Consider the following 57,671-nt stretch of genomic DNA (forward strand, 5'->3'; position numbering starts at 1 on the left):
GGGAAGATAAGATCCTGAGCCGATAATGATCGTATTAGGCATTATTTTATATAATTTTTTTAAGGATGCAAAGTTAATAATTAATATTAATAAGAAAGAATTAAAATTATTATTAAATTTGCAAAAATTGTACTTTATACATTATGAAAAACAATCCTTCATTAAAAGGTCTTTTGATAGCATTGGTGGCGTTTGCAGGAGCCTTTGGGATTTATTTCTTTTTTCTTGCCAAGAAAAACTATTATGTGGTAGACAACCCTACGCCAAAAACTTTTTACTATAAAATAAACAATGGCAGTGAAGGCGTAATCTCTGCAGGACAGACCGTTAATATTGATCTTAACAAGGGTGAAAATAGCATAAAAGTTTTTGATCAGAATAAAAAAATCATTTACGATTCTGCATTTAAAGTGAATAAAGAAAGAGGGCTTATTAACCTTGCTCATCAGGATTATTATATCAATGAGCAATATTATGGGTACAACCTAAAGAAAGATTCCTTACTTTTGGCACTTGATAAGACTGTGATCGACGGAAAGGCGTATTATGGCGGAGCAAAACATTTTAATAAACTGTACACGGAAGATTTTTATTATAATGTGGATGAAGAATATGACAGGCTGATCAAAAACATTCAAAAGATAGAATCCCGCACAAAGATTTTCAGAAAGCAGGATTATCTCAATTATTATAACGAATATTACAAGTTTTGACAAAAGATATCAACAATGTGACGCCTTACAACTCTGAGGCAACGAAAAAAAGCCAGGTGGAGGATATGTTTGACAATATTGCTCCGAAATATGATTTGCTGAACCATGTTCTTTCAATGAAAATTGATGTTTTATGGAGAAATACATTGGTCAGCTGGATGAAGAAAGACGCGCCTCAGGAAGTGCTTGATGTGGCTACCGGAACTGGCGATCTGGCTATTGCTGTTGAAAAAGGAACACAGGCAAAAGTAGTTGGTTTGGATTTATCGCAACAAATGTTAAATGTTGGCGTTATTAAAATAAAAAAACTTAAATTAGACGGCAAAATTTCCATGCAGAAAGGGGATGCTGAGAACCTTCCTTTTGAAGACAACAGATTTGATTCAGTGTCTGTAGCGTTTGGAGTTAGAAATTTTGAAAACCTTACAAAAGGTTTGTCTGAGCTGAGAAGAGTAGTGAAGGAAAATAAAAGTATTTATATACTTGAATTTTCTAAGGTTGAAGGTTTTTTAGGACCGTTTTATATGTTTTATTTTAAAAACATTTTGCCGGCAATTGGCAGATTGGTTTCTAAAGACAACAGAGCCTACACCTACCTTCCGGATTCTGTGAATGCTTTTCCGTTTGGTGAAAAGATGAAGCAGATCCTTTTAGATACAGGATTTAAAAAAGTTGAATATAAAAAACTAAGTTTAGGTATAGCCACAATTTATAAAGCAACAAAGTAACCTATGAATAAATTTTTATTAAAAGCACTGGTTTTTGCCTCCGTAAATATCGCAGTTTTTGCAGATGCACAATTCAGAACCCGTAACAGGATGGATAAGTTGGAAAGTTTTGATCAGCAGAAGGTCAGCTGGGGATTCTATCTTAATGGTAATATGATGGATTATCATATTAATCTGAACCCGAGATACGGTATGAATGGGAATGCAAATCTCGTTACATCAAAACCAAGTTACAGCTTTGGAGCCGGGCTTATCGGAAAACTTAGAATCAATGATTATCTTGATTTAAGAATGGAACCGGGGTTGCAGTTTGGTCAGAGAGAAGTTGTTTTCAACACTCAGTCTAATGATCAGTATCAAAACGGTACTTTAACGAATCCTCCTTTTGCACCTATTGGTCTGGCGGAGAAAGATACGCACAGACAGATTAAGTCTACTTTAGTTGACGTTCCTGTATTGCTTGAACTTCACGGTGACAGATGGTACAACTCAAGACCGTACATTGCTGCCGGTGTAAACTATATCGTAAATCTTCAGTCTAATTCAGATTCTACAGAAGATAACCTTCAGCAGGTTTTCAGATCTACAACGCACAACTTTGCCTGGTCTGCAGAATTTGGAGTACAGTTTTACTTCAATAAGTTTAAACTTACGCCAGCAGTAAGAGGTACATTCTTCATGAACAACGAAATGGTGGCAGATAATGCATCTACACCTCCTTACTGGTCTGCTGCAGTTTCTACGCTTCAGACAAGAGCAGTAATGTTTGTTCTTAAATTTGAATAATTTAATTAAATGATAATAAAGGAGATACAGAAATGTGTCTCCTTTTTTCGTTTTAAACCTAAATATCATGGTTTTTATTTTTGTCCGTACCATTATTTTCCTATTTTTGTGAGAAGTTAGAATATCAACCTGAAATGCTTCAAGAATTAGAAACTCAATTTTCGGAACTGGAAAGAAAGATTCAGAATCTTCATAAAAGTTATCAGAATCTTTCAGAAAATTTTTCAGATTTAAACAGGGAGCATACCGAGTTGAAGAAGAAATATGATGAGGAAAGGAAAAAAAATCAGGTCTTAGCAGAAGAACAGAAAAATATAAAATTGTATTCAGCAATATCAGGAAACCCTGAACACAACAGACTCATGAAAAACCACATCAACAGATTGGTAAAAGAAGTAGACTTTTGTATTGCACAGCTTCAAAACAGTGGATTGTAATGGATGTAAGAAGAATAACCATCAACATTGCCGGTAGAATCTATCCGCTGAATGTACCCGCAGCAGAAGAAGAAACACTTCGGAAAGTGGGGAAGCAGATCGAAAATATGATTAAAGATTTTGAACAGAATTTTGACGTGAGAGATAAACAGGATGCATTAGCCATGTGTGCCTTAAAACTGGGTACCAACGCAGAAATGATTTCTCTTGCCAACGAAAAAAATATAAAATCTGCCAGCGAAAGATTAGCCAATATTAATCAGATGCTGGGAGAAACTGGGAAATAGATTTTTTTTCCCCGAACAGAACTGCCTACAATAATTCTAACACATTAAGGTAAACTCAACGCTAAACAATTAACGTTCGAATGTCTTTTCAATGGCGTGCTGCTTTACGCAGATTACAGAGAGAAGAAATCAGATCAAATCGTGTAGATCAGGAGTTTACTCTAAATCTCTGAATTGTTGTGGGCTTTTTTTATGTATTTAAAAGACAATTAAACTCAATATATATATGACAACAACCGCTATTATAATAAGCGTTATTTGCCTGATAGTCGGTGCAGTGGCAGGAATGTTATTTTCCAAAAGCTCACTTAATACCAAAGCAAAATTTATCATCGATGATGCCCAAAAGAATGCAGATAATCTTCTTGAAAAAGCCAGTTTACAGGCCGAGTCGATTAAAAAAGATAAACATCTTCAGGCAAAAGAAAAGTTTTTAGAACTTAAATCTCAGCATGATGCAGACATTCAGTCCCGAGAAAAGAAAATGCAGGAAGCTGAAAAACGCACCAAAGACAAAGAAAACAAACTCAACGACGAGCTTAGCAAAACAGGAAAATTAGAAAAAGATCTTGACAGACAGATTGCTGATTATGCCAAAAAGAACGAAATCATTGAAAGAAAGCAGCAGGAACTTGATTCTGCTACTGCCAAAAAGGTAGAAATGCTTGAAAAAATCGCCAACTACACAGCAGACGAAGCGAAAGCTGAGTTGGTGGAAACATTGAAAGCAGAAGCCAAAACCAGAGCTCAGGCACACGTTCAGAGCATCATGGAAGAAGCTCAGTTGAATGCAAAAAGTGAGGCAAGAAAAATCGTTATCCAGACTATTCAGAGAATTGGTACGGAGCAGGCTATTGAAAATTCAGTGTCAGTTTTTAACATCGAATCTGATGAAGTAAAAGGTAGAATTATCGGTAGAGAGGGTAGAAACATCCGTGCTTTAGAAGCAATGACTGGTGTAGAAATCATTGTTGATGATACGCCGGAAGCCATCCTTCTTTCATGTTTTGATCCTGTAAGAAGAGAAATCGCAAGACTATCTCTTCACAGATTGGTAACAGACGGAAGAATTCACCCTGCGAGAATTGAAGAAGTGGTGGAAAAAACCAGAAAAATGATCGAAGAAGAGATTATTGAAGTAGGTAAAAGAACCATTATTGATTTAGGAATCCACGGTTTACACCCTGAATTGGTTAAAATCGTCGGTAGAATGAAATACCGTTCGTCTTACGGACAAAACCTTCTTCAGCACTCAAGAGAGGTGGCGAATATCGCTGCAACCATGGCTGCAGAATTAGGTTTAAATGTAAAAATGGCAAAGAGAGCCGGACTTCTTCACGATATCGGAAAAGTTCCTGAGCAGGAATCTGAACTTCCTCACGCACTTTTAGGAATGCAGTGGGCTGAGAAATACGGTGAAAATGCAGAGGTAGTAAATGCTATCGGAGCTCACCACGACGAGGTGGAAATGACTTCATTATTATCACCGATCATTCAGGTTGCGGATGCGATTTCAGGAGCAAGACCTGGAGCAAGACGTCAGGTTCTGGAATCTTACATCCAGAGATTGAAAGATCTTGAAGCTGCAGCATTAAGTTTTGAAGGTGTTTCTTCAGCTTACGCAATTCAGGCGGGTAGAGAATTGAGAGTAATGGTAGAAAGCGGAAGAGTGAATGACGAACAGTCTGCACAGCTTTCTTACGACATCTCAGAGAAAATTCAGAATGAACTAACTTATCCGGGACAGGTAAGAGTGACCGTAATCAGAGAAACAAGAGCTGTAAACATCGCAAGATAATTTTCAGTTTTACAATATCAGAAACCCTTTCAAGAAATTGAAAGGGTTTGTTTTATATTGTTGAATGGGAAAATTATTTGAAGAAGTAAGGATTATTTATGATGTAATATTTACTCAGCGAAATGCTCTCAAAAATATCTTTATCACTTGAATCCTGCTCCAGAAACCAATGTTTTAAGCCAGCCTTTTCTTTTGCCTCAAAAATCCTTTTGAAATCAATGGTTCCGTTACCAACTTCTGTAAAATCTTGTGTGACAGTTTTCATATCCTTCACATGCCACAGTGGAAATCTTTTTGGATACTTTTGAAAATAAACCAGAGGATCTAGTCCTGCTTTTGAAATCCAGTATAAATCCAGCTCCATTTTGACGAGATCTGAAGATGTACTTTCTAAAATAAAATCATAGAAGTTTCTCTTTTCATCCATTTTCAGAAATTCAAAATCATGATTGTGGTATGCCATTTGAATTCCATTCTGTTTTGAAATTCTGCCTGAATTTTCTAGAACTTCAGGCAGTTTACGGTAATTTTCAAGACTTCTTTCAGCTTCGGGAAGATAGGAGCAGACTGCATATTTTGCTCCGATAAAATTCAAATCTTCTAAAGTCTTCTCCCAGTTCTTCAGCAGTGTTCCGTCTCCGCCGTCAGTAATTCCGGTGCGGTGGTGCGAACTGATCACTTTTGTGCCATGATTTTTTAAGATCTGACTGAATTCTTTCGCTGTCTTTCCAAAAAAAGTTCCGTTGTAACCATAGATTTCAAATTGAGTAAATCCCAGTTCCGCCAACCGCTCAAAGGTTTTCTCCAAATCTTTTGAAATGGAATGACGTACGGTGTACAGTTGAATTGCCAACATCTTTGAAGTATAATTTGGCTTTGAAATTCCACATGAAATTCCGAGAAATCCTAATGTGGACAATGCTAAAAAATCTTTACGGTTCATACAATTTAAAGGAAAGGTTTCATCTCATCTTCAATCTGCGTTCTCAGTTCCATCAGGCGTTTTGCATATTTTTCCTGCTGTTTTTCTTCATCGGTTTCCGGAATCCATCTGGGAACGGGAAGTTTTTTTCCGTTTTCATCCACGGCTACAAACACGATGATGCAATGAGTTTTCTTATCAAATGTAGGCTGTTTCAGATTTCTTGAAAAAACATTGATCGATATATGCATACTCGAAGATCCGGTGTAAATGACCTGAGCTTCGACCTTTACAATTTCACCGATTTTAATAGGTTCATAAAAACGGATTCCGCCGACGTAGACGGTTACAGAGTAATTTCCGCTCCACGTTGTTGCACAGGCGTATCCGGCCTGATCGATCCACTTCATCACACTTCCTCCATGTACATTTCCCCCGTAATTAACGTCAGATGGTTCAGAAATAAACTGAAAAGTCACTGGTTTGTTCTCCATTTATCATAAATTTTTACTAAAGGTATTTAATAATTCTTAAAACGGCATATTAAATCCTATTTTTGCAGATTGAAAACTGAAGGGGTTTTCATTTAACCATTAGAAATGTAAAACTCTCAATGAAAAAAGTATTTTATCTTAATACATGTGACACTTGCAGAAAAATTATAGGACAGTTTAATCTTAAAGAATGGGAACTCAGAGAAATCAAAAAAGAGCCCATCACAAAGGAAGAAATAGAGGCAATGTATGAGCACACAAAATCTTACGAAGCTTTGTTCAGCAAGAAATCTACTCAAATCAAACTGAGAGAGATAGATTTAAAAACTTTGACTGAAGATGATTATAAAGAATTACTTCTGGATCATTACACCTTTTTAAAACGTCCGGTTTTCCTTACAGACAAAGAAATTTTTGTAGGAAGTGAAAAAGCAACGGTACAGAGCGTGAAAGATTATTTCAGAGCAGATTAATCTATCTAAAGAGATCTTGTGATATAACCCAACCTCATAGGTTTTCAAAACCTATGAGGTTTTTTTGTGTAAAGAATTCCCGAATTTTTAAAGATATGATTTGTCTAAATTGCCAAACCTAACGGGTTTTCAAAACCCGTTAGGTTTTTCGATAAATACTTCTTATCTGTATCCTGCATTTTGTTCCAAACAGACTGCGGGAAACAAAATGCGATTGCAGGAAGTCTCAAACAAGTTGTGGGAAACAAAATGCGATTGCAGGAAGTCTCAAACAGGTTCTGGGAAACAAAATGCAATTGCAGAAAGTCTCCAACAAGTTGCGGGAAACAAAATTCACTTGCATGAAGTCTCAAATAAGTTTGCGGTAAACGAAATGAAATAAGTTCAAACCTAACGGGTTTTGAAAACCCGTTAGGTTTTTTTCGGACATTAGAAAAGGTATCTTTTGAAAATTTATAAATTGTTGTTAAGTAGCGAAATCATCTCCTAGCCCAGATAGGAACGGCATCCTTTTTTGTGGTGGACGGATCGAAGAGGAGACCACCGCAAAAAAGATACAGTGGATAGCTGGACTAGCTCCTAAAAAATAACCGTCTCATCATTTCTGACAAGGCGGTTTTCTGTAAAATGTATTTTTCCTGGTTATACAAATGGCATTTTCACCACTTTGGCAGGGATGTTTTTGTTTCTTACCTGAATGAAAATTTCAGTTCCCAGTTTGAAGTGAGGCTTGTCTACATAAGCGATCCCCAAACCGATTTTCTTCATTGGCGACTGCGTTCCTGAGGTTACTTTTCCGATCACGTTGCCTTCTGCATCTACAACAGGGTAGTCGTGTCTTGGAACACCTTTGTCTGTCAGTTCAAAACCAACTAATTTTCTGGTAACGCCTTCTTCTTTCTGCTTTGCGAAAGTCTCTTTGGAAACAAAATCTTTATCGAATTTTGTGATCCAGCCTAATCCAGCTTCAATTGGAGAAGTGGTGTCGTCGATATCCATTCCGTAAAGGCAGAAGCCTTTTTCAAGTCTTAAAGTGTCTCTGGCAGCCAATCCACAAGGAATAATTCCCTCTTCGGCACCGGCTTCGATGATGGCATCCCAAAGTTTTTCCGCATCCTGATTGTTGAAATAGATTTCAAAACCACCGCTACCTGTGTAACCTGTGTTTGAAATAATTACATCGCTCACTCCGGCAACAGAACCAACAGTAAAATTATAGTAAGGAATTTCTGAAAGATTGGTTTCTGTGATTTTCTGAAGAATTTCAGTCGCTTTCGGACCCTGAACTGCCAACAGAGACATTTCATCTGAAGCATTCGTCATTTTAGCTCCGAAAGTATTGTATTTTGAGATGTGATCCCAGTCTTTATCGATGTTTGAAGCATTGACAACCACGAAATATTTTTCGCCGTCCATTTTGTAAACAATCAGATCGTCTACGATTCCGCCGTTTTCATTTGGAAGGCAAGAGTACTGAGCTTTTCCGTTTTCAAGAACATCCACATTGTTGGTCGTTACGTACTGCAAAAGATCTTTTGCTCCGGCACCTTCAATGAAAAACTGTCCCATGTGAGAAACGTCAAACAATCCCGCTTTTTCTCTTACTGCAAAATGTTCTTCCGTCACTCCGGAATACTGTACAGGCATATCAAATCCTGCAAAAGGTACTATTTTCGCTCCCAGAGAAACGTGCTTGTCGTACAATGCTGTTTTTTTCATGTTTAATTTTTATATTTATTTTTGTTCTAATTGTAATAATTTTTATCTATAAGTCCGCAAAGATCTTTTTAGGACTTTTAACTGTTTTAAGTTCAAAAAGGCGTTCTACTCAAAGCACGAATACTTGAACGAATTTATTTTTTAATTTTAAAACTTTCAAAAGCTTCGCTGAAAAGCATTTTGTAGTTTCCGTTCCAGTGCTTCTGCTGACAGTTGATGCTTATTAGATAGAGATCTTTGTTTTTCTGATAAACTTTCGTTACCCAATAAAGATTTTCCTTTTCATCTAAATAATCATACTGATATTCTGAATACCCTTTTTTATTACCTGTATTTTTTACTTTTTTCTCGTCTTCCGGCGAGTTGTATAGAGCTAAAATAAATTTCTTCACTTCTTCTTTAGGCAAATCCAGACCATGATATTCTGAAATGGTAATCGCGCCAATCTGGTTGGTTGGAAAGATGTTGACGATTCCTTCATCATTGGTCGCCTTCCATAAGTCAGGCATTTTAATGGAGTAATTTTCGCTTTCGTAAAGTTCTGTGCCTAATTTCTGCGAAAACGTAAATATGCTTAATAAGAATGCGGCAATTAAAAAAGATTTTTTCATCGTTGTGTGCTTAAAAATGATGTTTGTATTCTTCAAGAATGATTTTAAACCATTCGGTAAACTGTTCGGGATGTTCAGAAATTTCTTGATCTAAATCTGCAAGAGAAATGTAGCGGACTTCTTCGACTTCGTTTTTATTTAAATTAAATTCTGAACTGTATTTTCCTGTAAAAACATGGTCGAGTTCATGCTCCCAAAGCCCGTTTCCGACGTCTGCCTTATAAATAAAATTAAATTTTTCTGAAAGTTCAGTTTTAATTCCAAGTTCTTCGGTCAGCCTTCTGTTGGCTCCTTCCAGATAGGTTTCGTCTGTTCTCGGGTGTGAGCAAACGGCGTTCGTCCATTGATTAGGAGAGTGGTATTTCTCTGAAGCACGCTTCTGTAAAAGCATTTCACCATTTTCATTAAATAAAAAAACTGAAAATGCGCGGTGAAGCAGACCATTAATATGAGCCTGCTGTTTTTCCATTAAACCTAAAACCTGATCTTCGGGATTTACCAGTACAACCATTTCTTCCATTCCTACAAATTTAAGTTTTAATCGTGATTTCGTAAAATAATTGTTTAAAATTTTTAATATTTATGAAATATTGGCTTTTATTTAAATAAAAATTACCATACTATTTTGTGAAAAATGCAATGGAATACTGTGTTTGACCTTTGAATAGAGATTTTTATTGTTAAAATTTTAACATAAACGAAGATTAATACAAGTCTTTAATCAAGAATGATTAACTTTGCACTTTAAAAATTTGAACGATGGAGCTAGATTATATTGAGCATATCAGTCCGATACTGAAAGACGGAATTAAGAATTATCTGATCGATATCGACGGAACAATTACAGAAGATGTTCCCAATGAAGAGCCGGAAAGAATGGTGACTTGTGAGCCTTTTCCGGATGCGCTTGAAACGGTTAACAAATGGTACGATGAAGGTCACCAGATTTGTTTTTTCACGTCAAGAACTGAGAATTTAAAGCAGATTACCATCGACTGGTTAGACAAACACGGATTTAAGTACCACAGTGTTCTGTGCGGAAAACCGAGAGGCGGAAATTATCACTGGATCGACAATCACCTGGTGAGAGCTACAAGATACAAAGGAAGATTTACCGATTTGGTTGAAAAACAGGTAACCATCGAAGTTTTTAAAGAAGATTAAATTACAGAGAAGATTTAAAGATTAAATGAAGGGCGAAATGCCGGAAATTCTTTTAGTTTTTAAATCTTTTTACATTTTAAATAGATTAAGTTAGTTATGAAAGTTTTAGCAAACGACGGTTTAGATCAGTCTGGAATTGATGCATTAACCGAAAAAGGCTTTGAGGTGATTACCGCAAAAGTTCCTCAGGAATTTCTTTTAGATTACATCAACGAGCACAAAATCCGTACAGTTTTGGTGAGAAGTGCGACACAGGTAAGAAAAGATATCATCGACAATTGTCCGTCACTGGAAATCATAGGAAGAGGTGGAGTAGGAATGGATAATATCGACGTAGACTACGCAAGAGAAAAAGGAATTCATGTAATCAACACGCCTTCTGCTTCTTCAGAATCTGTTGCGGAACTGGTTTTTGCACACCTTTTTTCAGGAGCAAGATTTTTGCAGGATTCAAACAGAAAAATGCCATTGCTCGGTGATACAGAATTTGCTTCATTGAAAAAAGCTTACGCTGCAGGTATTGAATTAAAAGGAAAAACCATCGGAGTTGTAGGGATGGGAAGAATAGGTCAGGAGGTTGCGAAAATTGCTCTGGGCCTTGGTATGAGGGTGATTGCTGCCGATAATATGGTTGGAAAAGCAAGCATTAAAGTGACTTTTTACAACAACCAGTTTATCAATGTTGAAATTGAAACTGAACCCTTGATTGAAGTTCTGAAACATGCAGATTTTATTACACTTCACGTTCCTGCTCAAAAAGAAGGTTTTATGATTGGAAAATCTGAGTTTGATCTGATGAAAGACGGTGTAGCGATTGTGAACTGTTCAAGAGGTGGTGTGATCGATGAAGCTGCTTTGATTGAAGCTTTAGATTCAGGGAAAGTGAGATTTGCCGGTCTGGATGTTTTCATCAATGAGCCGACGCCGTCGAAAGAAATTATCAACCATTCTAAAATTTCTGTGACGCCTCATACGGGTGCTTCAACACTGGAAGCCCAGGACAGAATCGGACTTTCTCTGGCAGAGCAGATTACAAGCATTTTACAGATTCAGTAAATTTGAATCTTTGGGAATAAAGAAAAACGCCGCAAAAATTTTGCGGCGTTTCTTATTGCTATAAAGTATTTTTTGATTTCAATAAATCTCTGATTTCCATCAATAATTTTTGATCTTCAGTAGGTCCTGCTGGAGCTTCAATCGGAGCATCTTCTTTTTTACTTAAACTTGCAATTCCCTTGATAAGCATAAATAAAACAAATGCTACAATTGAGAAACTGATAACAGAAGAAAGGAAGTTTCCGTACTTCACACCGTTCCATGAAAGTTCAGCAATGTTTTTTACGTTGGCTTTTTCCAGTGCCGGATTCAGCAACAGCGGAGTAATGATGTCATCTACGAATGATTTTACAATAGCGCTGAACGCCGCACCGATAATTACACCGACTGCAAGATCAACAACGTTTCCTTTGAAAGCAAAATCTTTAAAGTCTTTTACAAATCCCATAATTTTTATTTTTTTAAATGTTTTGCACAAAAGTATCATTTAAAAATAATAATATTAAATCTTTTGGGTATTTTTTTGCTTTAAATGATCAATAATTTTAAATAATTATGGTTAAATTTATTAAAAATAGTCCGTTATGAAAATTTTCACTGCTGAAAACATCCGATCTGCAGATCAGTATACAATTCAAAATGAGCCGGTTTCGTCTGTTAATTTAATGGAAAGGGCAGCGCAATCCTGTGTAGATTGGATTTTTTCAAAATGTGAAAACCACACAAAATTCGCAGTTTTCTGTGGAAAAGGAAATAACGGCGGAGACGGTTTTGCAATTGCCAGACTGGTGTATCTGAAAGGTTTCGATGTGGATGTTTTTATAGATAAAGCAAATTCTAAATTTTCAGACGATGCATTAATTAATTTAAAAAGATTAAAAGAAATTTCAGGAATAACACTGCATGATTTCAGTGAAACTGACGAATTTGATTTTGAAAAAACTGTGATTATAGATGCACTTTTCGGTACAGGTTTATCCAGAAATTTAGATGGAATTTTTAAAGATTTAATTGAAAATTTAAATAAGAAAATCAGTCCTAAAATCTCGATTGATATTCCGTCAGGGATGTTTTCAGATCAGTTGAACGCTCAGAGTGATGTAATTTTTAAAGCAGATTATACCTTGACTTTTCAGTTTTGGAAAAAGACTTTCCTTCATCCCGAAACCGGAGTTTTCGCAGGAAAAGTGGTCGTTTTAGATATAAAATTATCTCAGGAATTTATTGATCAGACTCAGACGGATGATTTTGTGATTGATGATGATTTAATTTTAAAAATATTTAAACCGAGACAGGAATTTGTGCACAAAGGAACTTATGGTAAATCCATCATTGTTGGCGGAAGTTACGGGAAAATCGGCGCTGCGGTTTTAGCGACGAAATCGGCTTTGAGAACGGGTTCGGGTCTAACTTTTGTGCTGGCGCCGGATTGTGGCTACGAAGTTTTGCAGACGTCTTGCCCGGAAGCCATGTTTATCAAAGGTGGAGAAAATTACATCAGCAGAATTGATGAGCAGGAAAATGCAATCTACGGAATCGGTCCTGGTTTGGGAACGGAGAAAGAAACGGAAAATGCACTTTTGCAATTTCTCAGAAACCATCAATCTCCTTTAGTTTTAGATGCAGATGCTCTGAATATTATTTCACAAGACGAAAATTATTTAAAATTAATTCCAAAGAAATCGATTATTACACCACATCCCAAAGAATTTGACAGGCTTTTCGGCAAAACTGAAAATTCTATGGAAAGATTAGATTTAGCCAAGAAAAAAGCCAAAGAGTTAGAGATTTATATTGTTTTAAAAGATCATCACACACAGGTGATCACTCGTGAAGATCAGGTTTTTTATAATGTTACAGGAAATTCAGGTTTGGCAAAAGGCGGAAGCGGTGATATCCTCACAGGATTAATTACATCACTTCTGGCACAGAAATATTCTTCTGAGGAAGCCGCAATTTTAGGTGTCTGGCTTCACGGGAAAGCTGCAGATTTAGCCGCAGAAAAATATTCAAGAGAAGCAATGCAACCCACGAATGTGATTGATGAAATCGGAAATGTATTTCTCTACTTAAACAAAAAAGCCACAACTCAGTTGTGACTTTAAATTAAAATATTTTCAAAGCTAAAAACAATGAGCCAAAAGCTAATTGCCAGATGCCAGGAGCTTACTCCGGTTTTCCGTTTTCTGCTTCTGTAATTCTGTTGTTTTTAGAATAAATCATAATGACAACTCCTGCAATCATAAAAGGAATTGAGAGCACCTGTCCGGTATTTAAACTTCCGATGGAAATATATTCTTTTCCCTGTGGCTCTTTCAAAAATTCTACGAAGAATCTGATGGCCCAGAGTATAATAAAGAATAAACCAAATAGCCATCCCTGCTGATATTTTTTGTCAGTCTTTTTGTATAAAATCCAAAGCAAGACAAAGAGAAGAACATAACCGATTGCTTCAAAAAGCTGTCCCGGATATCTTGGAACTGTTACACCATACTCATCGCTCATCTGAGGGAAAAGAATAGCAAAAGGTGAGTTGGGATCAACCTGTTTTCCGATAATTTCTGAGTTGAAAAAGTTTCCTAATCTTACGAAAGCACCACCCAAAGAAACCACAATTCCCAATCTGTCATACACCCAGAACGGATTTTTCTTAATAATTTTAAATGAATAATAAAGTGTGGTGAAAATCAAGGCTATCGTTGCTCCGTGGCTTGCCAATCCTGAAAAACCGGTAAATTCCAGTTCAGGTTTTGTTTTGATCGGAAGAAATACGCTGAGGAAATCTTCTCTGAAAAGTTCGCTCTGATAGAAAATAACGTGACCTAATCTCGCGCCCAAAATGGTTCCCAGCAAAGTCCATGTAAAAAGTGGATCAAGATATTTTTGGTTAACGTTATCAATGTCAAATATTTTTTTCATTAAAATATATCCGAAACCAAAAGCAAAAACAAACATCAAACTGTAGTAGTGCAGCGTAAAGGAGCCGATGTGAATTCCCACTGCAGGATCCCATATTTTATAAGTGGTCTCCAGTGATGTCTGATCAGCTTCTGTCAGAGGCTTTGGAGACTTCAGAACATATTTGAAATCGGCCTTATTTTGAGTAGGTTTAAAATCTTTATTTAAAAACTGATATCCGTTTTTCTGAAGAACAGTAAATGCGTTGTCATAAAATTCGCCCCATCCGTTTTTTCCTTCAAGATTGGCTTTGTTAACTATGATCAGACTGTTTGAAGCATTTTTCCCTGCAAAATCAGCAAAGGTTTTGGCATCAGTTGTTGAAAATATTTTTACAGGAACAGATTGGCTGTTCACAATTAGATTGGCATCAGAAACGCCGTCAGGATAATTCTGTGCAAAAATATTCTGAACAAAAAACGCAAAGATGATCAGATAAACTCTAAAGAATATAGTATTCATTATAAAAATGTTTTTAGCATTAGTGATTGCATTTTGGGGGAACGGGATCGTAGCCGCTGCCGCCCCAGGGATGGCATTTTGAAATTCTTTTTACACCGAGCCAAAATCCTTTGAATATGCCGTGAACCTGCAGTGATTCTACCATGTAGTGTGAGCAGGTAGGCTCGTAACGACAATTTTTTGGAAGTAATGGCGAGATAAACCATTGGTAAAATTTGATGACAATTACCAGAGGAAATGTGATGATTTTATTAAATGAAAGTTTCAAAACATTGCAAAAGTAGGGTAAAAAATTGAAATTTAGTTTAAATTTGTTTGAAGTTTCGGGCAGTAAACCGGTGTTTCGCCGGATAAATTTATACGTTTGTCGATTCTGTTTTACTTTCAATAAATATTTTAAATTCAAATACAAAAATCTTGAATCACAACACGCCTTTAGCAGAAAGATTAAGACCGAAAACCTTAGATGAAGTTTTAGGGCAGGAACACCTTACCGGAGAAAAAGGTACCATCAGAAAAATGCTCGAAAACGATGCACTGAATTCTCTCATTCTCTGGGGGCCACCAGGTACAGGGAAAACTACATTGGCAGAAATCATTTCAGAAAAATCAGGAAGGAAATTTTTTAAGCTTTCAGCAGTTTCTTCAGGAGTGAAAGATGTGCGCGATGTGATTGAAGATGCCAAGAAGCAAAATCTTTTTTCAGGAAAATCGCCAATTCTTTTTATTGATGAAATTCACAGATTCAACAAATCTCAGCAGGATTCTCTTCTTCATGCTGTGGAAAAGGGCTGGGTCGTTTTGATAGGTGCGACAACTGAAAATCCGAGTTTTGAGGTTGTTTCGGCATTGCTGTCACGAAGTCAGGTTTATATTTTGAAGGCATTGAGCTATGATAAACTGGAAGAACTTATCGACATTGCTACAGCGAGATTTAATAAAGACGAAAATTCTGATTTTGTTATAATAGAAAAAGAGGCTTTCATTCAATATTCTGGGGGAGATGGGAGAAAGCTTATTAATTCTGTGGAATTGGTTTTGAATCAGTTCAAAAATTCTGCGAACAAAGAAATTTCCAACGAAGATGTCATGTCAGTGCTTCAGGAAACGATGGCGCTTTATGATAAAAATGGCGAACAACATTACGATATTATTTCAGCTTTTATCAAATCGATGCGGGGAAGTGATCCGAATGGTGCGGTATATTGGCTGGCCAGAATGATTGCAGGAGGTGAGGATATTAAATTCATCGCCAGAAGAATGCTGATTCTGGCTTCGGAAGATATTGGTTTGGCAAATCCGAATGCTTTGGTGATTGCGAACAATTGTTTTCAGGCCATTAACGTAATTGGAAATCCGGAAGCGAGAATTTTGCTGAGTGAAACTGCGATTTATCTGGCGGTATCCCCGAAAAGCAACTCTGCTTACATGGCCATCAACGAAGCGCTGGCTTTTGTAAAGAAAACCGGAAATCTTCCTGTTCCGTTACATTTAAGAAATGCTCCGACAAAACTGATGAAAGATCTGGATTATGGTAAAGAGTACAAATATGCGCATTCATTTGAAGGCAATTTTGTAGATCAGGATTTTTTACCTGAAGAAATTAAAGATGTGAAATTCTATGAACCGGGAAATAACGCAACTGAAAAGAAAATCTACGATGAACTTAAGAAAAAGTGGAATAGTAAATATTAAAAAAGGATATTCAAACTGAATATCCTTCCTAAAAATATCTAATATGGCAATTTTTTATTTCTTTGGGCTGGCAATAACCAATGTTTTTTTACCATTGTAATCCTTCACTTCTGAATTCTCCATCAAATTGGCGAAAATATTAATTTTGGTATCATTAAATTCATATCCGTCAATTACAACAGGTGTTTCTGCAGCAATACCATTTTGCTTGTTGAGTTCAGCAAGGCTAATAAAGTCAAGCGTACCATATTCTTTTTTAAATTTTACAGAAGCCAAACCGTTTTCAGCAAGAAAACTGAATTTTTTCAGATCCTGAGGCAGAGCAGCAGAATTTTTAAACATATTTACGCTTTGAACATATTGTTTATTGGCATCAAACATGGCAACAGTTCCTACATTTCCATTGGCAATAGCAAATTTAGTGGAAGGATTTTTCTGTGCAAAAACACTTACTGAAGCTACTAAGAGTAGAGAATATAGAATTTTTTTCATAATCAAAAATTATATCAGTTAAATACGTGATAAATGTACATAAATTTTGATTAATATTCATAATAATTATAAAAATTTCTAAATATCATTGTCGTAACAGGAAAAACAGATGACAGAATAAATGTTGTCGAAATCTACGCTGTTACTAACATAATATATTTTTAATGAGGTACTTAAGTGAAATTATTTTTTCTCTCTGTTACTGCCAATTTCTCCATTTGAATCAAATATTTATCAGATTTAATTCAAACCAAAATTCTTATATGCATCAGATTTCTTCATTCTCAGTCTTCCATTCCTGCTGAATAAATGACATCAGAAAATCGGGACATTTGATAACTCTCCCTGATTCTGCGTCCAAAAAGAAAAGAGTTGTCTTCGCATCAGTAATTTTAACATTCTGCGCATTGAAGATCTCATATCTAAACTCTATCTTTACTCCCGGAAGTTTTTCAACATAGGTATGAATTGTCAATTCTTCATCGTAAAAAGCTGGTTTTAAATATTTAATACTGTATTCTGAAACCGGAAGCCAAATTCCTTTTTTTTCGATGTCATTATATGAGATTCCTATGCTTCGGAAAAGTTCTACTCTTGCAACTTCCAGATACTCTGCATAGTTGCCGTAATAGACATATTTCATAGGGTCAGTTTCTCCGTAACGTACTCGTAATGAGTGTGTTGTATGTATCATTTTTAGGTCTTTTTTATACATACAAATATATTTTTTAATAATCAATAGGTGCAACATTTTTTTTTAAAAAGAAAATAAGTGACCTTTGCTGTCCACCTTTTTTAACGACTAACTACACAATATCAGGGCATAAAAAAATGAAAGAAAATTTGATGATGACATGGCAGAATTGCCTCCAGTTTATGAGAGATAATCTCAATGCGGCTGAGGATAATTCTGATTTGAAGAAACTTGAAAAATCCTTCGACTTACTTTTCGACAAAGTGCAGCCGGTTTCGTTGGTTGACAACAATCTTACGCTGATGGTGCCGAGCGATTTTTACAAAGAATATATTGAAGATAACTACCTGTCTCTACTTTCTGCAGCCCTGAAGAAATATATTGGCAAAGGCGTTAAACTTTGGTATTCTGTGATGGAAAACAAGCCGGCAGGACAGGAAAAACCTGTTACCATGAACATGAAAGGCAAAACAGTTGCTACACCAAAAGTGCAGGAAACTATGCCTCAGGGTTTTTCTGGAAATATTGTAAATCCGTTTGTAGTTCCGGGTATCAAAAAAGTAAATATTGATTCAAATCTTAAAGCTGATTTTTCTTTTGATAATTATGTAGAAGGAGAAAGCAATAAATTTGCTTCCACTGTGGCAAAATCTATCGCAAAGAGACCTGGTGCAACGGCATTCAACCCATTATTTTTATACGGTGGTTATGGTGTTGGTAAAACTCACCTTGGTCAGGCTGTTGGTCTTGAAGTAAAAAGCCAGTTTCCTGATAAAGTTGTTCTTTACCTTTCATCAGAGAAATTTATTCAGCAGTTTATTTCAGCTGCGAAAGCGCATAAGCAGACAGAGTTTGCCAATTTCTACCAGATGGTAGATGTACTGATTATTGATGATATTCAGTTCCTTTCAGGAAAATCTGCTACTCAGGACAGTTTCTTCCATATTTTTGATTACCTACATCAGAATGGGAAACAAATTATCCTTACTTCAGATAAAGCTCCCGTGGATATTATGGATATTCAGGACAGAATTGTTTCCCGTTTTAAATGGGGACTTTCTGCAGAAATTAAATCTCCGGATCTTGAAACCAGAAAGCAGATCATCGTAGACAAATTAAGCAGGGACGGAATTGTTCTTACAGATGACATGCTCGATTTCCTTGCTTCTGAAGTGAAAACAAACGTAAGAGAACTCATTGGTGTTATTAATTCAGTGATTGCTTACTCTACAATTTATAAATCAGATTTAAGTCTTGAACTTTTAAAAGAAACAATCAATAAGATTGCAGCCAATCAGAAAAAAATCATCAATATTCCTTATATTCAGGAAGTTGTATGTGATTATTTCGGAATTAAAAGAGAGCAGCTTCTATCTAAAACAAGAAAAAGAGAAATTGCACTTCCAAGACAGTTGGCAATGTATTTTGCTAAAGAATATACTAACTCTACATTTACAAAAATCGGTGAAGAAATGGGAGGGAAAGATCACTCAACCGTAATGTACGCCTGCGAAACCATAAAAGACGTTTCGAAGATTGATAAAGAAGTGAAAAAATACGTGAAAGATCTTACTGAGCGAATTAAACATTAAGATTTTTTTTAAATTAAATACAGAAATGAAGGATAGATTTATTCTTCATTTTTTATTTTTGTAAAATATCAAATATTAAACATGAAAATATTAATGGTTTGCCTGGGAAACATCTGTCGCAGTCCGCTTGCGGAAGGTATTTTAAAATCTAAACTTCCGGCAAATTTTACGGTAGATTCTGCAGGAACGATCAATATGCATGAAGGAAATGCTCCTGATAAAAGATCTGTGGAAGTTGCTTCGAAAAATGGTCTCGATATTTCAAAACAGCAATCAAGACATTTTCAGCCTCATGATTTAGATGACTACGACAGAATCTACTGTATGGATAAAAATAATCTCCGTGATGTACTTTCTCTAGCCACAACTGCCGAACAAAGACAGAAAGTATTTCTGCTGATGGACAGCTTAAATTTAAATCATCATCCAACAGAAGTTCCGGATCCTTACTGGAGCGGTTCCGATGGTTTTGACCAGGTTTACAGACAAATTGATGAAGCCTGTGAAATGATAGCAAAAAATCTGGAACGGGAAACCTCCAACATCCAACGGTAACTTCACCTTAACCTTAACCTTAACCTTAACCTTAACCTTATCCTCAACCTAATAAAAATGCTCTTCCTACTCCCCGCATATCTCTCAGAAAACACTTCTATCACTCATTTTTCGCCTGTGATAAAAGAATACATCATGCAAACTGACTATTTCTTTGTTGAAAACGAAAAAACAGCGAGAAAAGTGGTGAAATTTTTTGCTCCTGAAAAAAAGCAGGCTGACCTTAAGCTGTTTCTGCTTGATAAATACACGGAAAATGCCGATATTAAAGAAGCTCAGACCTTAATGCTAAAAGGTCAGGATTTTGGTCTGCTTTCAGAGGCGGGTTTGCCATGCATCGCTGATCCGGGGAATCTCATGGTAAAATGGTGTCATGAAAAAAATATTCAGGTGGTACCAATTTCAGGACCATCTTCGATTATTTTAGCTTTGATTTCAAGTGGATTTAACGGGCAGGAATTTACTTTCAACGGGTATTTGCCGATTGATAAAGCAGAAAAGAAAAAACAGATTCTTCATTTGGAAAATCTGGTTCAGAAAACGGGTTATTCACAGATTTTTATGGAAACACCTTATAGAAATAACCAGCTTGTTGAAGATCTTTTAAAATTTCTTCCAGCAAATGCAAAGCTTTGCATCGCTGCCAATATCAATGATCCTGAGCATGAATTTATCAAAACAAAAACGATTAAAGACTGGCAAAAGCAAAAGCCTGAACTTCATAAAATTCCTGCAGTATTTGTTTTAGGAAAGTAATTAAGCATCTCATAAATGGTGCAGGGTTGATCGTGTAATTTGTGAAAGACTTTTTTATATAAATTATCTTATTATTATTTAACACCTCATTAACACACCGTTTGCATCATTCTTGTCAATACATATTTATAACATCAAAAAAATAAAATATGTCTGACAAAAAATTAGCTGGTCTGTGGATCGATACCCAGAAGGCTGTAGTTGTAAAAAATCATGATGCTCAGAATGCATTTAAATTTTTCTTATGCAGCCCAGTAAAAGCAATTATCCAGCACGGAAACTCAAGTGAAAATGCAGGAAATAATGCCGAGCAAACCAACAAAGTAAAATTTTTCAAGGAGGTCGAGCATCTTCTGATAAATTCTGAAGAGGTTTTGATCACAGGTCCGGGAACAATTCAGGAAGAATTGAAAAAGCATCTTCATGACACCGCCCAATTTAAAGATTTAAAAATCACACTCGAAACTTCTCAGCAAATGTCTGATGAGCAGGTTTTGGAAACGGTAAAGACACATTTTAATGCTTAATTAAATTGTTATTGCAAAGGAGACATCCGAGTACCAAAAGTATTCGGATGTTTTTGTTTATTTTTTGGTTCTGCTCTTCTTCCAGTTTCGCCAAATTATAATTACGATAGGAATAAGTATAAAGAAAGGCCAGAGAGAAATAAGTCCTAAAAGGAATGCGACGAAACCGTTCCAGCCTTCAGTAAGTGAATCGGCAAAACGGCTTCCGAAACCGACTTTAGAAGTGGTGGAGGATCTCACTTTTTCTTTAAAGAGCGTCAGATTAAGCGTACTGTATTTTACACGGTCGTCAATAAATTTTAATCTGCCTTCAGATACATCAATCTCATCTTCAAGATTGCGGATATTTTCCTGAATTTCAAGCATGTCACTTGTTGATTTTGCACTTTTAAGCATATCCCTGTACTTTTCAAGGTAAATCTTTTTATTTTCAAGTTTGATGGAAATATCAACATATTCTTCTGTGACGTCATCAGAGTAAATGTTTTTTGCCGTTACCGTTCCAAAACCGTCTGAAAAAGAATTGATTAAAGATTCAAATTGCTGGTGCGGAACTCTGATTGTAAATTCCATTTCGTCCCGCATATCACTGTTGCGGAATGTTTCTTTCTGAATGTAAGCCTGATTATTTTTAACGATGGACTGGATCTGGCTTTGGGATTTTGTAATATCTCCTACCTGTACAGTCATTTCCCCATTTTTAATAATCTTTTTCACAATTGAATTGACTTTGGGAAGCGGTTGAGATTCTATAGCTTTATTTTCTGATGCCCCGTCACTGCTTGCCGCAACGGCATCCCTTTGAGGAGCAGAATTTGCGGTGGCACTTGCAGGCATATCCTTTATTTCTTCGAGATTAGCCTCAAATATCTGCTCTTCTTGTATTTCACCCTCTTTTTTACTGCAGGAAATGAGGGCTGTAAGCATGAGGGCAATAAGAATTTTTTTCATTTTTTAAGTTTTGTAGATTTTAATCAGATGTTGTATTCAATATTACGAATTTGTTTTCTATTTTTAAAACATGAAAAGATATCTTCACGCCTTTTTGCTTTTACCCATCATCAGCATTGCGCAAACTCCGAAACTTACGGATGAGATGGCTTTCAAATTATCAGAAAAACCACTTCACTGCATCAATCAGGAATATCCTAATAAAACAGCACATATCATCAATACTGCGAATGAAGTTCCATTAAGTCCGAAAGATTTACACCCAAGTTTTTACGGCTGTTTCGATTGGCATTCGTCTGTTCATGGGCACTGGATGCTGGTTAGATTATTGAAAACGAAACCCACTTTATCGGTTGCTAAAGAGATTGAAAATATTTTAGACAATTCATTTAAGAAGGAAAATCTTCAGGTAGAAGCAGATTATTTCACCAAATACCAGTTGACCACAACTTTCGAAAGAACCTACGGATGGGCGTGGCTTCTCAAATTAGATGAAGAACTGATGACCTGGAATCATCCGAAAGCTAAGATCTGGCATGATAATTTAAAACCGCTGACCGATAAAATTCTTGCATCATGGAAAACGTATCTTCCTAAACAGACCTATCCGAACAGAACCGGAGTTCATCCCAACACCGCATTTGCAATGGTTTTTGCGCTGGATTGGGCAAGAACTGCTAAGGATAAAGATTTTGAAAATCAACTGACAGAAAAAGCAAAATATTTTTATTTAAACAATACAAAAACACCGGCGTATCTCGAACCGGACGGTTCCGATTTCTTTTCGCCAAGTCTTGAAATTGCTGATTTAATGCGGAGAATTCTGCCACAGAAAGAATTTGTAAAATGGCTGGATAATTTCTACGAAAAAAGAAGCTTGGAGAATATTGAGAAGATTCCGGTTGTAAGTGATTTGAGCGATTACCAAACAGTCCATTTGGTTGGTTTGTCATTTACAAAAGCCTGGTGCATGAAGGGAATTGCAAAGTCTCTTCCTGAGAGTCATCCGTTGAAAAAAGACTTTCAGAAAACAGCAACCATCTTTTTAAATAACGGACTTCCATTATTATTTCAAGGGAATTACGGAGGAGATCATTGGTTAGCGAGTTTTGCGGTTTACGCTTTGGAAGATTAAATTTCTTGTCAGACTTTAATAAGTGTTTTTATTTCCAATCTTGGTATTTCGTTGCTAAGTGGAACGCCATTGTTTATCTTAAAAATATGCACAAAAGTTAAAAAAGATCTTTGTCTAACCTTGCGTTTATAAAGATCTAAATTAATTGATTACCTGGGGATTTTCACCACAAAGAGCACTAAGAAATTTCACAAGGGACACAAGGCATGGTGATCCTCGTGAAAAACTTTTGTGCCCCTTGTGGTAAAAAATCAGCAAAATCAATACCTAATCCCTAACTTCTTCAAAACAAAACTCAACAACCAAATCGGTCCAATCAAAAGAAACTGCAGATCTTTCAAAAATGACGGTTTCTTACCCTCAATTTTATGTCCGACAAACTGTAAAATCCAGGTGATAATAAATACTGCAAGAAAAACCATCCACGATTTATTTCCCAAATGAATATTGACAGCATACGCCAAATGTTCCATCAAAAGCATCGCAAAAATCATTATGAAACCGATCAGTAAAGAAAGTCTGAGATAAAATAAAGTCACCAGAATCACAGCAATCAAGCTTACCAGACTAATGCATCCAAAGTATGACGCACAAAAATGTGGGGAGGGAATTAAAGAAATAAATCCTAATATCGTCCAGAAAACCAGTGGCACACAGATCCAGTGTATCAGCTTGTTGGTGGAGTTTCTGTGGCTTTCAGCATATTCAGCGAAAAGTAAATCGATCTTTCTCATATTCTCAAATTTGGGTGTACTAAAATAATAAATTTTTGCAATCGGAAAACAGATTGTTTACATTTGCCCAATGTCTGCTTTAGAAAAATTCGGGGTTGAGATTTTTACGCAACACAATATCTTTGAAAGAATCTCCGCCGACAAACCTTTCCGTCCCGATAATCCTGCTTTTATCTTTATCAGAAGCGGTTCTATCAAACTGCGACAGCATTTCAGTGACCTTGAGCTGTCTGCCAATATGTTTATGGTGACCGACCCGCAGACTGTTTACGAACTCATTTCTGTGAGTGATGATTTTCAGTCGAGGATGGTTTCTTACAAACGCGAATTTATTTCAGCTTTGTCATTGAAATTCAACAGGTTGATTACGTATAGGTATTTCCGTCAGCAGATGAATGTGGGCGTTCCTTTTCATCAGGATGATATGGATGTGGTTTGGAAAAGTGTCAATTTTTTAAAATATATTCTCGATTCTCAGACAGAAATGACTTATAAAAAGGAAATGGTGGAACATCTCTTCTCAGTTTTCTGTTATCAGATGGCTGGCATTATATCCAGTGAGGACAGCAACTCAATGAATCAGATGTCGAGGCAAGAAGAAATAGTTTTCGTTTTTCTCAATGATTTGGCTTCTCATCATCATATTAACAGAACGGTAGAGTTCTACGCCGAACGACAATCGATTACAACCAGACATCTTTCGTCAGTCGTAAAAACTATTACAGGAAAGTCGGCGAGTCAGATTATTGCTTTAATTGTAATCAATGAAGCAAAAGTGTTATTAAACTCTTCTAAAAAGCCTGTTTCAGAGATTTCTACAATCCTTGGTTTCAGCGACCAGTATTCGTTTTCCCACTTTTTTAAAAAACATTTGGAAGTAAGTCCTTCTCTATACCGAAATCAGTTCGAAGGATAGAATCCTACATTTGAACATCTTTTTCCAAATCTCAAACATTTGTTTGAGATTACATCCGTCGTAACTTTGCTTCGTAAAACAAGGTAAAATGACAAAGAATATAAAAACAGCACTGTCACTCGTGATGGCTATCTTTCCTGCGCTGTTTTTTTCACAAGAAATAAAACAGATGACAGCAAATGAAGTTGCCGAACTGGCGCTTCATAACCACTACCAATTGAAAGTTTCGGCACAGAATATCAATATTGCCAAACAGCAGACCGATATCACCAAACTTCAGAAACTCCCTTCCATCACAGCTTCTACAACTCAATTTTATTTGGGAAATGTGGTGGCAATCGACAAAGATTTTTCTAACTCAACCGCGATTCCGATGCCTCATTACGGCAGTACGTATGGTGTTCAGGCTACTCAACTGATTTTCAAAGGCGGATTGGTCAATAAATCGATTGAACTGGCAGGCCTTCGTGAACAGCTTTCTGAACTGGATTTAGAAAAAAATCAGCAGGATGTGAAATTTTTAGTGATATCCAATTATCTGGATGTTTATAAAATCATCAATCAACAATCGGTTTTTGATAATAATAAAAAACTGGCTCAGCAACGGTTGAAGAACATCAACGATTTCTACAAACAGGGAATGGTTACGAGAAATGAAGTCATCCGTGGTGAACTGGCGATTAAAAATCTTGACCAAAGCATTCTGACTTTAGCCAACAACAGAAAAATCCTCAATTACAATTTAAATATTGGTCTAGGATTGCCTGCTGATACTGAAATTATTCCGGTTGAAAATTTAGAAAATAAAGAATCAGGAATCGGGATGGATTATTATTTAAATCTAGCTCACGACAGCAATCCACAATTAAAATCTGCGCAAACCAACATCGGTGTTGCCGACAAAAACATTGAAATCATAAAAACCGACAGAATGCCGACGCTTTCAGGCTTCGGTGGTTATAGTCTGCAAAGGCCGATTACCAATAGAAATCCTGTATTGGATATGTATGCGAGCGGTTGGCAAGGTGGAATTTCTTTAAGTTACAACATCGATAATCTGTATAAAACCAAAGAAAAAGTAAAGCTGGGCGAATTCCAGAAGGCACAGGCCAATGATGCTTTGACTTTGACCCAACAGAATATTGATATGAATGTCAATGCGTCTTACGTCAAATATCAGGAAGCAATTCAGCAGGCCGATATTTTAAATGATGCGAAAAGACTGGCGGAAGAAAACTATAAAATCACCGAAGCAAAGTATCTTAATCAGTTGGCGGTACAGGCAGAAATGATTGATGCGCAAAACCAGAAACTGCAGTCTGAACTGGACTTTGCAAATGCGGAAATCAATGTGCTGTATCAATATTATAATTTACTGAAGTGGACTGGGACGCTTTAATTTCAAATGTAAATTTTCAAAAGAATTTTTCTTTGCCCCAACCCTAAAGGGAGGAAAATTCTCTTGAAAATTGTTCAAAATTACACCCTTTAGGGCTGGGGAAATAATTTTGAACAATTTTTAAATGACTAAAAGCAGTAATAGAAAAAAATAAATAAACATAAAATCAACAAGTTGATTTTACTAAGCTTGTACGTAAGCTTCGCGAAGCAAATTTATTTGCCTTTGCACTCTTAAAATTAAGCGGTTTCAAATGAAATCTTTGCGTTTAAAAAAAAGGCATTGCGAAGCTCAAAACATTTAATAAAAAAACTCTCTGAACTTTATGTTCAAAAAAATATAAAAACAATGGAAAACAAGGAACAAAATACTCAGGATACACAACCACAAGCGCCGGTAAAACCTGTGGTTTCAAGTGCTGAAGCAAAGAAAAAGCAAAACAGGAAAAATAAAATCAGAGCCATCATTTCAAACGTTTTCGTTTTTGCGGTGATAGGTTTCGGATTGTTTTGGCTGATTCGTCAGTACTTTCATATCGGCGACAAAACCTATACAGAAGCGGCTCAGGTGGAGGAATTTATCAATCCAATCAACACCAGAGTTTCAGCTTATATTAAAGAAATAAAATTCATCGAGCATCAGCTGGTGAAAAAAGGCGATACGCTGGCCATTTTGGATGACCGTGAAATCATCACACAACTCGGACAGGCGGAAGCAGCATATCAAAACGCATTGGCTCAACGTTCGGCAACTGGTTCTTCAATCAATACAGTTTCCAACAACGTCAGCGTGATGGAATCCAATATCGCCGGTGCAAAAGCAAGATTGTGGAACGCCGAACAGAATTTAGGCCGATACAAAAACCTTTTGGCAGCAGAAGCGGTGACGAGACAGCAATTTGACCAGGCCAAAACAGAATACGATGCGCAAAAAGCAGCCTACGAAACCTTGGTCAATCAGAAACAGTCGGCCAACCTTTCAACAACGGAAGTGAAAAGCAAATTGGGAATCAACGACGCCGAAATCAAAAGAACAAAAGCCGCTTTGGATATGGCGAAAATCAATCTTTCATATACGGTAATTACTGCGCCGTACGATGGCGTGATGGGAAGAAGGACAATTTCTGAAGGGCAGTTAATTCAGCCTGGACAGCAGGTTGCTACCATCGTTTTAAACAATCAAAAATGGGTCACTGCCAATTTCCTTGAAAGCCAGATGCCGAATATTAAAATAGGCGAAAAATTAATGATGACTTCCGATGCCTTAGGCGGAAAACAGTTTGAAGGAAAAGTCACCGCGGTTTCAGCCGCGACGGGTTCAAGATATTCAAGTGTTCCAACGGATAACTCAACCGGTAACTTCATCAAAGTACAGCAGAGAATTCCCGTAAGAATTGAGTTTACAGACGCCAACAAAAAAGAAGATGTGGCGAAACTGAGCGCGGGGATGAATATGAATGTGAGCGTAGCAAGTAAAAAGTATAAAGAATCAAGTAAAAAGTAGTGCGGTCGAAGTAAAACGATTTTGTTAAAGAGAAAGTTTTAGTAATCAATGATTTAATTATTAAGTACTTCCAACACCCTGGCTCTTTTGCCTTTTTACTTGGCTCTTACAAACCTAAAACTATGTATAATAAAGGTCTTTTCAGCGATTGGGTTCCAAAACCCTTACAGCTTCTGATGATGGTTTTACTGCTTATCGTGGTGATGCCGTTAGGAGGCGTTTACACCGGAAACATCAGTTTTATGGTGGGCGGAACCGGCGTGATGCAGGAATATTTTCTGTGGGCAAACTATGCGACCACCATTGGGATGGGAGCGTGTATGCCTGTGGTTTTAAGAATGAAAATGCGGTTCAAGGTTCGTGATAAATTGGTGATGTTACTGGTGCTTCTCGGTGCGTTAAGTTATATCAACGCCACCACTTTCGAACCGATGGTTATTGTGATGACCTCTTTGGTTATCGGATTTTTAAAAATGATGATTACCATTGAATTATTTTTACCGTTAATGGCAATGCTGGGCGGACGTGGGATTTTTTACGGCGTTTTCTACACATTTGTTTTGATATTAAATCAGGTCTCCGCGTATTATGCCGTGGAAGTTTCGATACTGTACAACTTTCAGCAGTTCTTTATTTTGGCAGCGGTGTTGTGTTTCGTCCTGGCATTATTGTGCTGGGTTCTGATGCACGATAAATATTTTGCTTTAAAAGTTCCGTTGCATTATATCGATTGGCTCAGCGTCATTTTGTTTGTATCAACATTTATGTTTTCCGCATACGTCTTTTCGTTTGGAAAACAGCAGGATTGGCTCAATTCAAAAAACATCATCAACGCAAGCATCGCTGCATTTGTGAGTTTCGCTTTGCTTGCCATCCGTCAGCTGACATTGAAGAGACCGTATATTTCCTTTCATATTTTCACCAAAAGCAATGTGCTCAACGGACTGTTTATGCTCCTGTGGCTGGGAATGTTTTTGGGAACAACGTCTCTTCAAAACATCTATTCTGTCGGAGTTTTGGGCTACGACCAACTGACGAATGCCAAACTGAATGTGATGATGACGCCCGGATTATTTCTAGCCGGAGTTATCGCTGTATTTTGGTTTAAAAAAGAAAGACCGCTGAAAATGTTCATCTTCTCAGGTTTCGCAGCAATGACTGCTTATGCTATCATTATGTACTTTTCGATGGTGCTGGAATTCAATTATGAAAACTGGTACTTACCGATGTTCCTGAAAGGCTACGGAATGTGTTCGCTCTTCATCTCGGTCTGGTATTACACCTTAGACAAACTGGAACTCAACGAAATGCTGGCGGCCATCGGATTGGTTTTGGTATGGCGAACCTTCCTCGCGGTAGGATTTTTCTCAGCCCTGTTTTCGTGGTTTCAGTATCAGTTTCAAATCGTCAGTTTAGGAGATTTGGCAGTCTATATGGACGGAATGACCATCACGCCACAAACGGTTGCCACCAATATGAAAACCATTCAGCTCAACGCCATCATCTCCGCCAACAAAAAGATATTTGGCTATATTATCGTTGCCGGTTTCGGAGTGATGTTGTATGTAAACACCCATCATTTCGGAAAACGTACAGAATATTTAAAAGTCATCAGAATCCTCAACGGAAAATCGGTCATCGCCCGACGCCGAGCCCGTGAAAGAAAGAAATTAGAAGAAGACCTCAAAGGCGCCACCGGTCCGGCCTTATAAAGAAACCTTGTTTTTACCCGTAAAGTCTCGTTTTGTTTTTCAAAGCGGGGCTTTACTTTTTAAAAAATCACCCATTACCTATTACTCATTACCCATATTTTAGGGAGCTTAATCCCGCTATCCACTATATCTTTTTTGGGATCGTCTCCTCTTCGTTACGCCAATCCCAAAAAAGGATGCCGTTCCCATCGGGGCTAGGGAAGGGTTTTGTCAATCAATATGGGTCGAAAAAAATGACTATTACGCATTTTTCACCTCGACACATTTATAAAAATTATGACATAGAATATTTTAAATGATAATCTTGAACAAAAACAATCTAAAAATAAGAAATGCCCTGCCAGAAAGGTCCCTGCACCCGTGCAACAGTTCTGCGGGAAGTCCGCAAGTCTGCCGCACCCCAGCAAGAAACTTGCGGAAGCCTTCGGAAGTGTGTTGCACCCAGTAAGAAGCTTTCGGGAAATCCTGAAAGGTTGTTTTACCGTCGCAGGAAGTTTTCGGAAGATTGAAATGTGTGTTACAAAGTTTAACTTTTCGATTAGATCTCTTCTTAGTAAGATTCGATAAAAATATTTGAAAGACTTATCTTTGCAGTAGAATTTTTAGCATGAAAGACTTAATGGGACGCGCAATCTGGGATTATTTTCACAACGAAAATCCTGAAGATCTGCAGACAGAAACTTCAATTTCCGAACTCGACGAACTTCCGGTAGAATATCTTTTCAGAGATTTTGAGGGAATGAATAAAATCGAACAGAAAGCTTTGAAATTAGCTTCGGGAAAAGTCCTTGACATCGGAGCAGGAGCGGGTTCGCATTCACTCTATCTTCAGAATGAAAGAAATTTGGAGGTTACTGCATTGGATATTTCGCCAAAGTCTGTTGAAGTGTGCCAGTTAAGAGGAATTCAGAAAGCCGTTGCTCAAAATATGCTTGAATTTTCCGGAGATACTTACGATACGATTCTTCTTTTAATGAACGGAACAGGTATTTTCCAAAGCCTGAATGTGATTGATGTTTATCTCCAAAAATTGTATTCATTATTGAATAAAAACGGACAAATCCTGATTGACAGTACAGACATTCTGTACATGTTTGACACCGATGAAGATGGAGGAGTATTGATTCCTGCAGATGGATATTATGGTGAGCTTGATTATGTAGTTCATTATAAGGGCGAGTCTGAAGATCCTATCAAATGGCTGTATCTTGACTTTAATACTTTACAGAATGCCGCAGTAAATAATGGTTTTAAAATTGAAATGATTTTGCAGGATGAAGATTCTTATCTGGCGAAACTCATTAAAAAATAAATCAGCTAACCCTTTATGAAGTCCCTCCATTACTGATTTTATAGAAAATACTACAAAAGGGCTATTTTTTTCATTTGTGTAATGAATTATTTTTGTGATAATAATTATAAAAACTTTATACCATGAAAAAGACTTTTTTATTATCACTATTCACATTCGTTTTTGCTGTAACCAATTTATATGCTCAGGAAAATTTTCAGGATGAAAGTCTTGCATTAATGGAAGATATTGCCAGAAATTCTAAGGAGAAAAATATTGTAGAATTTCTCACGAAAGCAAAATTTACAAAGGTGAGCGAATCTGAGGAAGGTGGCGCAAAATCTTACTACTTTGCCGGTCCGAATTCTGCTGCCATAAAGGTTGACTACAACAAGTCAAAAAAATTAATGAATGTGATCATGATTGTTTCATCAAACTTTGGAAAATTACCATTTATGCAGACAGATTTGATGCGTCATGATTTCAAGAATTATAAATATGACAACTTTAAATGGGAAAAAGATTCTTATCCATTTCAGTATTTGACAACTGAAGATGAGAATGATCACTCCCAGGCATTCGTCTATCTGATCACCAAAGAAAGTGAACATTATAAAAAGTAAATGTTCTTTTCTCAAATTTCAGTAAGGCTTATTATTTTGTTTAGTTAAAAGCAAAAGACACATCTCTTAGACGAGTCTTTTGCTTTTTTTTGCAGTATTTTCAAAAAAAAGTATTGTATTCTCTCATAAAACTTTGTACGAAGTGATTTGAAAACCACTCTTTAGGATTTATCAGAATTAAAACAATCATCACAAAAGAAATTCCAACAGGAATAAAATAAGATTCCTTTCTGTAAGGTAAATTTTTTGGTGTAAAAGAAATCCAGAACAAAAATATAGCTAATGCTCCGAGACAGGAAACAAAGAATTCAGGAGTGTTTTTAAGTGTATAAAATCTTTTGGAACTGTTTTCGTACATAAAGGGAACAAGGAAATTCTGTAATGGAAAAAACGCAAAACCAAAAACGAATGTAAGAATTGAAGCACCGAATTTTTTAAGTTTAATAAAATTCAATCCTAAAAGTATACATCCCGGAATTGTTCCTAAAAAAATACTGATTATTAAAATAATTTCTCTCGGGAACAGCTGTATTGCATTTTGATCATTTGTGATGTGATCTTTCCAGTCTTCTGCTTTTTCTCGCTTTTCTGCTGCTTCAGTTTCTTTTTTGGATTGAATAAGATGCTGAATGTTGATTTTTTCTGCATCAGAAAATATTCGTCCTCTTTTCTGTAAAATTTCAAAAGCTAACTGAACTGCTTCGTGAACGAAGCGGTTTTCTGGATTAAAATAATTTTCTAATTCTCTGCTGGAAAGCTTATTTAAAACAGTTTTATTGACCATTATTCAGAAAAAATGGGCACTGAAAAATGCCCATTGATATATTATAGATTTAAAAATTATCCGATTTCAACACCGTTTTCTACCTTCTCATCCGGCGTTACAAAAGACAATTTCCCGTCAGCTTTTGTAGTCAGCAACAGCATTCCCTGAGATTCAATTCCTCTGATTTTTCTCGGAGCAAGATTCAATAAAATCATTACCTGTTTTCCGATTACTTCTTCTGCGGTAAAGCTTTCTGCAATCCCTGAAACTACAGTTCTTACGTCAACGCCGGTATCAACAGTCAGTTTTAATAATTTATCTGCTTTTTCTACTTTTTCAGCAGTTAGAATTGTTGCTGTTCTCAAGTCGATTTTTGTAAAATCATCAAACTGTATTTCGTCTTTCATTGGGTTGGCGTTAGGGTTTGTTTTTTTATTACTTTGTTTTGTGTTTTCTAATTTTTGAATCTGAGCTTCGATTACATCGTCTTCGATTTTTGAGAAAAGAAGAGAAGATTCGTTGATCTGATGTCCGGTTTCAATTAAAACATTTTTAGTTTCAACATCATTCCATGTTGATTTTTGAACATTAAACATATTCAGTAATTTCTCAGAACTGAAAGGCATAAACGGTTCACACAACTGAGCCAAAGCCACTGCAATCTGAGCCCCGACAAATAACGACTGAGCCGCTTTTTCAGGATTGTCTTTAATGGTTTTCCAGGGTTCTTCAGCCTGAAGATACTGGTTTCCAAAACGTGCTAAATTCATCAACGCCGTCAGAGAATTTCTGAATTCATAGTTTTCCAGAAATCCAGAAATTTCTTTTGCAGATTTATTGATTTCCTGCAATTCAGAAGCATTAACGTCACCTTGAGGAACAATTCCATCATAATATTTATGAATTAAAACGGCAACTCTGTTGATGAAGTTTCCGAAAATCCCCACCAATTCAGAATTGTTTTTTGTCTGGAAATCTTTCCATGTAAAATTATTATCCTTCGTCTCAGGAGCCGAAGAAAGCAATGCGTAACGCAAAACATCCTGCTGTCCCGGGAATTCTTCCACATATTCATGGGCCCAAACTGCCCAGTTTCTTGAAGTGGAAATTTTATCGTTCTCTAAATTTAAAAATTCAAAAGCAGGAACATTTTTCGGCATAATGAAATCTCCATGAGCCTTCATCATCGCAGGAAAAATAATACAGTGAAATACAATATTATCCTTTCCAATAAAGTGAATAAGATCAGATCCTTCGCTTTGCCAGTAATCTTTCCAGTCTTTTCCGTTTTTTTCTGCCCATTCTTTGGTAAAAGAAATATATCCAATCGGAGCATCAAACCAAACGTAAAGTACCTTGCCTTCTGCATTGGGAAGAGGAACAGGTACGCCCCAGTTCAAATCTCTGGTCATTGCACGGGGTTTTAAGCCGTCTGTTAACCATGATTTCACCTGTCCGTAAACGTTAGGTTTCCAGTCGTCTTTATGACCCTCAATAATCCATTCGTTTAAAAAATCCTCATATTCGTTTAATGGTAAATACCAGTTTTTGGTCTCTTTTAAAATAGGAACGTTTCCGCTCAACATTGATTTTGGATTGATCAGTTCAGACGGAGAAAGAGTAGAGCCACATTTCTCACACTGATCGCCGTAAGCGTTTTCGTTGCCACAGTTCGGACAGGTTCCTACGATATATCGGTCTGCTAAAAATTCATTCGCCTGCTCATCAAAATACTGTTCAGACATTTCTTCTGTGAACTTTCCTTTTCCGTAAAGCACTTTAAAAAAATCCTGGCTCGTCTCACGGTGATTCGCCGAAGTTGTTCTCGAATATTCATCAAATGAAATTCCCAAATCTGAAAAAGATTTTTTAATGATTTCATGATATTTATCGACGATATCCTGCGGCGTAACGCCTTCTTTTTTAGCTCTTATGGTAATAGGAATTCCGTGCTCATCGCTTCCGCAGATAAAAGCAACATCTTTCCCTGACCTTCTCTGAAATCTTGCATAGACATCAGCAGGAATATAAACACCCGCCAAATGCCCTATATGAACCGGTCCGTTGGCATAGGGCAACGCTGCCGTAATCAATTTTTTATTTGACATTTTTTATACTAAAATTTAGATGTGCAAAGATAATTATAATTTATCTAAAAGTTTAGATAAATGATTTCTCATCGGGCTTATCATAAAAACAGCCTAACAACTGTTCATTTTGTTAAACATTTGTTTAATTTATTACTACTCTTGACCCTATATTATGCTATGTATAGTTTTTAATAAATAGTTGAATATCAAAGAACTGTATAAATAATGTGGTTTAAGATAAAGAAAAATTAATAAATAATTAATATTATTTAACATCAAATAGTTTTTTGTTTAAATTGCAGGGCTGGTAAACAGCATCAACAAAGGAAACTATATAAAAATAATATTGTGAAAAACTTTACAACGGTATTAAAAATTGCACCGGCATTTTTACTGGCAAGCTCAGTAATGTTCGGGCAAGAGCAGGATTCTACTGCAAAGGAAAAGAAAATTGAGGAGGTTGTATTAATTGGGTATGGAAAGCAGAAGAAGACGGATCTTACGGGGTCGATTACTTCTATCAGTGCCAAAGATTTCAATCCAGGTGTTGTATCTGCGTCGCAGCTTATTCAGGGTAAAACACCAGGAGTACAGATTACCAATAACAGCGGTGCGCCAGGCTCGGGATCATCTATAAGGATCAGAGGGGTTGGATCGCTTAATGGATCGCAATCTCCGCTTATCGTAATTGATGGCGTACCTCAGGATTTTAGTGGAATCAGCGGTGCTTCGGATCCGCTTTCATTAATTAATCCCAATGATATTCAAACTTTTGATATTTTGAAGGATGCTTCCTCAACAGCAATTTATGGTAACAGAGCTTCAAATGGGGTTATTTTAATTACTACAAAGCAAGGGTCTGCAGGAAAACTGAAAGTGAATTTTTCAACTTTAGCTTCTGTATCTACAAAAATGGGAACTGTAGATGTATTAGATGCAAATGAATATAAAGCTTTTGTCAATCAGGTTGCTTTGACCAATACAACTGTTGCCAACAATCTTTCAAGACTGGGCAGCGCAAATACAAACTGGCAAAACGAGATTTATCAGGCAGGTGTAGGTACAGATAATAATCTTGCTCTTACCGGAGGTATTAAAGGATTGCCTTATCGTCTTTCCTTAGGATACAATTCACAGGATGGTATTGTAAGAACAAATTCATTCAAGAGAACTTCTTTAGGCCTTAATTTAAATCCTAAATTCCTGGATAATCACTTAAGTGTAAATGTCAATTTAAAAGGAACTTTTACGGACAACAGATTCCCTGCAGAAGGGGTAATTGCAAGTGCAACCTATTTTGATCCTACTCAGCCAATCTACTCGGGAAATTCTAACTACGGAGGATATTATGAATGGCTTGATCCGGGATCTGCAACAGGATTAAACGTAAATGCCAATGCAAACCCGCTTGCCCAGCTTGATGCTACAAGAGATGTATCGTCTGTGTGGAGAGGTTTGGGTAATATCCAGTTGGATTACAAGTTCCATTTTTTACCAGATCTACACTTCAATGTAAATGCTGGTTATGATTATGCCAAGAGTAATGGGGCGAAAACGGTTAGTGGATTATATAAAATTGGTGCAGCAGACGCTGGAAATTACAGAGAATACAGTCAGGAAAAGAACAATAAACTCTTAGAAACTTACCTCAGTTATACAAAAAATATATCTGCAATTGATACCAATGTTGATATCGTAGGAGGTTATTCTTATCAGAATTTCTACACAGAAACTCCTTATGCTGTGACGTATTACGGAAACAGAGCACCTCTGCCTGCGGGAATCGACTTTGCAACAAGAAATGTTCTTTTATCATTTTATGGTAGAGGTATCTTTACTATAGCAAACAGATATATAATCTCTGCATCGGTAAGAAGGGATGGTTCGTCAAGATATTACAATGGAACGAGAGATAATGTCTGGGGTAATTACCCGGGCGTTTCCGTTGCATGGAAAATCAATGAAGAAGGTTTCTTAAAAGATGTTACATCGATTAATACCTTGAAACTAAGAGCAGGTTGGGGTAAAACCGGTAATCAGGAACTAAATACAGGTGATTATCCGGCATTTGCTTATTACACATTAAGCCAGCCGGGAGCTCAGTATCAATTCGGAAGTCAGTATTACTACATGTTCCGTCCCAACATTTATAATCCTATTCTTACTTGGGAAACCACTACGACACAGAATTTAGGATTGGATTTTGGAATTTTAAATAACCGTATTACCGGTGCAGTAGACCTTTATACAAAGAAAGCCGAAAATCTTCTTGTTAAAGCTCCGATTGCTGCGGGAGACTTAAGCAATGAAAATGTATTGAATGCAGGTAATATGAAGACTAACGGTATTGAAGGAAATATCACTTTTGTACCAGTTAAAAATGAAACAACAACCTGGGAATTTTCTTTAAACGCAACACATTACAACTCAAAGATTACCAATCTTATCCAGGGAGCAAATAACGCTTATTTTCTGGCTACCGGAGATATTTCTGGTGGTGTAGGTAATAAAATCCAGGCACACGCAGTTGATCATCAGCCATACTCCTTCTTGGTCTACCAACAGGTATATGATACAAACGGACAGCCGTTGAGCGGTGTCTATGTAGACAGAAACGGTGACGGAATTATTAATGCCAATGATCAATATTATTATAAATCTCCTCAGCCGGATGCAATCATTGGATTTAACACGAAATTAAATTACAAAAGCTGGGACTTCGGGTTCAGCGCAAGAGCGTCAATCGGAAATTACGTATATAATAATGCTGCATCAAACAGTTCCATTCAGTCTTTGACAACAAATAATTATTTACAGAATGTCTATTCTTCAGCAGCAGAATATCAGTTTGCGACGCCACAGTTTTTCTCTGATATATTTGTGGAAAATGCATCGTTTGTAAGATTGGATAACGTAAGTATCGGTCATAATTTCAAAGATGTCTTTGGTAGAGGATCGAGTTTGAGAGTATATGGGATGGCTCAGAATGTTTTTGTTATCACAAAATATTCGGGAGTAGATCCTGAAGTATTCAATGGAATCGACAATGGATATTATCAAATGCCTAAAGTATATTCATTAGGTTTTAACTTTCAATTTTAATTAAGATGAAAAATTACAGAATAAAATTCAGAACATTAACTACAGCAGCGGTCTTAAGCTTAATGTTTATTTCTACATCGTGTGTGAAAGATCTGGAGCAGGAACCACCAACAGGTCTTACATCAGCGAGTGTATTTAAAGATTTTGCAAATTATCCGGGCGCTTTAGCAAAGGTATATGGTGGTTTTGCGGGAGGAGGTCAGGAGCCTAATGGAGGAAACTCAGACATCAATGGTATTGACGGAAACTTTTCTCAGTACACCAGACTTTTGTATACTCTTCAGACATTGCCAACAGATGAGGCTGTAATTGCCTGGAACGATGGTAATCTTCAGACAATGCATAAAATGACGTGGGATTCTCAGAATGAATTTATTTCAGGAGCATACTACAGAATTTATACTCAAATTGCCACATCAAACGAATTTTTAAGAAATGTAACTGATGAAAAATTAGCTTCAAACAATATATCCGGAGCTAATCTTACTGAAGCTAAATACATGCGTGCCGAGGCGAGATTTTTAAGAGCATTATCATATTATTATGCGCTTGATCTTTTCGGAAATGTACCTTTCGTAGATGAAACATATCTTCCGGGATCCACATCAGCGCCGCAAAGAATTTCAAGAGCAGAATTATTCAAATTTGTTGAATCTGAACTTAATGCAGTCGCAGGTGAATTAAAAGATCCTAAAACCAATGAGTATGCAAGAGCAGACAAAGCAGCAGCATGGTCATTGCTTGCCAGATTGTATCTTAATGCCGCGGTCTACACAGGAACTGCCCGTTACAATGATGTGATCACAAACTGTAATAAAGTGATTGCTGCAGGATATACTTTAAAATCAAAATATGCAGATTTGTTTCTTGTAGATAACGATAAAAACAACCCTGAGACAATTTTCCCAATTGCATTTGATGGAGTTAGAATCCAGACTTCAGGAGGAACAACATATCTCGTTCATGCAGCGGTAGGAGGTTCGATGCCTGCTGAAAGTATGTTTGGAATCAATGGAGGATGGGGAGGTCTCAGAACGACTAAATCTTATGTAGGATTATTTACCAATTCTGCGGATCAGAGAGGTAATTTTTACACAAGTGGTCAAAACCTTGAAATCAATGATTTAGGAACATTTACAGATGGATATGCCTTTGTAAAGTATAAAAATTTAACAAGTACCGGTGGGCCTGGAACAGACGCTGCAAAAAATTTCTGCGATGCTGATATTCCGTTACTTAGACTTGCTGATGTTTATTTGATGTATGCGGAAGCTACTCTGAGAGGTGGCAATGGAAATGCAGCAACTGCTTTGCAATATGTAAATAATTTAAGACAAAGAGCAGGCATCACTGCACCATTATCTAGCATTACAACAGATTTTATACTGGACGAGAGAGGTAGAGAATTAGGATGGGAAATGACGAGAAGAACCGATCTTATCCGTTACGGAAGATTTACTACAGCTTCTTATCTGTGGCCTTGGAAGGGTGGAGTAAAAGATGGTAAATCTGTAGAAGATTTCAGAAACCTTTATCCAATTCCTGCAAAGGATCTTGTGGCTAATTCAAATTTAATTCAAAATCCTGGATATTAATATTTTTAAAACTCATACAATGAAAAATATATTTAAAATTATTACACTGCTTTTAGTAGGATTGATGGTTTTTTCTTGTGAGAAAGAAGAAGATATTGCAACACTTGGTGCAGCATCAACTTCAAACCTGAGCGCAGACAAAACAAGTATTGTTTTGATAAAAGATAACGAAGCGCAGAATGCCGTAACTTTCAATTGGTCCGCACCTTCGTATGGAATTGCAGTGGCTCAGAAAAACCAGCTTCAGATAGCTGCTAAGGGAACCAACTTTGCGAGCCCGAAAAATGTGGATCTTAATGACGGTGCTGTAAAAGCATCTTTCACTGTTGCAGAATTCAATACATATCTTTTGGACGCAGGTATTGCTCCAAATGTTGCAAGTCAGATTGATGTAAGATTATCCTCAAAGCTTGGTAGTTTTGAGGCGGTAAATTCTAATGTTGTAACTTTAACTGTTACTCCTTACATGACGTCGTATCCATCTTTTCACATTGTGGGTGACGCATCTGCTGTAGGTTGGAATGCAACTTCTGCGCAACTCCTCTATAAGTTAGATAATCTCTCTACAATTTATACCTATCTTGAGAACGGAAAATCATTCAGATTCTTAGGTCAGCAGGATTGGGGGCCAACAAATTATAGCTTAGATGTTACAGGTATGAATGCCGGAAACAGATATTTTAAAACATGGTCTGCAAATTTAGCTCCTGCAACTCCTGAAAATATACAGTTCACAGGTGCATCGGGAATGTACAAAATTGTGATCAATGCAGATGCCACCGTTAAATCAATTACGGTAACACCATCGGCAGTTGCTACATTTAATCCGGCTAACCTTTATCTGGTAGGAACTGTAAACGGCTGGAATGCTGGTGCAGGTTTAGCAATGACTAATTTAGGAAACGGAAAATTTGAGCACACAGTTGCATTGCCTGCTGGTTCTCAGTTCAAATTTTTAGGTCAGCTAAGCTGGGGAGATCTTGATTGGGGAAATATGACTGCTGATGGAAATACAGGTTATATTGCACCAAAAGGAAGCAATGGTAATATTAAGTTTGACGGAACTGGTGGTAATTACAAAATTACAGTTGACGTAAAGATGGGAACTTATAAAATCCAACCATTATAAATATCATTTAATTGTAAATTAATACAGCAAACTGTTGCTTCCCGGCAACAGTTTTTTTATTTTTAAAGCGTATAAATAATCATTATGAAGAAAATCAAAATTGGAGCAGCGTTGCTCTCCATGATGTTTGCAGGAGTGAATGCACAAACTCTGAAATCTCCGGATGGGAAATTTGAAATGAATTTTCAGCTGAAAGGCGGAGTTCCTTTTTACAACCTTAAATATGAAGGTAAAACGGTACTTGAAGATTCAAAATTAGGGTTAAGATTATTTAAAGACACTTCTATAAAATTTGCTTCGGAAATTGCAAAGCCGGAAGATGCTAAAAATGACCTGAACAACGGCTTTACAAAAACGGACGAAAAAAGAGACTCCAAAAATGAAACATGGCAACCTGTTCTTGGAGAGAAAAAAAACTATATCAACCACTACAATGAGTTTGCAGTTACACTGAACCAAACTTCAACGGACAGAAATATCATTATCAAATTCCGTCTGTTCAATGACGGTCTTGGATTTAGATATGAATTTCCACAGCAGAAAAATCTGAACTATTTCGTGATTCGTGAAGAAGATTCAGAATTCGACTTTCCTTCGGACATGAAAGCCTGGTGGATGGTGGCAGACTACGATTCTCAGGAATATCAGTATCAGGAAACAAAAGTATCCGAGATTCCGACTAAATGGGCAAAAGCTGCTGATGCCAACGCTTCACAGACTTTGATCAAAAATGCTGTTCAGTCTCCTCTGATGCTGAAAGTGGAAGGCAAAACACCTTTGTACATCAATGTTGCCGAAGCAGCGGTGTTGGATTATCCAGCTTCTCATCTTGAAGTTGATGCTGTGAATTTCAAACTGAAAACGCATCTTACAGCAGACAGACAGGGAGCAAAAGGATACATGCAGACTTCTGCAACCACGCCCTGGAGAACAGTTATCGTTTCGCCAAAAGCTGAAGTGGTAATGGATTCCAAAATGCTTTTCAATCTGAATGAGCCGACGAAATATACAGATACTTCATACATCCATCCGACAAAATACATGGGTGTTTGGTGGGAAATGATCATCGGAAAATCTCAGTGGGCATACGGTCAGCCGGAATCAAATGTTCATTTGGACAAAACAGATTTCACAAAATTAACTCCGAACGGTAATCACGGTGCCAACAATATAAAAGTAAAAGAATACATCGATTTCGCAGCAGAAAACGGTTTCGAAGCACTTTTAATTGAAGGTTGGAACATCGGTTGGGAAGACTGGTTTGGCCGTTCAAAAGAATATGTTTTTGATTTTCAGACTCCGTATCCTGATTTCGACATCAAAATGCTGAACGATTATGCTCATGCAAAAGGCATCAAACTGATCATGCACCATGAAACTTCCGGTTCTGCAACCAACTATGAAAGATTCGCTGACAAAGCATTCCAGCTGATGAACAAATATGGCTACGATGCTGTGAAAACAGGTTATGTAGGCGATGTTATTCCACGTGGCGAGCACCACTATTCACAGTGGATGATCAACCATTATTACAGAATTGTAGAAAAGGCTAATGAGTACAAAGTAATGGTCAACTCTCACGAATCTGTGCGTCCTACAGGGGAAAGCCGTACGTATCCAAACTATATTTCTGCAGAAGCAGCGAGAGGTGGCGAGTACGATGCTTTCGGTGGTAACAATCCGGATCACCACACAATTCTTCCGTTCACAAGATGGATGGGTGGATCGATGGACTACACTCCCGGGATTTTCCAGACCAAACTTGATTACTATTTCCCTGGCGACAAACGTTTTGTGAAAACCACTTTGGCGAAACAATTGGCGTTGTATGTTACGATGTACATGCCGCTTCAGATGGCTGCCGATCTTCCTGAAAATTACAAAAAGCACATGGATGCCTTCCAATTTATCAAAGACGTAGCCGCAGACTGGGATGATACCAAAATTTTATCAGCTGAACCTGGAGAGTTTGTTCACACGGCGAGAAAAGCCAAAGGAACCGACAACTGGTTTGTAGGGGGGATTACCGACGAAAAAGCTATGGATTACACGGTAGATTTTTCTTTCCTCGACAAAGGAAAAAAATATGAAGCGACCATCTATCAGGATGGTAAAGATGCCGATTATATTGATAATCCTCAGTCTTATCATATTTACAAAAAGACCATTACAAGCAAAACAAAATTGCCTGTACACCTTGTGAGAAGTGGTGGTTACGCCATTTCTATCAAACCGGTGAAATAAAAATTGCGGGATAGCTTCTGATTTTTTTTAGGAGCTTAATCCCGCTTTCCGCTATATCTTTTTTGTCATTGCGAACAGAGTAAATCAACAGTTGAACTTTTTCGCAATCGCAATAACAAAAAAGGATGCCGCTGCAATCGGGGCTAGGGGAGAACGCATATTTACAGACTTTGCCGGAGGTAGAAATTCTCCGGCAAAGTTTTTTTTTGTAAATTTAAGGTTTAAAATTATCTCAATGAAGTTGATGGCTACACTCTTCAGCAAACAGAATATTTTTCTGATCCTGCTGATTATAATGGTCTTAATGGCGAAAATTATCCCTTTTCACGAATCTTACAATCAGTATTTCAATCTCTCAGCCTTTATAGATTGGGGAATTGCAGGGATTTTCCTTCTCTACGGTTTAAAACTGAATTTAAAAGAAGTTGTAAAAGACATCACCAACTGGAAGCTGCACCTGCTCATTCAGTCCGCTACTTTTCTTATTTTTCCGTTTCTGGTTTTTATTTTTTATCCGTTCATCAAAGATTCAGAATATTTCAACATCTGGCTCTCCATATTTTTTCTGGCAAGTCTTCCGTCCACCGTTTCATCGTCTGTTGTGATGGTTTCGATTGCCAAAGGAAACGTGACTTCAGCGATTTTCAACGCTTCGGTTTCAGGAATTATCGGAATTGTGATGACACCGCTTCTGATGAGCTTTTTTATGACATCAGAAACTTCTGCAGGAGCCAACGGAGAAATTCTTCAGCAGCTTTTGATAAAGGTTTTACTGCCGATTATTTTAGGAATTATTTTCAATCCTTTATTGAAAAAATTCGTCACAAAGTATTCAAATATCATCAATGAATTCGACAGATTGATTATTCTGCTGATTGTTTACGAAAGTTTTTCTACGGCTTTCGTACAGCACGTTTTCTCATCAGTTCCTTCATTTGTATTTTTAGTTTTGACTTTCAGTGTGATTTTTCTCTTCTTCGCAGTCTACCATATCACCCAGTTTTTAGCTGAAAAAATGAAATTTAAAACTCAGGATGTAATCACCGCAACTTTCTGTGGTTCAAAAAAATCTCTTGTGCATGGAAGTCTATTCGTTTTGGTTTTAGGAATTGCAGATGATCAGAAAGTTTTATTTTTACTGCCTGTCATGATCTATCACAGTTTTCAGCTGTTTTATGTAAGTTGGCTCGCGAACAGAATTGCAAAACGCCAGACGGTCAATGTCAATTAAAAGATGCAGATGAAAATCATTCTTAAAACTGCAGTTTTTGCATTACTTTTCTGCGGAATTTTACCAAAGGCTCAAATCAGAAAAATACTCTCTGAAAATCGGTCATTCAGAAAAGATACCGTCGTTTCCATTGGAACAGATACACAGAAAACATACATTCCTGTTACAGTCATTAAAGGAAAAAATAAAGGTCCGGTTTTTACAGTTATTGCCGGAATTCACGGTTACGAATATCCACCCATCATCGCTGTTCAGGAATTATTAACTGAAATTAAACCCGAAAATATTAACGGAGCTTTAGTCATCGTTCCGGTTGCCAGTGTAGAATCTTTTCAGAAAAGAATGCCATTTGTAAATCCTCTCGACGGCAAAAATTTAAACAATGCTTTTCCGGGCTCAAAAGACGGAACTGTAACCGATAAAATCGCCGATTTTATTACTAAAGAAATCATTTCAAACTCAGATATTTTTCTCGATATTCACGGAGGAGATGCCAATGAAGATTTGTTGCCATTTGTCTGCTTTTACGACAGAAAAGATAAAGAGAACAAGACAGATTTAGCATTAAATTTATCCAAAGCTTCCGGGATGAAAAACATCGTGTCATATCCCTACAATTTAAAACCTTCAGACCAATCGAAATATGCTTTCAAAGAAGCAACACAGCAGGGAATTACAGCTTTAAGTATTGAAGCCGGAAAACTGGGAACGGTGCAGAGAGAAAATGTGGATCTGATTAAAAATGCAGTCTTCCGTATGCTGAAATTTTCAGGAAATTATAAGGGCAGAATTTCAGTTAAAAAAAATTCTGAACCTCAGAGATTCTTTAGCAGTCAGGACTACATTCGGGTTCCGGAAAACGGAATTTTTTACAGTATGTTAAAAAGCGGAGATGAGGTCAGAAAAAACCAAATTTTGGGCTATATTACAGACGAATTCGGAAACAGAAAAAAAGATATTATTTCACAGTCAGACGGTATCATTTTGTACAAAATTGGAACACCACCAGTGAACAGAAATGAAACACTGTTCTGTATTGGAATCATTCAAAAATAATCTATTATGAAAAAATTATATGCAATTGCAGCATTATCAGCAGCTGCTCTGGCTTATTCGCAAAAACCTTTAGACAAAGTAGAACCCGCATTTTGGTGGAAAGGGATGAAAAATCCTGAAGTTCAGCTCCTTATTTACGGAAAAGACATTGCCAAAAAAGAGATCGAAATTTCAGACGGAATCAAAGCAAAAGACATTCAGAAAGTCGAAAATCCAAATTATGTTTTTGTGACTTTAAATATGAATGAAATCAACGTTTCGAAATTTAAAATCAACGTTAAAAACGGAAAGAAAAACGTCGGCTCATACACCTATGAACTTAAAGAAAGAAATCCTAATTCTGCCAACAGAAATTCATACACCTCGAAAGATCTGATGTATCTCATCATGCCCGACCGTTTTGCGAATGGTGATGAGAAAAATGACTCTCAGCCCAACCTTACCGAAAAAGCCAACAGAAGTCTTCCAAATGGCCGTCACGGTGGAGATCTACGTGGAATTATCAACAATCTCGACTACCTGCAAAACCTCGGAGCAACTGCAGTCTGGCTGACTCCAGTTAATGAAGACAACGAAAAAGGATATTCTTATCACGGTTATGCGCAGACAGACCTTTACAAAATCGACGGACGGTACGGAACCAACGAAGAGTACAGAGAGCTTTCACAAAAACTCAACAAAAGAAACATGATGCTGGTGATGGATTACGTGACCAATCACTGGGGAATTTCTCACTGGCTCATCAAAGATCTGCCCACAAAGGACTGGATTCACTGGTTTGATGATGGTGATAAAGGCTTCAAACGTTCCAATTACAAAATCACGTCTCAGTTTGACCCGAATGCTTCCGATGCAGACAGAAAAGTAGCGCTGGACGGTTGGTTTGATACTTCGATGCCCGATATTAATCAGAGCAATCCTTTGGTTTTAAAATACTTAACCCAAAATGCAATTTGGTGGATTGAATACGCTGAATTGGGTGGTTTCCGTGTAGATACTTATCCGTACAACGATAAGGAAGCAATGGCGAAATGGGCAAAGGCAATTACCGACGAGTATCCGAAATTCAATATTGTAGGAGAAACATGGTTAAGCTCTGCCGGACATATTTCTGCGTGGCAGAAGGATTCTAAGACTGGAGAAGCGGCCAATTACAATTCAAATTTACCATCGGTGATGGATTTTCCTTTGTACGACGAACTTCCGAAAGCCATTAAAGAAAAAGAAGGCTGGAATAACGGGATGAACAGACTTTACAACAGTTTCACGAATGATTTCCTGTATCCGGACATCAACAATCTTCTCGTCTTCTTCGAAAATCACGACACCGAGAGATGGAATGAAATGTTTAATAATGACCCGAAAGCATACAAATTGGCAATGACAATCATCTCAACCGTCCGAGGAATTCCACAGATCTATTACGGAACCGAAATCGGAATGCGTGGAGATAAAAATAAAGGCGGTGACGCAGACATCAGAAGAGATTTTCCGGGTGGCTGGAAAGCAGATACGCAAAGTGCTTTCAGTACGGCTTCGCAAACTGCGCAGCAGAAGGAGTTTCATGGTTTTACCCAGAAATTATTAAACTGGAGGAAAGGCAAAGACGTGATCCATACCGGAAAAACTAAAAATTTCGTTCCTCAGAATAATGTTTTTGTGTACTTTAGATACAACGAAAAAGAAACGGTGATGGTGGTAGTGAATGCCAATGAAAAAGATGAAGTTGTAGACTTAAAAAGATTTTCAGAAGCTATAAAATCTTCAGTTAAAGGCAAAGATGTGATCTCAGATAAAGAAATTTCACTTCAGAATACTTTAACTGTTCCTGCTAAAACTTCGATGGTTATTGAATTAATGTAAACACTAATTTCACAGATAGTCGCACGAATTACACACATCATTGATATATTCACTGAAAAAGATTAATGAAATCTGTGTTTAAGATGAGAATTGTCAAATATCAATCATACAATTTTTCGCAATCCAGTAGTGTCATTAGTGAGAAGATTAGTGTCATTTGTGTTTAAAAAAAAATAAATTTAAAATGAAAAAAACAACATTAATATTTACAGTTTTCCTGTTGATCCTGAGTTTCACAACCATCCAGGCACAGGCGAAATTTGAGAAAGATAAAACAGAAATCGCTACTATGCTCGATGCATTCAACGTTGCAGCTGCACAAGCAGATTATAAAACTTACTTCGGCTTTTTCGCAGAAGAATCTACCTTTATTGGAACCGATGCCACTGAGGTTTGGGATAAAAAACAATTTATGGTTTGGGCAAAACCATACTTCGACAAAAAATCAACATGGAATTTTAAATCCTTAAAAAGAAATGTTTATTTCGCAAAAGACGGAAAACTTGCGTGGTTCGACGAATTATTGGATACCCAAATGAAAATCTGCCGTGGTTCCGGAGTATTGGAAAAGATTAATGGACAATGGAAAGTGAAACAGTATGTTTTGTCTGTGACGGTTCCTAATGAGGTAGTGGATAAAATTGTGGAAATCAAAGCTCCAATTGAAGACGCTATGATTCAGAAATTAAAAAATTAGGTAAAAGTCTTTTCTATTTCATCACTTATCAATAATAAATTTATGACAAAAAAGATAAAACCGAATCTCTCCATGGCTCAGATCATCAACATGAGCATGGGATTTTTGGGTATTCAGATGGCTTTTGGTTTACAAAATGGTAACGCCAGCCGGATTTTAGGAAATTTTGGTGCAGACGTTCATCAGCTTTCGTGGTTTTGGCTGGTTGCTCCCATAACAGGTCTCATCGTTCAGCCTATCATCGGTCACATGGGCGACAATACGTGGAGTCCGCTTGGAAGAAGGAAACCTTATTTTCTGATAGGTGCGATTCTTTGTGCCATCGGTTTGGTTTTACTTCCCAACGCAGCTTCTGCAACACAGATGATGGCGGCCAACGTTTTACTTTTGGCAGTTATTTTCTTAGCAATGATGGACGCTTCCATTAATATTGCTATGGAACCCTTCCGTGCGCTGGTAGGAGATATGCTTCCGAAACATCAGGGAACTTTGGGATTTTCAGTACAGACCATTCTGATCGGGATTGGCGCGGTGATCGGATCTTATCTGCCGGATTGGCTGACCAAATTAGGTGTTTCGAATGTAGCTAAAGAAGGTTTCGTGGCCGATAATGTGATTTACGCATTCTACTGTGGTGCGGGAATTCTTTTACTGACCATCATTTACACGATAGTTACAACAAAAGAATATTCGCCAAAAGAATTTGCTGAATTTGAAGGCGGAAAAGAAGTAGTTGAAAAACCGTCAAAATTATCAGATATCTTCAGTGATTTTGCGAAAATTCCAACCTTAATGAAAAAGTTGGGAATTGTTCAGTTTTTCTCTTGGTTTGCACTGTTTACCATGTGGGTTTTCACGACAAGTGCTTTAGCCACGCATCATTTCGGATTGTCTCCCGAAGACACGCATTCTGTTGAATTCAACAAAGCCGGTGATCTTACAGGTAAATTATTTGGTATGTACAATCTCTGGGCAATTCCGTTTGCATTTCTGTTGACGCCGATTGCAAAATGGATCGGTAAAAAACAAACTCATGCATTAGCGTTATTATGTGGAGGTATAGGATTAATTTCAATGTATTTCATTAAAGATACTTCACTGCTCTGGATTTCAATGATCGGACTTGGTTTTGCGTGGGCAAGTATTTTGGCAATGCCATATGCGATGCTGATAGATGCAATTCCGCAGAGGAAAATGGGGGTTTTTATGGGGATTTTCAATTTCTTCATCGTAATTCCACAAATCATCAACGGTGTCTTTGGTGGCCCAATTGTAAAAGGTGCCTTTGGAAATTACGCGATGGGCTATGTTGTCGTTGGCGGAATCTGTATGCTTCTCGGCGCAGTCTTAACAATGATTTTCATTAAATCGGATGACGCAAATCCTCAGGAAATCGAAGAGGAAATTCAGCAGGTGCACTTTTGAATTTGAGATTTGGAATTTGAGATTTGAGATTCGCAATTCGCAATTCAGGATTTGAGATTCAATATTTAAAATTCAATATTCAAGATTCAAAATTTTATGTTCAAGATTCAATATTGAAAATTAGAATTAAGAATTTGATTTCAATAAAAAATTTACATAAAAATATCAATAGGAGCGGACTTTAGTCCGCTTTTTTATTTCAAAGTTGAGATAGGCTTTAGCCCAAATCTATTATTCACAAAATAATCCAGGCTCTGAAAAATTCACTTCGAAGAAAACTGACTATTCACCATTCATATAAAAATCACTTCTTACCTTACATCAACATTCCTGGATAAATTTTTTGCGAATTTTGCTTTAATAAATTTAAACATCATCATTACTTATTAATCATTACTAATTACTTATAAATTATGAAAACAGTATATCACAAAGCAGATTCCAGAGGTCACGCAGATCACGGTTGGTTAAATTCTTTTCACACTTTCAGTTTTGCGGGCTATCAAAACAGAGAAAGATCCAATTTCGGAGTATTGAGAGTTTTAAATGACGACACCGTTTCTCAGGGAATGGGTTTCGGAACGCACCCTCACAAAAACATGGAGATCATTTCAATTCCTTTGGAAGGAAACCTGGAGCATAAAGATTCGATGGGAACAACTGCGGTAATCAGAAAAGGAGAAATTCAGGTGATGAGCGCCGGAATCGGTGTGATGCACAGCGAATATAATCAGAATAAAGATGAAGCTGTGAAATTCTTGCAGATCTGGGTTTTCCCAAGAGAAGAAAATGTAGAACCGAGATACGATCAGAAAAGCATTAAAGACGGAGAAAAAATTAATGGTTTCCAGCAGATTTTATCGCCAAACAAAAACGACGACGGCGTTTGGATTCATCAGGATGCCTGGTTTAATTTAGCCAATTTCACCAAAGGAAACGGTAAAAACTACACCATCAACAAAAAAGGAAACGGCGTTTATGCATTTGTTTTAAAAGGCAGCGCAAAAGTAGGCGACAGAATCTTAAACGAAAAAGACGGTTTGGGAATCTGGGATACTCAAAGCTTCAACATCGAAGCGGTAGAGGACACCGAAATTCTTCTGATGGAAGTTCCAATGGATTTACCGGCATATTTAAAATAAACACTAATTTTGCACCATCAAAATATACCTGACTGAAGAGGTTTTGGCGAATAAACCTTCTTATATAATTTTTCAACCAAGCAAACCAAAACGAGGTTGATTGTGAACAACTTTGGTGATTGAAACCATAAAACAGACAATTGGTAATAATAAACCACGAAGTGGTTCAATATTAATAGCCGTGGGTGAAACCCATGGATACATAATAACCAAAAATCAACGAACCACGCAGTGGTTCAATAAATATCACGCAAACCTTCAATAATATAATTTAAATAAATGAAAATCCTAGCCATCGCAGGAAGCAATTCCGACACATCAATCAACAGACAACTCGTAACCTACGCTACCACTTTATTCGAAAGCGCAGAAATAGAAATCGTAGACATGAACGATTTTGAAATGCCCATCTACAAACACCAGAGAGAAGTAGAAAGCGGTGTTCCACAGCAGGCGCTTGATCTTGCTTCAAAAATTGACAGCGCAGATCTGCTTTTAGTTTCACTTTCTGAGCACAACGGAACCTATTCAACGGCTTTCAAAAACGTGTTCGACTGGACGTCAAGAATAAAACAGAGAGCAGTATGGAACGAAAAACCAATGTTGCTGATGGCAACAGCTCCGGGTGGAAGAGGTGGTTTAGGCGTTTTGGAGGCTGCTGAAAAACGTTTTCCTTTACACGGCGGAAATATCGTTGATACTTTTACGTTGCCTTTTTTTAATGATAATTTCGACAAAGAAGCTCAGAAAATTTCTAATGAAGAAAAAGACAGTGAGTTACGCGAGAAAGTAAGCAAGATTTCTGCGGTTGAAACAATCTTAGAAAAATAGCATTTGAATATTAACTTAAAATTAATATCTTTGCAAAAAGAAAAAGTAATGAAAATTCAGACCACTTTCAAAGAATGTTTCTCCAAAAAAGGGAATGTTGTGGACTCTGAAATTCTGAGATAATATAACGGCCGATAATCTACCAAGATTGTCGGCTTTTTTGTTTTCGAAATTTGAATTAATATAATAAAAATTAATACGTCCCACTTTAGCAAAAACGATTCATTTGTTAGATTGTTAAATTGATACACTGTTACATTAAAAATATGAGCAACACTTACAAATCTGCAGGAGTAGACAAAGAAGAAGGTTACAAAACCGTTGATAAGATCAAAAAAGCGGTGGGCGAAACTCACAATTCCAATGTATTGAACCATTTGGGAAGCTTCGGTGCTTTCTACGAAATCGGTGGTTACAAAAACCCTGTTTTGGTTTCAGGAACTGATGGAGTAGGAACTAAGCTTAAAGTTGCTTTAGACTCAAAAAGATACGATTCTATCGGCGTAGACTGTTTCGCAATGTGTGCTAACGATATCCTGTGTCACGGTGCAAAACCCCTGTTTTTCCTTGATTATTTAGCTTGCGGTAAACTGGATTCAGAAATCGCTGCGGAGATTGTTTTAGGAATGGTGAAAGCCTGTAAAGACAACAACTGTGCATTGATTGGTGGTGAAACTGCCGAAATGCCGGGAATGTATCAGCCGGGAGATTACGACGTTGCAGGTTTCTGCGTAGGAATCGTAGAGAAAGACCAGATCATTGACGGTTCAAAAATCAAAACGGGAGATAAAATTATCGCTTTACCAAGTTCAGGTTTCCACTCAAACGGATTCTCTTTGGTTAGAAAAATTTTCCCTAATTTCGAAGAAGAATTTGAAGGAAAGCCTTTGTACGAAACACTTTTGGTTCCTACAAGATTATATTATAAAGACATTCACAAGGTGATTGAAGAGGTTGAAGTTTCAGGAATTGCCCACATCACAGGAGGCGGTTTATACGAAAACATTCCAAGAATCATTGGTGACGGATTATGCGCTACAATCGATGCTTCAAAAATTCAGATTCCAACGGTAATGTTAGAACTTGAAAAAAGAGGAAACATCGCCCGTGAAGAAATGTTCGGAACCTTCAACATGGGTGTCGGAATGATCGTTGTCGTAGATCCTGATCACGCTGAAAAAGTGCTTCACCTTTTAGATGACGCTTACGAGATTGGAGAAATCGCGGAAGGAGCAGAAAAAATCGATTTGAAATTTTAGGAGCTATTTGACTCCGTCGATTGCTTTGGAGCAATTCCCGCTGTCCACTGTATCTTTTTTGGGACGGTCTACACTTCGTTCCGTCCGCCCCAAAAAAGGATGCCGTTTCCATCGGGGCTAGGGAAGAATGTATTTTTAGCAATAATAGTTTTTAATGAAAAATATTGTCATTTTAGTTTCAGGTTCCGGAACCAATCTTCAGAGAATTATCGATACCATCGGCAGCGGAGAAATCCAGAATGCAGAAGTATCTTTAGTTGTTGCCGACAGAGAATGTTACGGACTCGAAAGAGCAAAAAACCACAACATAGAAACCGCGGTGATTCCGAGAGGGAAAAATTTCAGCAGCGAACTGGGTAAAATCATTCCGGAAAATACAGATTTAATCGTATTGGCAGGATTTTTATCCATCCTCAAACCTGAGTTCGTGGAAAATTGGGCAGGAAAAATCATCAACATTCACCCGGCCTTACTTCCAAAATATGGAGGAAAAGGAATGTGGGGGCATCATGTTCATAATGCGGTGATTGAAGCTAAAGAAAAAGAAAGCGGAGCAACCGTTCATTTCGTAACCGTAGGAATTGACGAAGGAGAAGCAATCCTCCAGAAATCATTCGAAGTCACAGAAAACGACACTCCCGAAACGTTAGCAGAAAAAGTTCATAAAATTGAATATGAAATTTTTCCTGTAGCAATTAATAAAGTATTAGGAAATAACTAATCGTCATTAAAAAGTATAATTAAAAATTCCCCTCCCTTGGAGGGGTGGCAAAAATTCAAAGAATTTTTGACGGGGTGGTTATAGACGCTTCATATTTGTAAGCTAAAATAGAACCCAAAACAATATATTTGCTCTGCTCCCTCTCCTTTGGAGAGGGTTGGGGAGAGGATTAAAAGACACACTTAGATCAACAAAAATTATTTCAAAATAATCTAAGTAAAAGTAAGACCGGAGGTGAAAGAACCGGTCTACAGTTTGAAATAACTGTAAAAAGTAAAGTTGAAAAAGTCCCAACGGGACGGCTTACCAAAAAATAGGGTGAAATTCTGTTATTTGGTGGGTGAAAAAGTAAAATGAAGGAAAAACCGCAATTGAAACTGCGGTTTCGACTTCGAAAAAAATGAAAAATCTATGAGCAAGAGAGTTTTGATCAGTGTTTCTGACAAAAGCGGATTAACTGAATTCGCACAGTTTTTAGAATCTCAAAATTATGAATTGATCTCTACTGGAGGTACATTCAAACATTTGAAAGACGCTGGTTTAAATCCGATTCAAATCGATGAGGTAACCGATTTTCCTGAAATGTTAGACGGAAGAGTGAAAACTTTACACCCGAAAGTTCACGGTGGTTTATTGGCTGTCCGTTCAAACGAAGAGCACATGAAAACCGTTCAGGAGCACAATATCGGTTTGATCGACATGGTGATTGTGAATTTGTATCCGTTTTTTGAAAATGTAAACAAAGACATTTCATTGCACGAAAAAGTAGAATTTATAGACATCGGAGGTCCTTCAATGCTTCGTTCTGCTGCAAAAAATTTCGATTCTGTTACCGTTATTACTGACGTTGAAGATTACGAAAAAGTAAAAGCCGAAATGGAGCAAAACGGCGACACTGTCATTGAAACGCGTAAAAAATTAGCCGGAAAAGTATTCAACCTTACTTCAGCTTACGATGCGGCCATCTCAAGAATGCTTTTAGAAGAAGATTACCCGACTTATTTAAGCGCTTCATACAAGAAAGTTTCAGACTTAAGATACGGAGAAAATCCACACCAGACTGCAGCGTACTACGTTTCAACTTTTGAAAACGGTGCGATGAAAGATTTCGAACAGTTGGGAGGTAAAGAATTGTCATTCAACAACCTTCGTGATATGGATCTTTGCTGGAAAGTGGTGACAGAATTTAAAGAAGAAATGGCATGTTGTGCCGTAAAACATTCCACACCTTGTGGAGTGGCGATCGGAACTTCAGCCTTAGAAACTTATAAAAAGACTTTCGAATGTGATCCGGTTTCAATCTTCGGTGGAATTGTTGCTGCCAACTTCAAAATTGATGCTGTAACGGCTGAAGAATTAAACAAAACATTCCTTGAAATCGTAATGGCTCCTGATTTTGATGCGGATGCTCTGGAAATTTTAAGAAAAAAGAAAAATCTAAGAATTATAAAAATCGTGAACCCGGTTTCAGACAAGCAGACTTGGGTAAAAGTGGATGGTGGAATTTTAGTACAGGATAACGACAGTATTTTTTCAGATGATATTAAAGTGGTTACGGAAAGTCAACCGACAGAGGAGCAGAAGAAGGCATTACTTTTTTCTCAGAGAGTGGTAAAATACGTAAAATCAAACGCCATCGTTGTTTCAAACGGAATCCAGGCCTTCGGAATCGGAGGCGGACAGGTGAACAGAATCTGGGCAACGCAACAGGCCATCGAAAGAGCAAAAGAGAAATTCACTGGAGATTTGGTTCTAGCTTCTGATGCATTTTTCCCATTCCGTGATGTGGTAGATTTCTGCGCTCAGGAAGGCATTACAGCAATTATCCAGCCCGGAGGAAGCGTAAAAGATCAGGAAAGTATCGACGCTGCCAACGAGCACAAAATCCCGATGATGTTCACTGGCGTAAGACACTTTTTTCATTAAAATTGAATTAAAATAGTAATTTGAGATTGTATTTATAGCATTCAAAATTATATATTTGTAAAATAGACTAGATAATAAATAAAGTATGAGAATATTAATCATAGGTGAAGGAGGAAGAGAATCTGCTCTGGCAACAAAACTTCAGAAAGATTCAAGAGTGAGTCAGATGTTTTTTTCCAACGGAAACGCAACTACCGACAGAATAGGGAAAAATATCCATCTATCAGAAATCAAAGAACTCAGAGATTTTGCAATCAAAGAAAAGGTAGATCTTACCATTGTAGGCCCGGAAGCACCATTGGTGGCAGGCTTGAAAGACGAATTCAAAAAGCACGATCTTAAAGTTTTCGGTCCGACTCAGAAAGTGGCAAGTCTTGAAGGAAGTAAAGCTTTCTCCAAGAAATTTATGAAAACCTATGATATCAAAACGGCAAAAGCAGAAGTTTTTGATGCCTATAATGATGCTAAACAATATCTTCAGACTCAGGAATTTCCATTGGTAATCAAAGCCAGCGGTTTGGCAGGTGGAAAAGGTGTTGTGATCTGCGAAACTCTTGAAGAGGCAGAAGCTACCATTCACGACTTTATGATCAGAAGAATCTTTGGTGATGCGGGAATCCGTGTGGTTATCGAAGAATATCTTGAAGGTTTTGAAGCTTCAATCATTGCATTCTCAAATGGGGAAAAATTATTCCCTTGTGTTGCTGCAAAAGATTATAAAAAAGCAGGAAACGGAGACACGGGCCCTAACACTGGAGGTATGGGAGCTGTGGCACCAAGCCCGGAATTTACAGCAGAGCACTTTGCAGATTTCGAGAAAAATATTCTTGAGCCGACTGTAAAAGGTCTTAAAGGCGAAGGTTTCAGCTTTAAGGGAATTATCTTCTTCGGACTGATGATTACCAAAAACGGAACTTATCTTTTAGAATACAACATGAGATTCGGAGATCCGGAAACTCAGGTTTTGATGGCTTTGATGGAAAACAATCTTTTGGACGTAATCAACGATTGCATTGAAGGAAAAGATATTCAGCTGAAGTTCAAGGACGAAAAAGCAGTTTGTCTTGTAATGTGTTCAGGAGGTTATCCGAGAAACATCGAAACTGGATTCGAGATTGTAGGCGAAGACAAAGTAAAACACAGCCAGTTACTCTACGCAGGTGCTGTAAAAAAAGGCGACAAAGTAGTTTCCAACGGTGGTAGAGTGCTCAACATTGTGGCTACAGGCGCTACCTACGAAGAAGCCCGCAAAAAAGTGTACGAAGATGCAATTCCGGTACATTTTGATTACAGCTTCTACAGAGAAGACATCGGTAAATTTTAATATAATGCCCTGATTTTTCGGGGCTTTTTTTTTCAGGAGCCGGGAACCTGCTGTCCGCTGTATCTTTTTTGTCACGATCTTCGCTTCGCTGCGTTCGCAACAAAAAAGGATGCCGCTACCATCAGGGCTAAGAAGAGCCAGGTAAAAAGTAAAAAGAGACAAGTAAAAGATAAAAGTAAAAAGTATTTTAATTAATCTTAAATCTTGAATCCCGAATCTTGAATCTTGAATCCCGAACCCCGTAACCCGAACCACGAATCTCAAATTTCAAACCTCAAATTTCAAATCAAATAATGACCAACGGTATCATCATATTAGATTTCGGATCTCAGTACAACCAGCTTATCGGAAGAAGAATCCGTGAGATGGGCGTGTACTCCGAAATTTTACCATTCAATACACCATTAGAAACAATTCTGGAAAAACAGCCAAAAGGAATCATCCTTTCTGGTGGACCAAGTTCTGTAAACGCAGAAAACGCTCATTTGGTTGAAAAAGAATTGTACGAACAGGGAATTCCCGTGTTGGGAATCTGCTACGGAATGCAGCTTACAGCACACCTTTTAGGCGGAAAAGTACACAAAGGTGTAAAAGGCGAGTACGGAAAAGCACATTTAGAAATAGTTAAAGAGTCTTCTTTATTAAAAGGCGTAACCGATAACTCCATCGTATGGATGAGTCACTTCGACGAAGTTGGACAGTTGCCTGCAGGTTTTGAATTAAATGCAAAATCAGGGGTAATCGCTTCTATTTCAAATGAAGACAAAAAAATCTACTGCGTCCAGTTCCACCCAGAAGTTTCTCACACTGAAGAAGGTGGAAAAATGCTTGAAAATTTCGTTTTCGCCATCTGTAACTCAGAGAAAAACTGGAAACTGACCAACTACATCGACAAAACAGTTCAAGAAATCAAAGAAAAAGTAGGAGATAATAAGGTAATCTTAGGTCTTTCAGGAGGTGTAGATTCTTCCGTTGCTGCTGTGTTAATTCACAAAGCAATCGGAGATCAGCTCACTTGTATCTTTGTAGATACGGGACTTTTGAGAAAAGATGAAGATGTGAAAGTAATGCAGAATTACGGCGAACATTTTCACATGAACATTAAACTGGTCGATGCTAAAGAAAGATTCCTTTCAAAATTAGCAGGTGTTGATGACCCAGAAACAAAAAGAAAAATCATTGGAAATGAATTTATTCACGTTTTCGACGAAGAATCCCATAAAATTGAAGGTGCAAAATTCTTAGCTCAGGGAACTATTTATCCTGACGTGATCGAAAGTCAGTCGGTAAACGGACCTTCAGCAGTAATCAAATCTCACCACAACGTGGGTGGACTTCCAGAAGAAATGGAGTTCGAATTGCTTGAGCCATTAAGAGAACTGTTCAAAGACGAAGTAAGAAAAGTCGGAGAAGAATTGGGAATTCCTCATCATTTGGTTCACAGACATCCTTTCCCGGGTCCAGGTTTGGGAATCAGAATTTTAGGTGCTGTAGACGCTGAAAAAGTAAAAATCCTTCAGGAGGCGGATGATATTTTCATCGAAGAACTGTACAAAAACGATTTATATGAAAAAGTTTCTCAGGCTTTCGTAGTTCTTCTTCCTGTAAAATCTGTCGGAGTAATGGGCGACGAAAGAACCTACGAATACACAGCAGTTGTCCGTTCTGCCAACACCATCGACTTTATGACTGCAACTTGGAGCAGACTTCCTTACGAGTTCTTAGATACCGTTTCCAGCAGAATTATCAATGAAGTAAGAGGAATCAACAGAGTAGCTTACGATATTTCAAGCAAACCACCTGCAACAATTGAGTGGGAGTAATTAAATGAAAAAGAAATTCAGAATTTTTAATTCGAAATCTTTAAGCATATTGAATAAACAGCTTCTTTTGAAGCTGTTTTCTTTTTTAAGATTGTTATTCATCAACTCAAAAAGTACAAAAAGCCACGAAGTGGCGACATCATTAGCTTAGGGTGAAGCCCTAAGTTTATCAAAAGTAGAAATTGCAAAGCCCTGAAAGGGCGAAATTACCTATACACAAAAAAACTCATTCTAAAATACGCAATATTCATCAGTATCCGTCGT

Annotated in this window: 53 protein-coding genes (1 of these 53 running past the window's edge); 38 read left to right on the forward strand and 15 right to left on the reverse strand. The window is 37.3% G+C overall.

Annotated elements, in window-relative coordinates; all coding sequences use genetic code 11:
* On the reverse strand, window positions 1-42 hold the start of the coding sequence (locus tag IC610_RS02185; RefSeq protein ID WP_191735033.1) for a 3-oxoacyl-ACP synthase III family protein. Its footprint begins 1,026 nt before the window's first position; the window shows 42 of its 1,068 coding nt (coding positions 1-42); the start codon lies at window positions 40-42; the stop codon falls past the left edge of the window.
* A gap of 101 nt (window positions 43-143) precedes the next feature.
* On the opposite strand from IC610_RS02185, the gene IC610_RS02190 reads away from it, so the two are divergent.
* The 6 genes from IC610_RS02190 (at window position 144) to rny (ending at window position 4,749) form a co-directional block, all read left to right on the forward strand.
* On the forward strand, window positions 144-713 hold the full coding sequence (locus IC610_RS02190) for a hypothetical protein (RefSeq protein ID WP_191735034.1): 570 nt from the start codon (window positions 144-146) through the stop codon (window positions 711-713).
* On the forward strand, window positions 710-1,441 hold the full coding sequence (gene ubiE, locus IC610_RS02195) for a bifunctional demethylmenaquinone methyltransferase/2-methoxy-6-polyprenyl-1,4-benzoquinol methylase UbiE (RefSeq protein WP_056078934.1): 732 nt from the start codon (window positions 710-712) through the stop codon (window positions 1,439-1,441). Before IC610_RS02190 ends, ubiE begins: the two co-directional genes overlap by 4 nt.
* A 3-nt stretch (window positions 1,442-1,444) precedes the next feature.
* Window positions 1,445-2,227, forward strand: a complete 783-nt coding sequence (gene porT, locus IC610_RS02200) for a type IX secretion/gliding motility protein PorT/SprT (RefSeq protein ID WP_191735035.1) — start codon at window positions 1,445-1,447, stop codon at window positions 2,225-2,227.
* A 134-nt stretch (window positions 2,228-2,361) separates the two neighbouring features.
* Entirely contained in the window at window positions 2,362-2,664 is a 303-nt protein-coding gene (locus IC610_RS02205) for a hypothetical protein (protein WP_056078939.1), read from the forward strand.
* Window positions 2,664-2,951 carry a cell division protein ZapA gene (locus IC610_RS02210; protein WP_056078942.1) on the forward strand — a complete coding sequence of 96 codons (288 nt, stop codon included), beginning with the start codon at window positions 2,664-2,666 and terminating at the stop codon, window positions 2,949-2,951. Before IC610_RS02205 ends, IC610_RS02210 begins: the two co-directional genes overlap by 1 nt.
* A gap of 226 nt (window positions 2,952-3,177) precedes the next feature.
* The gene (gene rny, locus IC610_RS02215; protein WP_056078945.1) at window positions 3,178-4,749 is read left to right on the forward strand and encodes a ribonuclease Y; all 1,572 of its coding nucleotides are present in this window, start codon (window positions 3,178-3,180) and stop codon (window positions 4,747-4,749) included.
* 73 nt (window positions 4,750-4,822) lie between these two features.
* Here the strand turns inward: rny and IC610_RS02220 are convergent, their stop codons facing one another.
* On the reverse strand, window positions 4,823-5,692 hold the full coding sequence (locus tag IC610_RS02220; protein ID WP_191735036.1) for a sugar phosphate isomerase/epimerase family protein: 870 nt from the start codon (window positions 5,690-5,692) through the stop codon (window positions 4,823-4,825).
* Window positions 5,693-5,697: 5 nt separating this feature from the next.
* Window positions 5,698-6,165: an acyl-CoA thioesterase gene (locus tag IC610_RS02225; RefSeq protein WP_056078951.1), complete on the reverse strand. Its 468-nt coding sequence runs from the start codon at window positions 6,163-6,165 to the stop codon at window positions 5,698-5,700.
* A 119-nt stretch (window positions 6,166-6,284) separates the two neighbouring features.
* On the opposite strand from IC610_RS02225, the gene IC610_RS02230 reads away from it, so the two are divergent.
* Window positions 6,285-6,638, forward strand: a complete 354-nt coding sequence (locus IC610_RS02230) for an arsenate reductase family protein (RefSeq protein ID WP_056030611.1) — start codon at window positions 6,285-6,287, stop codon at window positions 6,636-6,638.
* Window positions 6,639-7,280: 642 nt separating this feature from the next.
* Here IC610_RS02230 and gcvT read toward each other — a convergent pair.
* The 3 genes from gcvT to idi all read right to left on the reverse strand — a co-directional run bounded on the left by gcvT (window position 7,281) and on the right by idi (window position 9,488).
* Window positions 7,281-8,357 carry a glycine cleavage system aminomethyltransferase GcvT gene (gcvT, locus tag IC610_RS02235; RefSeq protein WP_191735037.1) on the reverse strand — a complete coding sequence of 359 codons (1,077 nt, stop codon included), beginning with the start codon at window positions 8,355-8,357 and terminating at the stop codon, window positions 7,281-7,283.
* 134 nt (window positions 8,358-8,491) lie between these two features.
* Complete coding sequence (locus tag IC610_RS02240; RefSeq protein WP_191735038.1) at window positions 8,492-8,968, reverse strand: hypothetical protein; 477 nt, start codon at window positions 8,966-8,968, stop codon at window positions 8,492-8,494.
* 10 nt (window positions 8,969-8,978) lie between these two features.
* Entirely contained in the window at window positions 8,979-9,488 is a 510-nt protein-coding gene (gene idi / locus IC610_RS02245) for an isopentenyl-diphosphate Delta-isomerase (RefSeq protein ID WP_191735039.1), read from the reverse strand.
* A gap of 239 nt (window positions 9,489-9,727) precedes the next feature.
* Between idi and IC610_RS02250 the strand changes: the two genes are divergently transcribed.
* Window positions 9,728-10,132 (forward strand): LNS2 domain-containing protein, encoded by a 405-nt coding sequence (locus IC610_RS02250; protein ID WP_056078963.1) that lies wholly within the window; start codon window positions 9,728-9,730, stop codon window positions 10,130-10,132.
* Between the two features lie 96 nt (window positions 10,133-10,228).
* Entirely contained in the window at window positions 10,229-11,188 is a 960-nt protein-coding gene (locus tag IC610_RS02255) for a D-2-hydroxyacid dehydrogenase (protein ID WP_191735040.1), read from the forward strand.
* Window positions 11,189-11,246: 58 nt separating this feature from the next.
* Here IC610_RS02255 and mscL read toward each other — a convergent pair whose 3' ends face one another.
* Complete coding sequence (gene mscL / locus IC610_RS02260; protein ID WP_191735041.1) at window positions 11,247-11,636, reverse strand: large conductance mechanosensitive channel protein MscL; 390 nt, start codon at window positions 11,634-11,636, stop codon at window positions 11,247-11,249.
* Between the two features lie 136 nt (window positions 11,637-11,772).
* On the opposite strand from mscL, the gene IC610_RS02265 reads away from it, so the two are divergent.
* Complete coding sequence (locus IC610_RS02265; RefSeq protein WP_191735042.1) at window positions 11,773-13,287, forward strand: NAD(P)H-hydrate dehydratase; 1,515 nt, start codon at window positions 11,773-11,775, stop codon at window positions 13,285-13,287.
* A gap of 67 nt (window positions 13,288-13,354) precedes the next feature.
* Here IC610_RS02265 and lgt read toward each other — a convergent pair whose 3' ends face one another.
* On the reverse strand, window positions 13,355-14,221 hold the full coding sequence (lgt, locus tag IC610_RS02270) for a prolipoprotein diacylglyceryl transferase (protein ID WP_228462874.1): 867 nt from the start codon (window positions 14,219-14,221) through the stop codon (window positions 13,355-13,357).
* 406 nt (window positions 14,222-14,627) lie between these two features.
* Window positions 14,628-14,876 (reverse strand): membrane protein insertion efficiency factor YidD, encoded by a 249-nt coding sequence (gene yidD, locus IC610_RS02275; RefSeq protein ID WP_191735044.1) that lies wholly within the window; start codon window positions 14,874-14,876, stop codon window positions 14,628-14,630.
* A 149-nt stretch (window positions 14,877-15,025) separates the two neighbouring features.
* On the opposite strand from yidD, the gene IC610_RS02280 reads away from it, so the two are divergent.
* Window positions 15,026-16,303, forward strand: a complete 1,278-nt coding sequence (locus IC610_RS02280; RefSeq protein WP_191735045.1) for a replication-associated recombination protein A — start codon at window positions 15,026-15,028, stop codon at window positions 16,301-16,303.
* Window positions 16,304-16,357: 54 nt separating this feature from the next.
* Here the strand turns inward: IC610_RS02280 and IC610_RS02285 are convergent, their stop codons facing one another.
* The gene (locus IC610_RS02285; RefSeq protein ID WP_191735046.1) at window positions 16,358-16,795 is read right to left on the reverse strand and encodes a hypothetical protein; all 438 of its coding nucleotides are present in this window, start codon (window positions 16,793-16,795) and stop codon (window positions 16,358-16,360) included.
* A gap of 268 nt (window positions 16,796-17,063) precedes the next feature.
* Complete coding sequence (locus tag IC610_RS02290) at window positions 17,064-17,489, reverse strand: acyl-CoA thioesterase (RefSeq protein ID WP_191735047.1); 426 nt, start codon at window positions 17,487-17,489, stop codon at window positions 17,064-17,066.
* Window positions 17,490-17,626: 137 nt separating this feature from the next.
* Between IC610_RS02290 and dnaA the strand changes: the two genes are divergently transcribed.
* The 4 genes from dnaA to IC610_RS02310 all read left to right on the forward strand — a co-directional run bounded on the left by dnaA (window position 17,627) and on the right by IC610_RS02310 (window position 20,919).
* Window positions 17,627-19,081 (forward strand): chromosomal replication initiator protein DnaA, encoded by a 1,455-nt coding sequence (gene dnaA / locus IC610_RS02295; protein WP_056078984.1) that lies wholly within the window; start codon window positions 17,627-17,629, stop codon window positions 19,079-19,081.
* Window positions 19,082-19,162: 81 nt separating this feature from the next.
* On the forward strand, window positions 19,163-19,636 hold the full coding sequence (locus IC610_RS02300; protein ID WP_191735048.1) for a low molecular weight protein-tyrosine-phosphatase: 474 nt from the start codon (window positions 19,163-19,165) through the stop codon (window positions 19,634-19,636).
* A 57-nt stretch (window positions 19,637-19,693) separates the two neighbouring features.
* Complete coding sequence (locus IC610_RS02305) at window positions 19,694-20,392, forward strand: SAM-dependent methyltransferase (RefSeq protein WP_191735049.1); 699 nt, start codon at window positions 19,694-19,696, stop codon at window positions 20,390-20,392.
* Between the two features lie 149 nt (window positions 20,393-20,541).
* Window positions 20,542-20,919, forward strand: coding sequence for a hypothetical protein (locus IC610_RS02310; RefSeq protein ID WP_191735050.1), 378 nt, complete (start codon window positions 20,542-20,544; stop codon window positions 20,917-20,919).
* A gap of 57 nt (window positions 20,920-20,976) precedes the next feature.
* Here IC610_RS02310 and IC610_RS02315 read toward each other — a convergent pair whose 3' ends face one another.
* Window positions 20,977-21,870 (reverse strand): DUF4349 domain-containing protein, encoded by an 894-nt coding sequence (locus tag IC610_RS02315; RefSeq protein ID WP_191735051.1) that lies wholly within the window; start codon window positions 21,868-21,870, stop codon window positions 20,977-20,979.
* Between the two features lie 70 nt (window positions 21,871-21,940).
* Here IC610_RS02315 and IC610_RS02320 point away from each other — a divergent pair, with 70 nt between their 5' ends.
* Window positions 21,941-23,005: a DUF2891 domain-containing protein gene (locus IC610_RS02320; protein ID WP_191735052.1), complete on the forward strand. Its 1,065-nt coding sequence runs from the start codon at window positions 21,941-21,943 to the stop codon at window positions 23,003-23,005.
* A gap of 260 nt (window positions 23,006-23,265) precedes the next feature.
* Here IC610_RS02320 and IC610_RS02325 read toward each other — a convergent pair whose 3' ends face one another.
* On the reverse strand, window positions 23,266-23,739 hold the full coding sequence (locus IC610_RS02325) for an Mpo1 family 2-hydroxy fatty acid dioxygenase (RefSeq protein ID WP_191735053.1): 474 nt from the start codon (window positions 23,737-23,739) through the stop codon (window positions 23,266-23,268).
* Between the two features lie 70 nt (window positions 23,740-23,809).
* Here IC610_RS02325 and IC610_RS02330 point away from each other — a divergent pair, with 70 nt between their 5' ends.
* The 6 genes from IC610_RS02330 (at window position 23,810) to IC610_RS02355 (ending at window position 31,183) form a co-directional block, all read left to right on the forward strand.
* A complete protein-coding gene (locus IC610_RS02330) occupies window positions 23,810-24,655 on the forward strand; it encodes a helix-turn-helix domain-containing protein (protein ID WP_191735054.1) in 846 nt (281 codons plus the stop codon).
* Between the two features lie 88 nt (window positions 24,656-24,743).
* Window positions 24,744-26,054 carry a TolC family protein gene (locus tag IC610_RS02335; RefSeq protein WP_191735055.1) on the forward strand — a complete coding sequence of 437 codons (1,311 nt, stop codon included), beginning with the start codon at window positions 24,744-24,746 and terminating at the stop codon, window positions 26,052-26,054.
* Between the two features lie 348 nt (window positions 26,055-26,402).
* Window positions 26,403-27,557, forward strand: coding sequence for an HlyD family secretion protein (locus IC610_RS02340; RefSeq protein WP_191735056.1), 1,155 nt, complete (start codon window positions 26,403-26,405; stop codon window positions 27,555-27,557).
* Window positions 27,558-27,679: 122 nt separating this feature from the next.
* Window positions 27,680-29,269 carry an MFS transporter gene (locus IC610_RS02345; RefSeq protein WP_191735057.1) on the forward strand — a complete coding sequence of 530 codons (1,590 nt, stop codon included), beginning with the start codon at window positions 27,680-27,682 and terminating at the stop codon, window positions 29,267-29,269.
* A gap of 607 nt (window positions 29,270-29,876) precedes the next feature.
* Entirely contained in the window at window positions 29,877-30,581 is a 705-nt protein-coding gene (locus tag IC610_RS02350; RefSeq protein WP_191735058.1) for a class I SAM-dependent methyltransferase, read from the forward strand.
* Window positions 30,582-30,703: 122 nt separating this feature from the next.
* Complete coding sequence (locus IC610_RS02355; RefSeq protein WP_191735059.1) at window positions 30,704-31,183, forward strand: hypothetical protein; 480 nt, start codon at window positions 30,704-30,706, stop codon at window positions 31,181-31,183.
* 100 nt (window positions 31,184-31,283) lie between these two features.
* On the opposite strand, the gene IC610_RS02360 is transcribed toward IC610_RS02355, so the two are convergent.
* Window positions 31,284-31,967 (reverse strand): hypothetical protein, encoded by a 684-nt coding sequence (locus tag IC610_RS02360; protein WP_191735060.1) that lies wholly within the window; start codon window positions 31,965-31,967, stop codon window positions 31,284-31,286.
* 56 nt (window positions 31,968-32,023) lie between these two features.
* The gene (gene metG, locus IC610_RS02365) at window positions 32,024-34,057 is read right to left on the reverse strand and encodes a methionine--tRNA ligase (RefSeq protein WP_191735061.1); all 2,034 of its coding nucleotides are present in this window, start codon (window positions 34,055-34,057) and stop codon (window positions 32,024-32,026) included.
* A 330-nt stretch (window positions 34,058-34,387) separates the two neighbouring features.
* On the opposite strand from metG, the gene IC610_RS02370 reads away from it, so the two are divergent.
* From IC610_RS02370 to guaA, 16 genes are all read left to right on the forward strand, one after another.
* Window positions 34,388-37,141: a SusC/RagA family TonB-linked outer membrane protein gene (locus IC610_RS02370; RefSeq protein WP_191735062.1), complete on the forward strand. Its 2,754-nt coding sequence runs from the start codon at window positions 34,388-34,390 to the stop codon at window positions 37,139-37,141.
* A gap of 5 nt (window positions 37,142-37,146) precedes the next feature.
* Complete coding sequence (locus tag IC610_RS02375; RefSeq protein WP_191735063.1) at window positions 37,147-38,736, forward strand: RagB/SusD family nutrient uptake outer membrane protein; 1,590 nt, start codon at window positions 37,147-37,149, stop codon at window positions 38,734-38,736.
* Window positions 38,737-38,755: 19 nt separating this feature from the next.
* Window positions 38,756-39,865: a SusE domain-containing protein gene (locus tag IC610_RS02380; protein WP_056079030.1), complete on the forward strand. Its 1,110-nt coding sequence runs from the start codon at window positions 38,756-38,758 to the stop codon at window positions 39,863-39,865.
* Window positions 39,866-39,949: 84 nt separating this feature from the next.
* A complete protein-coding gene (locus IC610_RS02385) occupies window positions 39,950-42,109 on the forward strand; it encodes a glycoside hydrolase family 97 protein (RefSeq protein ID WP_191735064.1) in 2,160 nt (719 codons plus the stop codon).
* A 244-nt stretch (window positions 42,110-42,353) separates the two neighbouring features.
* Window positions 42,354-43,340, forward strand: a complete 987-nt coding sequence (locus tag IC610_RS02390; protein ID WP_191735065.1) for a bile acid:sodium symporter family protein — start codon at window positions 42,354-42,356, stop codon at window positions 43,338-43,340.
* Window positions 43,341-43,349: 9 nt separating this feature from the next.
* Entirely contained in the window at window positions 43,350-44,396 is a 1,047-nt protein-coding gene (locus tag IC610_RS02395; RefSeq protein ID WP_191735066.1) for a M14 family metallopeptidase, read from the forward strand.
* Between the two features lie 6 nt (window positions 44,397-44,402).
* Entirely contained in the window at window positions 44,403-46,259 is a 1,857-nt protein-coding gene (locus IC610_RS02400) for a glycoside hydrolase family 13 protein (protein WP_191735067.1), read from the forward strand.
* A gap of 184 nt (window positions 46,260-46,443) precedes the next feature.
* Complete coding sequence (locus tag IC610_RS02405) at window positions 46,444-46,956, forward strand: nuclear transport factor 2 family protein (protein ID WP_191735068.1); 513 nt, start codon at window positions 46,444-46,446, stop codon at window positions 46,954-46,956.
* A 42-nt stretch (window positions 46,957-46,998) separates the two neighbouring features.
* Entirely contained in the window at window positions 46,999-48,381 is a 1,383-nt protein-coding gene (locus IC610_RS02410) for an MFS transporter (protein ID WP_191735069.1), read from the forward strand.
* Window positions 48,382-48,794: 413 nt separating this feature from the next.
* Window positions 48,795-49,523 carry a pirin family protein gene (locus IC610_RS02415; RefSeq protein ID WP_191735070.1) on the forward strand — a complete coding sequence of 243 codons (729 nt, stop codon included), beginning with the start codon at window positions 48,795-48,797 and terminating at the stop codon, window positions 49,521-49,523.
* Between the two features lie 279 nt (window positions 49,524-49,802).
* Complete coding sequence (locus IC610_RS02420) at window positions 49,803-50,354, forward strand: NADPH-dependent FMN reductase (RefSeq protein WP_191735071.1); 552 nt, start codon at window positions 49,803-49,805, stop codon at window positions 50,352-50,354.
* A gap of 266 nt (window positions 50,355-50,620) precedes the next feature.
* Complete coding sequence (gene purM / locus IC610_RS02425; RefSeq protein WP_191735072.1) at window positions 50,621-51,613, forward strand: phosphoribosylformylglycinamidine cyclo-ligase; 993 nt, start codon at window positions 50,621-50,623, stop codon at window positions 51,611-51,613.
* 154 nt (window positions 51,614-51,767) lie between these two features.
* Window positions 51,768-52,334 carry a phosphoribosylglycinamide formyltransferase gene (gene purN / locus IC610_RS02430; RefSeq protein WP_191735073.1) on the forward strand — a complete coding sequence of 189 codons (567 nt, stop codon included), beginning with the start codon at window positions 51,768-51,770 and terminating at the stop codon, window positions 52,332-52,334.
* Window positions 52,335-52,745: 411 nt separating this feature from the next.
* Window positions 52,746-54,260: a bifunctional phosphoribosylaminoimidazolecarboxamide formyltransferase/IMP cyclohydrolase gene (purH, locus tag IC610_RS02435; RefSeq protein ID WP_191735074.1), complete on the forward strand. Its 1,515-nt coding sequence runs from the start codon at window positions 52,746-52,748 to the stop codon at window positions 54,258-54,260.
* 85 nt (window positions 54,261-54,345) lie between these two features.
* Window positions 54,346-55,584, forward strand: coding sequence for a phosphoribosylamine--glycine ligase (gene purD, locus IC610_RS02440; RefSeq protein WP_191735075.1), 1,239 nt, complete (start codon window positions 54,346-54,348; stop codon window positions 55,582-55,584).
* 293 nt (window positions 55,585-55,877) lie between these two features.
* Window positions 55,878-57,407, forward strand: coding sequence for a glutamine-hydrolyzing GMP synthase (guaA, locus tag IC610_RS02445; protein WP_191735076.1), 1,530 nt, complete (start codon window positions 55,878-55,880; stop codon window positions 57,405-57,407).
* Window positions 57,408-57,671 lie beyond the last annotated feature (264 nt).

Origin of the sequence: Chryseobacterium caseinilyticum (genome assembly GCF_014837145.1) — a bacterium.
In the GTDB taxonomy this organism is placed as follows: domain Bacteria; phylum Bacteroidota; class Bacteroidia; order Flavobacteriales; family Weeksellaceae; genus Chryseobacterium; species Chryseobacterium caseinilyticum.

Excerpts from the sequence above, each read along its gene's own strand:
- IC610_RS02190 (WP_191735034.1), top strand. The coding sequence starts at position 144 with ATGAAAAACAATCCTTCATTAAAAGGTCTTTTGATAGCATTGGTGGCG.
- porT (WP_191735035.1), top strand. The coding sequence starts at position 1,445 with ATGAATAAATTTTTATTAAAAGCACTGGTTTTTGCCTCCGTAAATATC.
- IC610_RS02205 (WP_056078939.1), top strand. The coding sequence starts at position 2,362 with ATGCTTCAAGAATTAGAAACTCAATTTTCGGAACTGGAAAGAAAGATT.
- IC610_RS02210 (WP_056078942.1), top strand. The coding sequence starts at position 2,664 with ATGGATGTAAGAAGAATAACCATCAACATTGCCGGTAGAATCTATCCG.
- rny (WP_056078945.1), top strand. The coding sequence starts at position 3,178 with ATGACAACAACCGCTATTATAATAAGCGTTATTTGCCTGATAGTCGGT.
- IC610_RS02220 (WP_191735036.1), bottom strand. The coding sequence starts at position 5,692 with ATGAACCGTAAAGATTTTTTAGCATTGTCCACATTAGGATTTCTCGGA.
- IC610_RS02225 (WP_056078951.1), bottom strand. The coding sequence starts at position 6,165 with ATGGAGAACAAACCAGTGACTTTTCAGTTTATTTCTGAACCATCTGAC.
- IC610_RS02230 (WP_056030611.1), top strand. The coding sequence starts at position 6,285 with ATGAAAAAAGTATTTTATCTTAATACATGTGACACTTGCAGAAAAATT.
- gcvT (WP_191735037.1), bottom strand. The coding sequence starts at position 8,357 with ATGAAAAAAACAGCATTGTACGACAAGCACGTTTCTCTGGGAGCGAAA.
- IC610_RS02240 (WP_191735038.1), bottom strand. The coding sequence starts at position 8,968 with ATGAAAAAATCTTTTTTAATTGCCGCATTCTTATTAAGCATATTTACG.
- idi (WP_191735039.1), bottom strand. The coding sequence starts at position 9,488 with ATGGAAGAAATGGTTGTACTGGTAAATCCCGAAGATCAGGTTTTAGGT.
- IC610_RS02250 (WP_056078963.1), top strand. The coding sequence starts at position 9,728 with ATGGAGCTAGATTATATTGAGCATATCAGTCCGATACTGAAAGACGGA.
- IC610_RS02255 (WP_191735040.1), top strand. The coding sequence starts at position 10,229 with ATGAAAGTTTTAGCAAACGACGGTTTAGATCAGTCTGGAATTGATGCA.
- mscL (WP_191735041.1), bottom strand. The coding sequence starts at position 11,636 with ATGGGATTTGTAAAAGACTTTAAAGATTTTGCTTTCAAAGGAAACGTT.
- IC610_RS02265 (WP_191735042.1), top strand. The coding sequence starts at position 11,773 with ATGAAAATTTTCACTGCTGAAAACATCCGATCTGCAGATCAGTATACA.
- IC610_RS02285 (WP_191735046.1), bottom strand. The coding sequence starts at position 16,795 with ATGAAAAAAATTCTATATTCTCTACTCTTAGTAGCTTCAGTAAGTGTT.
- IC610_RS02290 (WP_191735047.1), bottom strand. The coding sequence starts at position 17,489 with ATGATACATACAACACACTCATTACGAGTACGTTACGGAGAAACTGAC.
- dnaA (WP_056078984.1), top strand. The coding sequence starts at position 17,627 with ATGAAAGAAAATTTGATGATGACATGGCAGAATTGCCTCCAGTTTATG.
- IC610_RS02300 (WP_191735048.1), top strand. The coding sequence starts at position 19,163 with ATGAAAATATTAATGGTTTGCCTGGGAAACATCTGTCGCAGTCCGCTT.
- IC610_RS02305 (WP_191735049.1), top strand. The coding sequence starts at position 19,694 with ATGCTCTTCCTACTCCCCGCATATCTCTCAGAAAACACTTCTATCACT.
- IC610_RS02310 (WP_191735050.1), top strand. The coding sequence starts at position 20,542 with ATGTCTGACAAAAAATTAGCTGGTCTGTGGATCGATACCCAGAAGGCT.
- IC610_RS02315 (WP_191735051.1), bottom strand. The coding sequence starts at position 21,870 with ATGAAAAAAATTCTTATTGCCCTCATGCTTACAGCCCTCATTTCCTGC.
- IC610_RS02320 (WP_191735052.1), top strand. The coding sequence starts at position 21,941 with ATGAAAAGATATCTTCACGCCTTTTTGCTTTTACCCATCATCAGCATT.
- IC610_RS02325 (WP_191735053.1), bottom strand. The coding sequence starts at position 23,739 with ATGAGAAAGATCGATTTACTTTTCGCTGAATATGCTGAAAGCCACAGA.
- IC610_RS02330 (WP_191735054.1), top strand. The coding sequence starts at position 23,810 with ATGTCTGCTTTAGAAAAATTCGGGGTTGAGATTTTTACGCAACACAAT.
- IC610_RS02335 (WP_191735055.1), top strand. The coding sequence starts at position 24,744 with ATGACAAAGAATATAAAAACAGCACTGTCACTCGTGATGGCTATCTTT.
- IC610_RS02340 (WP_191735056.1), top strand. The coding sequence starts at position 26,403 with ATGGAAAACAAGGAACAAAATACTCAGGATACACAACCACAAGCGCCG.
- IC610_RS02345 (WP_191735057.1), top strand. The coding sequence starts at position 27,680 with ATGTATAATAAAGGTCTTTTCAGCGATTGGGTTCCAAAACCCTTACAG.
- IC610_RS02350 (WP_191735058.1), top strand. The coding sequence starts at position 29,877 with ATGAAAGACTTAATGGGACGCGCAATCTGGGATTATTTTCACAACGAA.
- IC610_RS02355 (WP_191735059.1), top strand. The coding sequence starts at position 30,704 with ATGAAAAAGACTTTTTTATTATCACTATTCACATTCGTTTTTGCTGTA.
- IC610_RS02360 (WP_191735060.1), bottom strand. The coding sequence starts at position 31,967 with ATGGTCAATAAAACTGTTTTAAATAAGCTTTCCAGCAGAGAATTAGAA.
- metG (WP_191735061.1), bottom strand. The coding sequence starts at position 34,057 with ATGTCAAATAAAAAATTGATTACGGCAGCGTTGCCCTATGCCAACGGA.
- IC610_RS02375 (WP_191735063.1), top strand. The coding sequence starts at position 37,147 with ATGAAAAATTACAGAATAAAATTCAGAACATTAACTACAGCAGCGGTC.
- IC610_RS02380 (WP_056079030.1), top strand. The coding sequence starts at position 38,756 with ATGAAAAATATATTTAAAATTATTACACTGCTTTTAGTAGGATTGATG.
- IC610_RS02385 (WP_191735064.1), top strand. The coding sequence starts at position 39,950 with ATGAAGAAAATCAAAATTGGAGCAGCGTTGCTCTCCATGATGTTTGCA.
- IC610_RS02390 (WP_191735065.1), top strand. The coding sequence starts at position 42,354 with ATGGCTACACTCTTCAGCAAACAGAATATTTTTCTGATCCTGCTGATT.
- IC610_RS02395 (WP_191735066.1), top strand. The coding sequence starts at position 43,350 with ATGAAAATCATTCTTAAAACTGCAGTTTTTGCATTACTTTTCTGCGGA.
- IC610_RS02400 (WP_191735067.1), top strand. The coding sequence starts at position 44,403 with ATGAAAAAATTATATGCAATTGCAGCATTATCAGCAGCTGCTCTGGCT.
- IC610_RS02405 (WP_191735068.1), top strand. The coding sequence starts at position 46,444 with ATGAAAAAAACAACATTAATATTTACAGTTTTCCTGTTGATCCTGAGT.
- IC610_RS02410 (WP_191735069.1), top strand. The coding sequence starts at position 46,999 with ATGACAAAAAAGATAAAACCGAATCTCTCCATGGCTCAGATCATCAAC.
- IC610_RS02415 (WP_191735070.1), top strand. The coding sequence starts at position 48,795 with ATGAAAACAGTATATCACAAAGCAGATTCCAGAGGTCACGCAGATCAC.
- IC610_RS02420 (WP_191735071.1), top strand. The coding sequence starts at position 49,803 with ATGAAAATCCTAGCCATCGCAGGAAGCAATTCCGACACATCAATCAAC.
- purM (WP_191735072.1), top strand. The coding sequence starts at position 50,621 with ATGAGCAACACTTACAAATCTGCAGGAGTAGACAAAGAAGAAGGTTAC.
- purN (WP_191735073.1), top strand. The coding sequence starts at position 51,768 with ATGAAAAATATTGTCATTTTAGTTTCAGGTTCCGGAACCAATCTTCAG.
- purH (WP_191735074.1), top strand. The coding sequence starts at position 52,746 with ATGAGCAAGAGAGTTTTGATCAGTGTTTCTGACAAAAGCGGATTAACT.
- purD (WP_191735075.1), top strand. The coding sequence starts at position 54,346 with ATGAGAATATTAATCATAGGTGAAGGAGGAAGAGAATCTGCTCTGGCA.
- guaA (WP_191735076.1), top strand. The coding sequence starts at position 55,878 with ATGACCAACGGTATCATCATATTAGATTTCGGATCTCAGTACAACCAG.